A 57,671-nucleotide genomic window follows, 5' to 3' on the forward strand; every position below is an offset into this window, starting at 1 on the left:
AATAGCCAATCAGCTTAAATCGCGCATAGCTGCGCCAGGTGAAAAGATAGTTACCCGGGGAGAGGTTGGTGATGCCATGTTTTTTATTGCCACCGGCAATGTTGAAGTCATAACGGGTAAGCAAGCACCTGTAAAGCTAGGTACCGGTGAGTTCTTCGGCGAACAGGCCCTCCTATCGGAGGAACCCCGCAATGCTGATGTCGTTGCCACCGGCTATTGCGAACTGCTTGTCCTACCCAAACAAGACTTGCATACCCTGCTGGTAACTCAGCCAAACCTTAAGGCTCGGCTCAAATTGCGAGGACATAACCAAGAACAATAGAGGGCCTGCTCCTTAAGTGCTGGTTACTGTATTTTCGGCAGGTTTCTTAATCATGACTCAAGATAACCACAATTTTTATCTAGATTTTATATCAGGAGGTAATTGACCAATGGAATAAAACGTCCGAACCCAAAGAGGAAAAGAGAAACAATGAAGAAACTCATCATAATAATTATGATAAATATCATTCCTTTATTGGTTCTTATACTCAGTGTGCTAGGCACTAATTGTAGTTCTTCATTTCATGGTGCGGATAACCGCCAGGCTGACACCGAAAATCAATCAAGCTTCAGTTTACAGTGTGATTTTAGCGACTAGCGGGGGGATTGCTATCGATGATGATAAAGATCAGCATAGGCTTCGACCATTGCCAGCTGACTGAAGTGGTGTTCAACCCTTTGCCGTGATACCAGCCCCATACCATCGCGCAATCCCCGGTCGTGAAAAAGTTTTAGAAGACTAGCGGCCAGCGAATCGCGATCCTGGCTTGCCACACCGAGTCCGGTTTCGCCTTCCAGAAGCACTTCCCGGATCCCCCCGACCCGGGTAACCACATGGGGAACCCCCATGGCCATTGACTCAAGCAGGGTGACCGGGATCCCTTCGGCTATCGACGACATCGCAAAGACATCAAAACGCGCATAATAATCCCGAACGTTTTGCTGCCGGCCGGTAAAGATAATTTGTCCGCCATATCGTGAGTCGCTGTTAGCCAGAGCTTTCAACGCGGTCATATCGTCGCCGCAACCAACAAGCATCAGCTCAGCGTGCCGCGAAAAGTCACGATCCTGCTGGCAAGCATGTTGAAAAGCATTAATTAGCAGCTTTTGGTTTTTTATTCCCTGCAGGCGGGCCACATGGCCGACGATGAATTTATCCGCGGATGGCTTTCTGAACTGCGGCGAGAAATACTCGACATCAACGCCATTAGTGATCAAGGCTAATTTGGCTTGACGGATACCGACATCACGCTGGAGCCAGTGGTACAAATCATTGGAAACGGCCACAACGTGATGGATAACCCATGAGCTTATTAGTCGAAGGTACCGGTATTTGGCTACCTTTCCATACGGATCATAGGTATCCCGTCCATGCTCGGCATGGATCCGCCGTGGTATTCTGGCCAGCCATGCCACCCACTGGTACTCGATAGTGCCCAGGTTATAGGTATGGAAAATATCCGGCTTTATCCCGGCAAGAATCCTGTAAAGACGCGGATACAACGACAAATCGTTGCCCGGTTTTTTGTTCATTTCAATCACAGTGACCGAAGGCGGAAGCTCCTCGACCAACTCTCCAGCCTGGGTCAGGGTCACAATCGTATGTTGATATTGCTCCCCCAACTGGTTAATGCAATTGACGATGATCTTTTCCAGCCCACCGACATGAAAGCCGTGGACAAGATGACAAACATGTTTTTTGGCTACCATATCCATTCGGTACCCTTTCATCATGGCCTGACGCATCTACACATTCGGCTTCACCGCAACGTGATGAATAGCTCCGCGCTTGTCTTGCAATAACAACTGAAAACGCCGGACGATTTTTTTTGCATTCTGGTGCCAGGTGAGCTGCCGGTTTTCGATCGTCGCTACAGCCTGGTGCTGAACGTCAGCCTTTAAGTCGGCCTCGGTCACCAGTCGTTTGATGGCTGCCAGCATCTGCTGGTTATCGCCTTCTTCAAACAGTAATGCGTTCGACTCATGAACAAGCAATTCTTGTATGTTGGGCGCATCAGGAGCAACCACCGCTTTGCCTGTTGCCAAGTATTCGATCAGCTTTAACGGGGAACACCAGGGGGTGACTGCCGGTTGCAGGGCGATATCGACCTGCGCCAGCCATTTGGGCATCTCTTCCCGGCTGACCAGCCCGGCGATAAGCAGCTGCCGTTCGATATTTAACTCTCGGGCCTTTTGCTGCAGATCATCCAATACCGAACCGATACCGACAATCAGCAATACCAGGTTGGGGTTTCTCATCTCGGCGATCGTTTCGACAACGAGATCCAATCGGTGCCACTCACGACAGAACCCGACAAAACCAATCACAGTTTTACCTGCCAAATCAGGCAACCTGTCATAATGTGTTGTCACATTGAACTGGCTGGGGTCAATGCCGTTGGCAATCACAGTGACATTATTGTTTCTGACCCCGGCTTGGTATAGATAGTCAGCCAGAACATGCGTCACGGGCAAAAGATGATCGGCATTACGCCAGGTATACAGCTCTGACCATTTGGCCAGCATCGGCAGGTGTACCCCGCCATAGGCAGCACGTTCTTTGTAGAGCGGTGCGTTAACCTCGAGGATCAGCGGTAAGTTAAACAACTGCTTGGCCCAGATCCCCGAAGGCAAAAAGAGATTGTACCGCTCGTAAATGACATCTGGCCGATGCTTCTTGATAGCCCGTAACAGCTGAACGAAATCATACAGACTATAGCCAAACTCCAGCAGTTCACTGATGAACCCAGGCAGAGCATGGCGGAGCTTCGACATCCATCCCCCATCATCGCCAAACTCCGTGGCATCAGAGATAGTCGGGGCAACAACGATAACCTCATGGCCCTGTTGCCGCAGTGCATCAATAATCGCCTCGATATGAACAAACTGTCCGTCCCTGGAAGCTACCCTGTGGTGATATAGTATTTTCATACTGCTACCTCTTTGTCATTCATATCGGTTTCAGTACCTCGGTACGATGAGTTACCGCCATGCCTGTCATACCCCAGCAGTTCTGAAAATAATCGATACAGCTGATCCGTGGTTTCATCCCACGAAAACTGTTCGGCATATTGCCGAGTTTCAGCACGGGGGAAACGACTATTGAGCAGCAGTCCAATCGCAGCCGCAATATCACGACTATTGCGCTCAACCAACAGCCCCGCCGCACGGGCTTTGACTACCTCCGGCGTTCCCCAGATATTAGTCGCCACCACAGGCGTTCCGCTTGCCATTGATTCCAACAATACATTGGCCCAGCCCTCTCGGCTTGATGCCAATACGGATAAGTCAGAAGCCTGAAAATAACGGGCAAGCTCCGGCTGAGAGAGCGCACCGAGAAAAGTCACCCGGTTCGATAAGTGCAGTTTTTTAACCAGTCGCTTCAGCCTTGATTTGTCAGGCCCCATCCCGGCGATGAGCAATTGCGCCTCTGGGTGTGCCTTCATGGCTTCAATAACGAGATGATGCCCTTTGCGCTCAATAAGCAAACCCACAGAAAGAATAACCGGTCTCTCCAAGGGCAACTTCAACTGCTGACGAACTTCCCGCTGCTGCTGCTCATCAGCAAAAGAGAAAAGATCCAGGTCAACGCCGTTTCGGGACGCTGACACCTTTTCCGGCGCGGCGCCTAATGCGATCATTTCCTGCCTGAGCGCTTCGCAAACCGCCAGGTTATGGTTACTGGCATGAAATACATCCTGAATTTGTCGCCGCGGCGTTTCGTACTGGGGGATCAAATTGATATCCGAGCCCCTGGCCGTTACGGTAAACGGCTTATTGAGCTTTTTGGCCACCTCGGCAATGGCCACCCCGTCGGGATAAAAATAATGCCCATCAATCAGATCGAATTCATACCCCTCTGCCATCAGCGCCTTGATTTGCCGATATAGAACAAACGCCATGGTTTTCGGGGCCAGTGTCATCCCCACCTTGGGGAGCACCACGTAGCGTGGGTGATAAACCGGCATCTCACCGCGCTTTTCAAAATAAGGCGCCCTGGCAAAGAGGCTGTACTGACCAAAGAGCGATGATTTAAACGGGAACCAGGGAACTGGCGCGATCACGGTGATCTCGGCATCCGGGTAGCGCTTTCGTAACTGTTTTAGCCGGGTTTCGATAAACACCCCATGCTTGGGATCGGCAGCATTGGGAAACAAGCTCGTGATCGTCAGAATCTTCATAACTACTGCCTCGCCATAAAAAGAGAAAACATCAACAGACACCAGAGTGATTCCCCGTGATCCCGGTACCCCTGCTGATGATCGCTGATCATTTTTTTCAGCCAGTCGACATCGAAAAACCCGCTGTCGCACATATTGGTCGAGAGGACATTCCGCGCCAGCGTGTCTTTCAAGCTGGTTCTGAACCAGGTCGAAATCGGCATGCTAAAACCCATTTTGGGCCGGTAGAGAATGTTATGGCCAACATGATTTTCGAGCGAACGCTTGAAGGCATATTTCCCCTCACGATGGCGAATATTGTTTTTGCTATTGATGGAATACGCCCATTCGACGAACTCGTGATCCAGCATCGGCGCTCTAACCTCCAGCGAATTGGCCATACTTGCCCGGTCGACCTTGGTCAGGATGTCGCCGACCAGCCAGGTTTTCATATCGAGATACTGGATCTGTTTGAGAGGATCATCGGTGGTAAAGTAACGGGCATGATGCTTAAGAATTTCACTGCCGTCATAACCGTTGAGGCTATGTTGATATGAGTCACTAAACAGGGATTGGCGCTCGCCACGTCGTAGCTTGGATATTGAGTTGGCATACCCCTCGACGGCATCCATCGCCAGAGACTGAAAGGTGGTTTTGGCCCGCAACGGTCGTGGTGCCCAGTCTGCCTTGGGGAATAAATACCCCAGCGGACCAAACACAGATTTACGGATTGGCCCCGGGATCGCATTTCGCACCCGTTGCTCGGCCAGATGCAGCCGGTGGCGTCGATAGCCGCCAAATATTTCATCGCCGCCGTCGCCGGACAGCGCAACTTTTACCGATCGGCTGGCAAGCTGACAGACACGAAACGTCGGTAAGGCAGAACTGTCGGCATAGGGTTCATCATAAATATCGGCCAGGGTATCAATCAGGCTAATATCATTCGGATCGACTATCTGCTGGCTATGCTCGGTATGATAGCGGTTGGCAATCTGGCGGGCATACTCGCTTTCGTCAAAAGCCTGCTCGGTAAAACCGATGGCGCAGGTGTGCACCGGCTTGTTTTGCAATGACGCCATCAATGACACCACGGCACTCGAATCTACCCCGCCCGACAGAAACGCACCAAGCGGTACGTCCGCGGCAAGGCGGATCCTGACAGCCTCCTGCAACTTGTCGAGCAACGACTCCTGAGTCTGCTCCCAGGACAAAACCTGATCCGGAGCACACAAGTCCCAATATTGCCTCGGGGCGATTTCGCTCCCGGGGCTTAGCGTCAGGTGGTGGCCGGGGTTAAGCTTGAAAATATGCTTGTAGGCACTGTAAGGCTCGGGGATATAGCCATACATGAAGTACTCTTCCGCCATTTCATTTCTGAGCGTCGTATCAACTTCTGGATGCCCGAGTAACACCTTGAGCTCAGAGGCAAAGAGAAACTGTCCCTTCGCTGTTACCGTATAAAACAGCGGCTTCTTGCCAAGACGGTCACGACCGAGGAACAGCTGTTTTTTATTTCTGTCCCACACTGCAAAGGCAAACATCCCCCGAAAGCGTTTGACACAGTCTTCCCCCCAGGACTCCCAGGCATGAACAATCACTTCGGTATCGCTATAAGTCCTAAACTGGTGCCCAAGCCGGGTCAGCTCATCGGCCAGTTCCAGGTAATTATATATCTCTCCGTTAAACACGACGACAACCGACTGATCCTCATTGAACAGCGGCTGATGACCGCCTGAGAGATCGATGATCGACAGACGGCGATGTGCCAGACTGATATGCTCATCGAAGAAATATCCCTCATCATCCGGCCCGCGATGACTCTGCAACCGATTGATTCTCTCGAGCAGACGCTTATCAATTCGGCCAGGCTGGCGCAGATTAAAAACTCCGGAAATACCACACATATTCAGCCTCCTTGTGAACACCTAGCCATGGTTAGACTCCAGATAGCCAAGCAAGGGAGATAGCTGGGCATCCCAGCTGTAATATTGCTCTATCCACGCCCGCGACGCTGTGGCTACTGACTGCTCGGCCTGCAATGTGTCTATCACCCTGCAGGCTATATCAGCCGCACTATCGGAAACGGCGACATGGCTCGACGGGAAGCTCTCCAGTCCTTCCATCCCCTGCGGGGAGGCAATCACGGCCCGTGACATAGCCATGGCTTCCAGAATTTTATTCTGGACTCCCCGGGCAATACGCATCGGGGCAACGGCGGCTTTGGCATGTTGCAGATAGGGACGCACATCAGCGACTCGGCCCGTTACGACGATCCCCGGGATCTCCGTCAGCGCCCTGACCCCGGGAGTCGGTGAGCTGCCGACAATGTAGAACTTAGCATCCGGCACCTCGGTCACCACCTTGGGCCAGACATTATTGGCGAACCAGGTAACGGCATCTTCGTTGGCCCAGTAGTCCATCGCACCGGTAAACACCACATAGTTCTCTTGTTCCAGGCAATAGTTTTCCTCTGCAGGAACGGAGGAACCGGGTGAAAAGAACTCGCTGTCCAGGCCGTTTTCAAGGGTTTTGATCCGCTCGCGAAACGGTGTATCGGCAATACAACGGAACGCCTCGGTCTCAGCCTTGGTCACAAAGCAACTAATATCAAACATCGAGGCGACTTTTTTTTCATACTGCCCGAGCACACGGTGCTCCCGCTGGTAGACAGCGCGCATAATGCCTTGTTTTTTCTCGGCATACTGGCGCCATTTGTCAGAGTCAATGTCAACAAAATGCATCACGGTATGGGGGCTATGAGGACTGGCAATCAGGTACTGGGCCATACAACCGGACACCACGAGCGCCTTGTCAATCTGATGGTCTTCAATGATGGCATCAACCCATTGCTGCATGGCTTTTCGTGAATAATAGGGCAAGGTGATCGGCTGTCCCGTAAACAGCGCGGTCACGCCCTTCAGCTTGCAATATGAAGGGGAGATCTGAACAAACAAGCTCGCCTTGCAATATTGTTCAACCTTGGCCTGATACTGAAGGTCAAACGGATCATCAATAAAACAGCCAAGATAAACATCAAAATGTTTACTTAGAAACTTGAGGATATGGTAATTGGCAATCTTATCCCCCTTGTTGGGAGGATAGGGAATACGGTGACACAGATACAGTAACGGCTCTTTCATACAGTTACCCCAGATATTTCGATAGCATCGGACCAATAAGGCGACTCACCGGAAGAGGAAGTCTTTTCCAGGCTTTGATGAAATACTTGTACTTCGGATTGTTCGGTGACAAATTCGGCAACGACTTGGCTTTTACCAGTGCCACTTTGTAATTGAGCGGATGCGCTTCCATCCCCCAGTGCTTTTTATACTGATATGCCCCCGAATCATTCTTACTTCTACCGTAGTCAAACAGTGTCGCACCGCGCTGACGGGCAACATGCATCAGCTGGAAAATCATATAGTCGCTGCCATTCAGTGCCTTGGATTCATACTTTCCGCCCCCGTAATAGGGCATGGCGTGATCTTTATAATAAAAGCTCAGCATGGTAGAGATTGGCTGCTGATCTTTATCATGCACCAGCATGGTCTCGCAGCGATCCGGGAAGGTTTCTTTCAGCTTGGTAAATAGCTTATGCGTAAACACCGGAGTCCCCAGGTCCCTGACGCTTTCGGCATACACGTCGTAACAGGACTTAAGGTTATCCGAGGTATCCCAGCTGAGATTGTTCCTCAGCGAATGCCGTATCACATTGCGCCTTTTTTTCTTTATGGCACCGATGATGTCGTCAGACTCCTCAGGCAGCGCCAGAGAGAAACGGGAATGATGACAATGCTTAACCCAAGGTGCCTCTGACTCGACATCGAGCTTGTCTCGCAGCTCGACGTAGTCAACATTCAGCTCGCATCCCAATTCGAAAGCAGCCGCCTCCAACTTTTTGCGTATCAGTGAGCTATCCGCCAACGCACCGCCGTACACGCAAAAAGGGGTAGATACCAGGGTATGGCCAAACAGCCAGCTTTTCTGTTCAAACAGCGGCAATACCCCGACAAGCCGGTTACCGCTTTCTGCCAACATATAATGGTGCTGATGGCCGAATACCGAATCAATCACATCAAGCCAGCCGGATAAATGAAAAAAGCTGCCTTCAGGGTGATTGTCTACATAACTATCCCAGTATGGATAGTCGTTCCTTGATAGCTTCCGGATTGCTAATTCCTGCATCATGATTAAATCCATTTAGTTGATAAACGTTACGCATCGTGCTCCAGTTAAAATCGGCTAGCAGACGGTGGATCTTTGACTCCATACTGTTGAGGTTCAGATAATGCCGGAGCCTTGATTTCGCGGATATTCCCATGATCCTCGGCTGACGCGGATCGATTTCCCACGGGTGAAAATAGAAACTGTAGGGTTGCTGAGTATCGGCAATAAAGGCATTAATCAGCCGTCGGCTCAACCAATAGGGATAGAGACGAAAGAACCCCCCTCCGCCAATAGGAATGTTCCTTCCCAGCTTGTTAAAGGTCGGGATCGGCACTTCAATCAGCCCCTCCTCCCGCACATGTTTAAAGCGTGGCCAGTCGGGTGTCCCGTAAAGATCGTGTTTTACCGGATAAGTGCTACTGGAATAAACAAAACCCAGGGAGCGCAATACCTCAAATGCCCAGGGGTTACTGGTATCGATAGAAAAACTCGGAGCACGGTAACCCATCACTTGCTGGCCGCTGATGTCTTCGATCAGGTGTTTGCTGCTGGCTATATCGTTATAAAACTCTTCCTGAGACTGCCTGTTGGCCGGTTGATGAAGATAACCGTGGCTAGCCACTTCATGCCCTTCACGTACAATGGCCCTGACAATCGCCGGGCACTGCTGGGCAACCCAGCCCAGAACAAAAAAAGTCGCCTTCACACCGTGCTCGTTGAGCATTTTCAAAATCCGCTGGGTATTGGTCTCGACACGTAACGGGTAGCGGCTTTCCCAATGCGAGGGATTGACCACCCCCGAAAACGCAGCAACGTGGAAGTAATCTTCGACATCAATCGTCATGGCGTTCACAATCTGGTTTGATTTATCAGCCTTGGTCATGGTTACCTGCCTTTCCCGAACAGAATGATCTCTGATGTTCTGATAAGGATCAGAACATCGAGCATGAAACTGCGATGCTTGATGTAGTAGAGGTCAAACTTCAGCTTCTCGATGGCATCATCAAGGCTGTCCCCGTAGGGATATTTAAGCTGCGCCCAGCCAGTCAGACCCGGCTTGACATCATGACGCTGACTGTAATAGGGAATACTGCCGTCAAACTGCTGGCAAAACTCAGGTCGCTCGGGCCTGGGGCCGACAAAACTCATATCCCCTTTAATAACGTTATATAGCTGAGGAAGCTCATCAATACGGTATTTTCTGAGAAAAGCACCGACCTTGGTAATACGCTTATCAGTCTTAAACGACATTTGCGCGCCATTCTCTTCGGCATTCACTTGCATGCTGCGAAATTTGTAAATTGAAAACACTTTCCCCTGTTTTCCTACCCGCTGCTGCGAATAGAAAACAGGAGATGAAAAACCATCCTCTAGCTTAATTAGTAACATGGCAACAAGGAGCAACGGCCAGGTAAGCAATAACACTATTGAAGAAATGAAACAGTTAAAAACCCAATTCGCAAACCTGCCAACTAGATCTTTCGAAGACCTAACATTATAAATCACCCACGACGGATTAATATGACTGACGGCAATCTGACCGGTTTCCCGCTCAATAAAATCAATGATATCAGTAATTAAAACTCCTTTCATTTTACAGCTGAACAACATATCCGTCGGCAGGTTTCCGCGTCTTTCATCCGCGCCAATTATTATTTCTTCAATCTGGTTGTCAATAATATAGTCTTCCAGAGATATCGATGTTTCGATTCTCGGAACCGTTGTCGTTACCTTGATACTGTCACCACTAACAGGAATATAGCCAATTAAGTCAAAGTTAACCCGATCGGCACGCCTCTTCATGCAAGAGTTAATTAATCCGGCTCTTTCCCCTGCACCAAGAACAACAACTCGCCTGCGATTCAGGTTGGTATAGTTTGTCGATAAGGCAATTTTTCGGCTAATTAATAATCCGACTGCAGCAAGGAGATATAATAATTCGCACAATAAAGCTGGAAAAGAAGAAACAGGTATCAAGAGGTAAATAAAAGAAGACATTATATAAGCAAGACCAATTGCCACCATAATTCTTATCGCAACACCTTTATACGTTGCTCTTAATTTTTCGTTATACAACCCCACCGCCAACGTCGCGATTTGCAATGTCGAGGAAAACAGAAACAACTGAACAAAGTGAAAAGATTCACCAAATCTTGGTGTCTTTTCAGAATAATACACTTCAGCCAGATTTAAACCTAAAGCAAACACAATCAAAGCAACAATAAAGTCAGTCACAATGAGGACTGTATTACTTTTGTTTAAATCATGATATCGCATATGGGCGTTCCCGACCTTTATATAAAAATCCGTTTTCAATGCTATATCTGATTATTGTACATAATTAAGAAGCTGCACCATAAAAAAGTATTATATAGTTAAATAACTTAAACAAAATTATTCAACTACACTGAAGAAAATAGACTTAACAAGCAAGTCATAATACGCAGGATGGGTATGTTTATGAAACAGAAAGGGAAATGCTTTTTATCGCTGGTCGTTGCTTTTATTTTTACCACTTTATTAGCAGGATGTACGTCATCAAACTTGCAAACCTTACCTTCAGCGACTACTCACCCTTCATTAACTAAAAATATAAACGATTACAAATATTTAATTGGGCCTGGTGATAACCTGAATATTTTTGTCTGGGGCAACCCGGAAATATCGGGCACGTTCACAGTAAGACCGGACGGAAAACTGTCTACCTCGCTGGTGGACGATATCGACGCCTCCGGCCGAACACCGACCGAACTCGCAAGCAGTATTGAGTCGCGCCTTGCCGCCTATGTCCGTGACCCGATTGTGACCGTCATCGTTGAGGATTTCATCGGCCCCTACAGTGAGCAGGTGCGCGTCATCGGCGAAGCTTCGCGCCCCAAGGCAATTAACTACCGTGAAAATATGACACTGCTTGATGTCATGGTTGCCGTTGGCGGCCTGACTGAATACGCCGACGGCAATGATGCCCGTCTCATCCGGGTGATTAACGGTCAGCAGCGCCAGTTCGGACTAAGAATGGGCGATCTGATCAGGGACGGCGACATCCAGGCCAATATCGACATTCTGCCCGGCGATATCATTATTATTCCTGAAGCCTGGTTCTAGGAGCGCGCAAATGAAAGAACAATTTGACCTCCTGTTACAGTATTTACGCGGGATCTGGCTGCAGCGTCAATGGATCGTCATTTCACTCTGGGTGATCTGCCCCCTCGGCTGGATTGCGGTCACGCTGATGTCCAACCAATACAGCTCCGAGGCCCGGGTGTATGCCGATACGGAATCGATTCTCCAGCCTCTGCTCCGGGGCATTGCGATTGATACCGATCCCTCGCAAGAACTGGCACTGATGAGCAAAACGCTGCTAAGTCGTCCGAACCTTGAAAAGATTGCCCGTTTTACCGATGCCGAGACGAATGCCAACACCGTTTCAGAGCCAAACAGCTTGCAAAGAGAAGAACTCGGCAAGCGCGTGGCAAATTTAAAAAAGAACCTGTCCTTCAAATCGGCCGGCGAGGAAAACCTGTTTACGATCAACTATTCCGGCTCAGATCCCTACTACACCCAAAAGGTTGTCCAAGCAGCCATTGATGTCTTTATTGAAAATACCGTCGGGCAAAAGCGTCAGGAAACGGTCAAGGCCAATAAATTCCTTACCGGTCAACTCAAGGAATATGAAACACGCCTGATTCAGGCCGAAGTACAGCTGGCCGATTTCAAACGCTTTAACACTGGCTATATGCCGGGTTCCGAGCAAAACTACTACCGTCGGCTTCAGACATTGCAGGATGAGCTGGAAGATACCCGCCTGACGATTCTGGAAACGGACATACAGCTCGCAACAGCCCGCAAGCAGCTCAGTGACGAGACGGCGGTCGCTATTCAGCAAATGACAACTATCAGCACCGAGTATGACATACGGTTAGGTACGCTCGAAACCCGCCTCGACGAGCTGCTTTTTCGCTTCACTGACAGACACCCAGATGTCGTTGAAACCCGTCGCCAGATTGCCGACCTAAAGAAACTCCAGCAAGGCTCGCAGCAACGGGCATCATCGGCAACGGCCTACTCCAGTGCCGTCTTGCAGGATATAAAGCTCAATATCAGCCAGCTGGAAAACCAACTCGCCTCCCTGAAGGTTCGCGAGACCAACCAGATCGAAAAGCACAATCTGCTGGCAGAGAAGCTGGAACAGCTGCCACAAGTTGAGGCACAGCTAACTAGCTTAATGCGCAATTACGACATTACAAAATCGAAGTATGAAGACTTGTTATCACGCCGGGAGGCCGCACTGATATCCAAGAGTGTCGATGCCAGCTCGGACGAAATTACCTTCCGGGTGATTGAACCGCCGCTGATTCCACAAGATCCCTCAGGCCCCATGCGGCCATTGCTGCTTACCGTCGTACTGGTAGTCGCCCTGGGTGCCGGCGGTGGTCTCGCCTTCGTCGCCAGCCAGGTATCACCGGTTGTGGTGTCTTCTACACAGCTTTACCGACAAACAAACCTGCCTGTTTTTGGTTCAGTCTCGCTCACAGAAGAGTCCGAGCTGTTTACCAAAGAAAGGCGAAAGGTTTGGTATTTCTCATTCATCTGCGTCGCGCTGGTTACCTTTTACGTAGGGTTTCTAGCCATCAACTCAACGCCGACCGTTCATTCTCGCATTATCCAGAAGATTGAATAGCTATGAGCATTATTGAAAAAGCACTGCAAAAAAAGCAAAAGGCGTCCAAACCAAGCCTTATCAGCCAAGCCATGGCTGAGCAACCTGACAACGAGACATCTCCCCCTGCTCCCGAGCAGGCCGAGAAACATGACTTGGCTAATTCTCAGCACCAGCCAAACAAGGCTGTTTTGCATATTGATACCGACAGGTTAGAAAGGTGCGGCATGGTGTCGCATTCCAATAACAAAGCCAACCCCCAGATCACCAATGAATACCGATCCATCAAGCGTAAAATCATTCACAATGCGTTCGGTCAAGCGGCCTCCCATCATGAAAATGGCAATCTCGTCATGATCTCTAGCTCGCGCCCCTCTGAAGGGAAGACGTTCACAAGTGTCAATCTGGCATTAAGCCTTGCCTCCGAAAAAGACAAAACCGTGTTACTGGTCGATGCCGATGTGCTCAAGCCATCAACGGGCAAGCTATTAGAGATCGATGTCAATAATAAACCCGGCTTGATTGACTTTCTGCTCGGTGAGGTAAAATCCGTATCAGAGGTGATCTATCAAACCTCGATACCGAACCTACGGATATTACCAGCCGGCACTTCCCATCACCTGAGCAATGAACTGCTGGCCAGTGACAAAATGGCCTCGCTAACCAAAGAGCTCGCCACACGCTACCCTGACCGGCTGGTGCTTTTTGACTGCCCGCCGCTGCTGGGCGTTGAAGAAACCATTACCGTTTCCAAGCTGCTCGGGCAGGCAATGATTGTTGTCGAACATGGCAAAACCAAAATGGCCGACGTGGAAAAGGCGATTTCAGAACTCAACAAACAGATGGCAATAGGATTTATTGTCAACAAAGCCATGCAGGGTGCATATAGTCAATATGAGTATGGATATGGGGATGACTATAAAAAAGAGAGCCAATCATAAACGCTGGTTAATCTGCTGCGTTGCCTTGGCGACTACCCGCAGTCTGGCGGCAGATACTGAGTTTACCCCGTATGTCGGCGGTGGGTTTACCTATACCGACAATATTGACCGGACAGCGGAAGATCGACAGGGAAGCCTGATCTCGGATCTGAGTGCCGGCATTACTACAGACATTCAGGGGGCTGACGGCAATATTGACCTCGACTATGAGCTTAACCAGCTATTTTTCAGCCATGATTCCAATGAAAATGAAACCTACCAGACACTCTCTTTCGCCGCGGATAAGGGCATCAGCCGTACCGGGTTTCGGGTCGAGGCCGCCGCATCAATCGAGAATATTGCCCGGGCCGTCGATCAGAATGCCAATGCCGATATTGTCTCCGGCGACACCATCGAGAACAAAGATGCCAGTGTCGGGGTCAGTTATCGTTCCAACCCACGCAGCAAAGTGGATCTAACTGCCAGGGCCTATACGGATATCGTCAATAACGAAGACGATATCGGCAACTACAACGGCTATGGCGCAGAATTTTCCTTCGCCAACGGAGAAAGCGTCAAAAAGCTGTTCTGGCAAATTGATGCCTCCTACCAGTATAAAGAGAGCAAGGATAACGATGACGATACTGCTATCACCTTGTACAGGCAGGATATTGGTTTTCAAACTCTATCTGGCTGGGTGCCATTAGTCCGCTTCAACTTTGAAGACTATGAAGGCACGTCTGATGCCGACAGCGCCGATACGCTCAGTTGGGGCCCCGGGGTTCAATATTTCTGGACCAAGCGTTCCTATCTCGAGCTCAGTTACAACTTCTCTGAAGACGACAACAATAGTGACTTTTGGGCTGGTGCGATCCATATAAACCCGACGCCGAGAACACGAATCTTGGCCGCCTATGACAAACGCTTCTATGGTGACGCCTATGAGCTATTGTTGTCTCACCGCTCAAGGCGGATTACCAATAGTATTCGTTATACCGAGGAAGCCGTCAGCTTTGATCGCGACTTATTTTCCTCGGACTCTACTGTCGAGGAAATTTCGCTTAGCCGACGGCTAGAGTGGACGACGGTGTTAACGGGCCGGAGAACCGACTATGAGTTAAATATCTTCCATGATGAACGAGAAGCGCTCAACGCTACAGCCGATGAGCAGAACGATGAAGTTGACGGTATTGGTATCGCAGTCCGCCACCGCCTTTCACGCCGTTTTAGCCTGGCTGGCCGCTTCGATTATGACTATTACCAGTTTATTAGCCGCACCCGCCCGACCCAGAACGACTATTACCGAATCTACGAACTGGAAGGGAAATACCAGATCAACAAACAACTCACCAGCTCTTTCGGGATCGAGCACAACAACAAATCATCATCATTTGCTTCCAATAGCTACGATGAAACCCGGATTTTTATCGACATAAGGATGCAACTATAGCTATGTACGAATCACACTTTGGCCTGTCAGATAAGCCATTTAAACTGAGTCCGGATCCGCGTTTTTTCTTTTCGAGTCCTCACCATGAAAAGGCCACCTCCTATTTAAAATACGGGCTTTCACAGGGGGAAGGATTTATCGTGATCACCGGCCCTATCGGCACCGGAAAAACGACAATCGCCAGAAACCTGGTTGCCTCGCTGGATGACTCGATCGTGGCTATACAAATTGCAACCACCCGTCTCACCCCCGAAGAGCTTGTCAGGCTGGTTGCGGCCAAGTTTGGCATCCCCGTTGAGGCGTTGGGCAAGGCTGAAACACTCAAACGGCTGGAACAATACCTTCTCACCTTGCACCAGCAACAACGCAGAGCGCTGTTACTCGTCGACGAAGCCCAGAACCTGCCGCCGGAGACGGTGGAAGAGCTTCGGATGCTGTCTAACTTCCAGCTCGACGATAAGCCGCTCATCCAAAGTTTTCTCCTTGGCCAGGAGGAACTCAAAGGTATCATCGAGCTCCCCGAAATGGAACAATTCAGGCAACGGATCATTGCCTCGTGCCACCTGAAACCCTTTGATAGCCAACAGACCGAAAATTATATCCTCCACCGCCTTAACCAAGTCGGCTGGCAAGGCAAACCTGCCCTTAGCCAGGAAAGCTTCGGTATCATCACCCAATACACCCAGGGGGTGCCAAGGAAAATCAATATCCTCGTCGACAGGCTGTTCCTGTATGCTTACCTGGAAGACCTCACTGTACTGAAAGCAGATGATGTCCGTCAGGTACTTGAAGAAATGCAAGGCGAGTTATCCGGCTCCATGATGGCAAACAACCGTTTGGGCAACGATAACAACAAGCCTCATTCCTTTGGCAGCGATAGTTCGCCAACAGCACCGGCAGGGTGTACCGACACCCAAGCAACCCAAACCTTAATAGCCGTGTCTGAAATACTCGATAACGTCATCGAGAAAAAAGTAGCCACTATCCGCCATTTAGATAAGTTATTAACACAAAAGAGAAAGGCACTGTCGGAGCAGAAAGAGAAGCTGGATGACGGAACAATATTAGAGAACGAAGAATTTGATAGCGAAGACCACGATTTAACGCTGCAGGATAAATATTGGTGCAAGGATTTGATGGCCAAAAGAAACTGACGATGACACCGTTCTCAGCCCTGGCCAGTCTGCAGCACAACCACACCGGAAACGTTGCATAACGCTAATGCGATGGCAGGCGCTAATGGCTGTGCACCAGCCTTCCTTCCGGAAACTCCGGCGATTGTTCTGTACTGTTTCTGTAGTTCAATTTTTCCCACTCAAAAACCAGTTCACGTAGCATCTCAAGCTCCCTGGGTTGCTCGACTACGTCATCTATCAGCTGCCATCTTCCGGTACTTTCAAACATCACCTTTCTTGTTCTGAAGTCAAAGACAAGCCTGTCATCACTATAGGTATGGCTGATCTGCACCGGGCTGGAAATGCCACCAATCACATGAAAGACCGCCTGCCTTCCTGCCAGCTTGCGGTTAATTAGCGTCATGTCGGTGTCTTGGCCAATTAAATCAAGCAGTAACTCACGTATATCCGTTTGGCCTATAGGCTTGGTAATTGGTTCTATTTGCATGTTGGTAACAAGTGGTACTTTCAGCTGTTGGTCATTGATCTTATGTCCATGCCCGAGCACACCATCATCAAAGAGTGACTCACCGTGATCGGCGGTCACAACAATCAGTGACTGGTCATAAATACCAAGCATGTGTAGCCGCGATAATAACTGCCCCAGTGCATCATCAGCGGCTGCGACGGCATTCCAGTAAGTATCTTCAAGCCAAGTCTTGTTAGTCAGGGATATTTGACTCCGTGGTATGGGGGCAATATTCAGTAGATTTTTCATTCCCTCATAATGATACGGAAAATGCGCAGCTTGAAGATTAATATAAAAAAACTGCTTCCCCCTCCCCTTCAATGTATCAAGCTGACCGTTGATAGCACGAACGACTACATCTTCACTGAGCCTAAGGCTGCCAAGACTTGTATTCGCATACACTCGCTCTTCTATATTAGTTTCTGCATCGAAGAAATGAGCTGCCGTTGCTCTCATGTTTGTTTCTTGACTGATGTTGGCAAAAGACTCAGCCTGACCAGAAATCACATTGACCTCGTAACCTATCTTTTTCAGTATCTCAAAGAGTGACAGTTGATGCTGGGGGGACGTTAGCTCTCCATTGAATATTGCCTTCAGCGAGGAAGCGGTAAACCCGGTATGTGAGTATGCATTTGGAAATACCGTGCCCTGTTGGCTAATTCTGAGAAGGTTTGGCGATACAATCTGATTGTTGACTTTGGTCTCTAATACATCAGCTCTCGTACTTTCAAGAATAATGAGAAACACATAATCAAATACTGGCACTACATTTGAGTAGTCTAACTCATAATCTACGTTCTGGAGCTTAAAATCACCCAGTAACATATCTTCATCGACATCATTTCCCGGTATATCAACCGCCCCCGGGTGGATCGCCGCATCGAACATTGCCAAATCTTCGGGAAAGGAAAAGTATCCATAGCCATCCTGATCAAAGTCGCTCGCCGAATCTAATACTGCGGTTAATAAGGCATAACTATTTTTCTTCACTACGCCATATCTTACATTGTCGTAACGTAAAGTTATCGCAACAACAAAAACAAACCCAATAAACAGGCTCCCATAGCTATACACTATGCGTTTGAACGGGAATGTGCCAGTCGCTCCCTCAGGGCACACACCTCTTTGTACTTTTCCTAGAACTAATTGATAGCCAACCCAATACAATATAAGAGCGATGAATAGGAAAATGAGCATAATAGCCGCTTCATCAGCAACGTAAGACATTGCTGACAATATACTTCCACCAGCAATATTTTTTGCAATAGTGAAATTGATGGTATCACTCATGTAGGACAGCACTTTGTATTTTGCAATAACGGCCAGTAAAGAGATAGTGACGGCAATGAAAAAGAAATGATAGGCAAAAACAATTTGTGATTTTCTCAGCAAAACAGCTATAAGCATAAAGAAAATAGAGATAGCCCCAAACAACAACAAATCACTATAAACAGTTGCAATAAAGAACAATACCCTATCCAGAAAGGTGTCAATTGAGTATGGCTGAAGAAAGGAAGGCGTAAACAACCCAAACTTTCTGTTCATTAATATTAATTCGATCACTTGAACAGCCGTCGTCACACCAAAAATGGCACTCAGCCAAGGGTGATTGCGAATGAAAGTATAAAAAGAAAACATATAAATACCTTAACACATCCTTGGTTTAAGGATTTCAGCAACTACAACTCAATCCTTGCAATATCTATTAGCTTAGGTGAAATTAACCCACTTACCAACCATTGGGACAACCTGATTAATCAGCAGCCATTCATAACACGACATTAAAATAGCAACTCACATCACTCCGGGATTATTACTTAAGGCAATATCATCCACTTTATTTCTTTCGCCAATATCTTGCCGAGTCGAGATAATTAGACTAATCGACACACCGATTATTGCCCAATAAAATTCCAAGTAGGCTAACGATACGGCGGCCCCGGCCGAACCATAGGCAATAATGGTTAGCTGGAGCATTCTGGCAAGGTGCACTCTCCATCGATACCCTTCCCCTAAAGGCCCGACAGTTTTTGCCACCCAACCTAACCGAATAAAACAACTTGCCATAATAGTGAGATATAAAACCAGACCGAGCACACCATGATCGCCCAAAACCTGGAAATAGATACTATGGGCAGCCCATCCTGAGTCATCAGAGGGGAGCGGTGTCTCAATGATAAAGTCCAGCTTATCGAATTCCTGAGCTTTCTCTTGCCAAATATAGCCGTAGGAGCCCGTTTTGAACCCACCGCCTAACAAGGGCCTGTCCATCGCGAGCAAGGTGTGGACTTTCCATGAATTCAGTCTGGTAATAAATGAATTATCTTCCGTTGCCGTTTCTATGGTATTCATTCTGCTATACCAATCCTGGGAGAGGTAAAGTGCGGCAATACCCACAACAATCAGTATGCCTGAAGTGACGAGAACCTTATGGTTTGAGCGGAACCAGTAATAGCCACCCACAACCAACAACCCGATAAACCCACCTCGGGAGTGAGTGCCAAGAACGGCAATAATGCACAAGCATAAGATGCCAATCAGCCCTATTTTCGACCATTTGCTACTCGTTACCTGGATAAGAAACATATTGACAGGAATGAGCATACACAAAGCAACTGCGAAATGATTATTATCCGACAGCAGGTGTCCCTGCGGACCGACAATTTTATGCGCACCTCCCGTAATAATAAACTTCAGGCTTTCCACGGCTCCAAGAAAGCCGACCGAGAGTACTATCACCCAGCAAAACAACTCTAATTCGTTCTTTTTCCTCACGCACAAGATAATCATCATGGTCAGCAATAACTTTTTGGTTAGCTTGATCCATTCATCCCATACCAGATCGGGTATGCCAATGGTTAATACCGTGGTGAGAATGGTATGAAACCAGAATAATGCTACGCACAAGAAGCCGAAATCCAATCCCACCTTCTTTTTATTGGATTGAAATAAATACCCGATCAAAGCGGTGAATGCAAAAATACTATTAAAGCTAATATTTTGGGCAAAGCCATAAAGCCAATGAACAGGGACAAACAATCCGACCCATAACCAAAGTGCGACAGCAACATAAGGCTTCTTTAGCGAAAGGTATATCAAATAAATCGAAATAATCAGAAAAACAATATCCCTCATCGTTTTTCCCTCTGTTCAGGCAGCCTATTATTATCTTCGTTTTCTTTTATCTCATCGAGCTTTAACGATTGACGGCATCTATAGGCTAACATTACCAAACAAAATACAAATAATAATGATTCCATAGTCTTTCTCCATGAGATGCCGCAACATACAGCGTCAAGTATTCGGTAACGCTTCACACCATCCCTAAACGCTGGCCTGCCTGTCGCCTCAGCTGCCCGACAATCACTTGAAATTCACTAATCCGCCCCTTCAGAAAATAAACAACAAACATCGTTGCTGCCGTATAGATGAAAGCACCGGAAACAATGCCCACTATCAATTGATATAGGCTGTTGTTTATAAGATTAATGATCCAATCAACTGTCTCGTACATCACCCAGGAGCAGGATAAGGGCAGCAAGACAATCGACAGCAAATGAATGAGATTCAGCCCTACCACCACAGAATATAATCCGAACATCAATAATAAGAAAAACAGTCCAATTAATAACCGGTTAAATGAGATAACCTCAATGGAGCTGCCTACCGACAAATACAGCATCAGCGAAATGAGTGCCACGATGACAACGTCGGCAGCAAACAAAATGTGCATCTTATTTTTAATCGTCAACACCACCGTTAAAGGCATATATACTGTCATCACCACCATTAACCCTGCCAAGTTACTCATCACAGGAATCGCATCTAACCATTGCGGGCCGAGAATAACCCTGACAAAAGGATCACTAATCACACTGACCCCGAATGCGCAGGGCATCACAACGAACATCAGTACAGCCAACTGCTGATAGAGCGTTTGACAAAAGGCCTTGTGGTCATACTTTAGCTTGGACAGGACGGCAAAAGAGCCTCGATTGAGCGGCTCAACCACATCTGAGTACGGAAGCCATGCCAGCTCCTGGGCAAAGCTATATATTCCGAATGTGCGGCTGTTTAGCTGGCTACTTAAAATCATCACATCGATACGGGAGCGTAAATAACCCGATATGGTCGTCAAATATAGCCACTTGGAAAAGTGCCATTGCTTTTTCCACAGGCTGGTTGACCAGCGGGGACGGTAGCTGCAGACCCGATAGCCGATAACAACCTCAATGACATTACTGAAAATAACGGCAATGACCATTGCCCAGTAGTTTTGCCATATGATAGCTATCGCTATCGAACAGACGGTACCGATCGTTTTGGCAGCAATACTGATAACAGTGGTTGTTTTAAAGTTAAGCTGCTTTTCAAACACCTCAAGGCCAATATTCCGAAAAGCCATCAGAAAAGGAATAACAGCAACAACCTGGATCACCAGCTCGACTCTCTCCTCGTTCGTATAGATGGCTATCCAAGGAGCCGACAAGAACAACAAACAGGCGCAAGCTATCCGAAGTACCAAGTTGAGCGACCAGATACTGTTTAGGCTTTCCTCCGATATCTCGTCTTCCAGAATCACAATCCGGTTGGTACCAACAGAGGTAAATGCCAGGAAAAGATAGATAAAAAAGGAAGAGATCGCGACAATCCCAAAATCTGCCGGTGTAAGCAGCCGGGCCAGTATCAGCGTGCTGACCAAGCCTAATATTCGGTTATACCAAGTGGCTATCATTGCCCACTTGGCACCTGAGATAAGCGCGCGGCTATATTGTTTATTCATCTTGCAATACCTGGCATGGCTTCCCTATCCATACTCAATGACTCACTTACAATGCCAGTTGCCTGGGAAGCATCGGCTGACCGTCAAGCTCCTCAATAAACCAGCGAACAAAGTCCCGGGTATTTGAGACAAGCTGATCTGTTTCTCTTTCATCCCTGGTATAGGATGTCAGCGCAGGTTTCACACTGGGCGAGTGGAGTGACAGTATAAATTCCCGCTGACCTATTTTTTTCTGAGAGTAGGTCAGCTGCTGCATTTCTTTCAGAGTAAAACCTTCGGGCGAAAGGCGGTATCTGCGAAGCCTCAGGCATTTACCGATAACTTTCTTTACCAAGCTGTTTTGCCACTCTGTAAAGACAGCCGAATGCCTATTGGCATAATCCTGAAAAAGAGGGAGTGCCGATAGTATCGAACAGGTATGGGGGAAATACGTAATGTCATCCCGCTCAAAAATCTTGTTGCCGTAACCGCTAAAGTCAGGCCCCTGCTGATGGGTAAAGTCACAATAGGCGCTAATACTCAAATCAACCTTATAACCCAGCTTTACCAGACTACGCGCCGTATTTTCACCGATCCCGTATCGACCGGCCAGGTATGTCACAGGACGAGTTCCAGAAACAAACTCTATTTTTTCCGTCAGGCTGGCCAGTTTTCGATATTCCTGCTCCTTGGATAAGTTTCCCGGAAACGTGTTCACATCGGCAACGGTGCCATCTTGTTCAATCGGCGCGAGCGGCGGATTAACCCAAGGGTGCAGGTGTGCGGCAAACTCGATTATACCGTCAGCCAAACCACGGTACTTCTCAACCACGGATGCCCCTTCCTCACTGGATATAAAAGGATAGTCCATAGCCAACGTCACTTTCGCCCCGGCATCCAGCAGCTTATCGATCAGTACAATTAACTCTTGATGGTGAGTTACTGACTGGTTGGTCGCCTTGGCACCTTTTTTCCAGTCAAACTCTTCTTCTGCGTGGATGACTACAGCAAGCCTGTAGGCCATAGCATGCCCCCGAATAAATAAATACCACACTCATCAAATTTTTCTTCTCATTGATAATGGCACAGCACACAGTTTTTAACCAAATATCAACATAAAAACCACAAATAACCGCCACCTGCACTCACAGCCATATGCGACAATCTTAATCATCAATAGAACATTCTTGTGATTGGCTACCTATACTGATAACGAGTGGCAGCCATAAAGTAACGATCTGCTCTGCATGTTTAACGCAACACTAGCCTGAATCGGGAAATGGATGAGCTATATAGTCTTTACCCATCGACGCACGTCTATCCTAATGGGGATACTGGCCTTGGTATTAGCGGGGTATTCTGCCTCCCCGGCGGCCCAGCCGAAGCTATTTCAACACCACTCACTGCCGCATGACGCAACAAGTCACTGGCCGACCGTGGGCCCGGACTGGTCGACGCAGACACTCGCTTTGCACCTTGAGAACACGGTTTTTGTTTCCGATCCAGAGATGCTGATTAAGGCACTGAAAGATGTGTTACCTGGCCAGCATATCGTCCTGAGAAACGGCACCTATCCAATCAGGGGCAAGCGCCTGAGAACCACCAAACTATCTCCGACGGCACTTCAGCCAATCACCTTGCGCGCTCTGGAACCAGGAAAGGCCACGATTGAACTTGATAGTTCCGAGGGTCTCTACATCAACCGTCCTCACTGGCGAATATCGGGCCTGCGCTTTATCGGCAAATGCAAACACCAGTCCCGTTGCGAACATGCTATCCATGTGGTGGGAAATGCCGGCAATACCCTTATCGAGCACAATGAGTTCATCGACTTCAATGCGGCAATTAAGGTGAACCGGGACAAGGACGCGTTTCCCGATCACGGCATTATTCGCCATAACCACTTCTTCTTCACTGCCCCCAGGGATGTTGCGAAGCCCGTCACCCCCATCAATGTCGACCATGGCAACAACTGGCTGATCAGCCGTAATATTATCCGCGACTTTATTAAGCTGGGCGGCAACCAGGTCAGCTATGGTGCCTTTATCAAGGGAGGGTCGGTCAAAGGCGCTATAGAAAACAATCTTGTGATCTGTAATTCCACCCAGCAAGACTTTACCGGCTCTCGCATTGGCCTGTCACTGGGGGGCGGGGGAATGGCGCAGCAGCACCGCCGGGGAGAAAGTGAGGCTGAAACGGTAGAAGCCCTCATACGAAACAACATAGTCATCCGTTGCAACGATGCGGGCATCTACATAAACAGGGGCAAGCACTCGGCAGTTAGCAATAATATCCTCTATGGGACGCAGGGCATTGATATTCGATACCCACAATCTGATACCTATGTTGCCAATAACATCTTAAACGGCAACATCACCCAGAGAGATCGCGGCAAGGCAGATTCGAAAGCCAACCTGGTTAGCTCCCGCCGGTTTTGGTTTGGAGAGGAAGCCATTGATAGCTGGTTCCTCTCACCGGGTGACGGTAATTTTACCGTCACGTCGGAGCAAACCAGAAAACAACTCCATTCGCACGCGGTGCCCTACCAGCTGCTTCCAGGACACGAGAACAAAGACTTTTGCGGCAATCGCATCAGCAGTAACAGCAGGTTCAGGGGCTCGTTCATGAAGGCGACGGCCTGTTTCCGTTAGTTATTCGCTGCTTAAGGTTTCTTAGGGAGCCTTCAACCCTAAGTGCAAAATGGGGTAACTGATAATGGTAGGTAGCAACAGGCGATTCACTATTGGCAAAGGTCTGCTTATAACGCGTCGCCCCCGCCATAAAGTCATAACTGTCCATCCCCTGTGATAGCGCCTGGTTGATTAGCAGATAATGCGCCGTCAGTCCCGGCTTTAGGTGCTTATCCTGCAGTCGATAGTTCAGTGCGCTCAGATAGAAATAGACCTGGTTGCCATAGTGAAAATTGTAAATGACTCCTATCAGCTCATCACCGGCAAAGATAGAGTGAAGCACAACCTCACCACTGTCTGTCCCCCTTTGAATCAAACAGTGGTGAAAGTGTTTAAACGTGGGGTTGGCAAAGCCGCTTTGACCGGGCTGATCTCCCCAGCGCTCAAGATGATAAGGCTCGGCAACGGCAAGCATGCCCAGCGCCGCTTCGACCGATGCGGCAGTATCAATGGTAATCTCGCCCAGACTCTCATACCTTTTAAGGCTTCTCTTTATCTGATAGCGGCCACTTCGCGACAGGCACTGATCCAGCGACATTTGATTCGCCCTAAGAGAATTAAGATCTAGCTTGTACGCCACTGAATCCCAAACACACCGGCGTTCCGCCCCGAGATCGAGCGCACTATCAAAAAGACCAGCCTGACTAGCCCCGACGACTAACGTACCGTTACCGACCAATGTCAGAAACACTGTTGATAGCATCGCAGTACGCACTTTTTCCGCATATTGTGGCAGTAACAGAAAATCGTTGTACTCCATGCACAGCTTATCCCGCTCGGGATCACCTGTTCGGTGTAGGTAGTAGCTCTTTCTTGAATCGAAGGGCAGCTTGCTCTTTTGGGCCACCAGTATCCCGAGTCCGACCACCTCACTCCCCATGCAGGCCTCGACAAGGTAACAATCTTCCACACAGCTATCTAACCATGAGCCGATCCATAACCATGACAGAAAAAAACTCGGCTGGGCCTGAGCTTCAAGCTGTCGCCAGGTTTTGGCAAGTTTGTCTCTATCCGGATTATAAGAAATGTCACATTGCACTGAATGGTTACCAAGTTCCATGGGTAATGGCCTCACCGATAAGACTGAAAATACCTTTTTCTGCATAAGCATAGCAGTAAGCTCATGGGTAAGTTGGGGGATAGGAGATTTTAACCCGGTCGAATTTCACCCGGCTGACTATTATAAAAAAATGATGGACGTATTTAACACTCAAGGTAAATGTATGAACAAGGCAAGCCGTTTGCCCTCTTTCGTTGAGAGGCGACTGGGTGGCAGTCAATGATAGTCAAACGCATTCCCTTCCTATGGCTGACACTGGTTTGTTACTCCCTTTTCATAACCTATGTCTCACTCATGTCTGGTCACGGGGAAGGTGACTTTACCGAACTCAAGCAATACAAAATACCGCATCTTGACAAACTGCTTCACGTTGCTGCCTATTGGCTCTATGCCTTGCTTGCCTTATTGGCATCCAGAGACATCCACAGACGCTGGCTGGTAGGTTGCTTGCTTCTCTTACTGATTTTTCACGGTACGGTATTGGAATATCTTCAGATCACGCTGACTGTCGGCCGGGAGGCCTCGCTACCGGATATTGTTGCTAACTCGACCGGGATTGTCCTTGGCTACGTGACAATGCTGATTTACCAGCACTTCCAAGCTCACCAGCATGGTTAAATCATCAGATCCGACTCGTCCTTCTTTACCGGATTGAGCCGATACAAGCCTTTTCTGATTAAATGTGGGACCAGTTTGGACAACGGTAAGCGTTTCAGGTGTCCTCTTAAATACAGCACAAACACATACCACTGATCACCCCGTTCATGATGAACAGGATATATCGAGCTAAAGACTTTCTTAAACGCAGGATCGATCAGACGGAACACCAGCGGCCCCGGTTTGAACTGTTCATAAAAAGCCAGCACCTCTGCCGGCACATCTAGCTGGTAATATTGGCGGCAATAACGAAGAGCATAATACATGCTTTCACCATTGCCGATTGACTGCTGTAGCCGAACGAGCTTATCCCAAAAGCCAGGCTGCTGACTAAAATGGCGAATGAGCTGGAAGATATCAAAAAGATCTCTCACCCCTTTATGAAACTCACTCTCATAAAAAAGATGTATCACGCTATGAAGAACCATAGCTTCCGGACTGAGCACCCTGGCACCGCTATCATCAGAAAGCGCCTGAGTATGGCTATGCAAGATTACCGGATCCGGGCCATGGCGCAATATCGAGGGCAGGATATTGAAATGCACATCCAGTTCGGTCTGGCGATCGAAGTGTTTTAACGGCGGGATCTCCTGCGAATAGTTTCGGTAGAATTTATCATCATAGTCGGTCATGGTTTTATGCATCCAGCCATGCGCCACCAGGGCATGCTCTGCCGTTTCAATCTGCGCCTGGGGAACCAGAATATCAATATCGCTCATGATCCGGCCCCGCATATACTCAAAACCCGACAGCTGATAAGCCGCCCCCTTCAAGTAGACCCAGCGCACGCCTGACTGGCTAAATAGCGTGCTAACGTGGCGATGCTCTTGCTCTAGCAGCCGGATTTGATTGGTATAGGTGTATTCAGCAGACAAAACATGCCGCTGAAATTCAACCGGAAGATCAAACCAGACATCCGCCTGTTCACACAGCCACCTAAGCTGCGCCAGCATATTGTAGAACCGTGCTTCAGCAACAATCTGTGACAGCTCACGAGGATTCATGGAAAGCAACGTGGTGGGGCTTCGAAGAATATCGACCAGTTTTACCGCCGTTATTTTTTTCATCAATCCCATTCCTGATTGCCGCTTCGCAATCTGCTAGCTGGTTGTATTCTATATAGAGTGCATCCGCCCCCTGAATCACCTGCCTGGCGCAGGCAAACCCCGTCTGGTTCAGCAAACCAAAATTGAAACTATTGCCAATCAGCTCCATCAGCGCTTCGCACTTCTCGACCTTTTCGACATAACACCGCTCATTCGCCGAGTACTTTACGAATACGATGAGCGATATCGGCGCTGTGATATGGGCATTAACCACGCTCGATGACGGCGGCTTGACCAGACAAACCTTGCCTTTCGACGTATCGGCGATTTCCTCGCTAAAGCTAGAGGCGGGAAAAAACGCCCGCGCCAGATCAATGGCGGCATTTTTTAAGTTTATCGGTCGAGCCAAGCCATATAGCTGCTTAGTTTCCGGGCAGATCAACGCCAGTTCATCCGAGAGTAAGCGCCACCCCTGTGAAACCAGGAAAGCACAGAGGGTGCTTTTTCCGGCTCCGGAAGGGGCTGATATAATGATCCCCTTACCGTTTTTTTCCAAGGTCGCGGCATGAATAATCAGATATTGATGCGCATGGTTGGCAATCAGCCAGTTCATCCCCCACTCCAGCATAGCCGGCGCCTGGTTGAGCGGAAGCGGCCTGAACGGTTCGCCGCCATTAAAATAAAATCGGACCTGCGGTTTTATCCAGCGACGTCCAAACGCCCCCGGCATGATTGCCACATGAAAATCGATAAAATGTGACTCGTTGACATCCAGTAAGGCACCCTGGTAATGGGAGTGCAAATAACGCTGGACACTGGGGATTGATGTCTTGATCTCGACAATGAATGGACCGGTTTGCAAATAAAAGCATTTCGTTGAAGAGAGCATCCTGCGGTCCTTAGCTGGGCAATAGGATCTGCATTGAGAGGAGTTGATCGATAACTCTCGCCGCGGATTGAGGATGCTCGCTGATAAAATTGTCAACTTCATTAGCCAGCGTATCCGCTTCACTTAAGCGCTCTAGTAACCCCACAACAGAGCGATCACAAAGCATCGACTCAGTGGTAAACGGGCTGTAAACCACACAGCGTGATTGATACATGAAACTGCAGGTGGCTAAAGAAAACTCGCCGTTTAACACCATATGCTCGGGCAAACTGTTCGGCATGTGCCTCCCTATCGGTTAGCTCCACATCCGTAACTGGCTGATTATATCCGTAAACGCTTTTTTCACCGCAGGCGAACGCTCATCAACACTGCCGTGGGTGTTAAGCTCATCGGCCAATTTTGACGCCAGTACCATGATCATTTCAATCACCGCACTCTCTACTTGCCGGGTATTGTAAGGATACCGAATGACGCTGGAGGAGAAAAAAGCATTCAGATAGGCAGCCACCAGCACCTGGTGAAAGTGTCTGGGCCGCAAAGCCACCTCGGTCGTTTCGCCAGAGGCGCCCGACTCCGTAGGCTCAAACGTCAGCGCCAGCCTGAATTGGCCTCCGCCATGAGCGCCAAGTACATGTTTGATCCTCACATCACTGGATTGCTGGACGCTAAGCTTGAATTTCCAGCCTTTCAGCGGAACATTCTGCCAATGATAAAAAGGGTTAAGAAACAGCTGATTGAAATATGTACTGCCGCTAATTTGACTATTGTTTAACGCTTGTCTCAACGGGTATGTACTCTCTCCCTGGCGGCTGCGAATAACTTGGCTCCAGCGCTCGGGACCAACGGCATCATTACTGCATAACTGAGGATCAGACGCATTGCCCGACACCATAATGGAACAGTTTTGCCCACCAGCTCCGCTTCCCCAACCGGCATGACTTTTCAAAGAAAACAGTACCGGCGATATAGCAGCAGAAGTGTGCAGAAAGCGACGGCGAGAAAAACGGGATCGACCCTCCGCTTCGGGTCGAGCGACAGCATTACCGGCAGATTTTTTATCCTGCCCACTATCATCCTGAATAGCCGACTTATCTTGATTCATAATAGCCTCTAACACGACAACCCAACAACGGGATCAAACTTCTACCACATAAACATACAAGAAAAGTAAAGTTCATATTAGTGGGCCTTGCAAGTTTATTTCAGAGGAAGAGATCCCTATTAATGTGCCCAAATTTAACTACTTATCTAATCATATGACTGTCATTTCCGCCCTGTCGCTCAGCACAATTAGCAACAGACTTTCTGAATCAAAACGTTACATCTGGATTATAGGATTTTGTATCACTCTTGATGACAGAGCCATTCATATCTCCGAACAAAATACATAGCAGACTAGATCACACTTTGCTGTTTTTTTACTCAAATTCTCAATATTGGTAAAACCTCCACGAACACAATACCTTGCCTAACCTATCACCTTTTGGCGCTTATACAGTGCACAAAATCATGACAAAAAGCTGACAAAAGGAGATGTTTTTTTGTCCACAATGCTCCGTGTCAAATTCAGCAGCAACGTGAAAAATAATGAAATATCAAAACCTTATAATTAAATCAGGCGCACTGGCTTGCGTATTGCTTCTCTCCGCTTGTGGCTCAGGTTCAACCTCTCCGTCAAACGCAGACTCAGGACAATCAGGTGGTACCCCGAGTATTCCTAACGGAGGAAACCCAACAAGCCCAGGCACCGGAACACCTGGTAATCCAGGCACTGTTATCCCAGAACAACCGACAACTCCTGTCCCGCCAGTCGAGAACGCGGTCATTGTCGTTGACGGGCAAACTTTCACCTCTGTGAGTCAAGCCGAAAGCGCAATTCAAAATAACAGCCTGGTGCAGTTTGGCAGCGGCGTATTTACACAAGGCATGACCATTCGAGCTGACAACGTCAGACTGGTAGGCAGTGACGGTACCCACTTCAAGGGCGCGCAGGTTCAGAACAAGGGGACCTTTGTTATCGCCGGTGACAGCGTCAGCATGGAGAACATTGAGTGTAGCGGCGTCAGCGTACCGAACGAAAACGGTGCCTGTATCCGACAGGAAGGCAAAGATCTTCACCTAAGCGGCGTCTACTTTCATGACAGTGAGCAGGGGATCCTGACCGCCAAAAACACTGGCAGCCTGGTCATTGAGTACAGCACTTTTGAAAATCTGGGCAAGGCTGGCCTGGCCCACGCAGTTTACAGTGCCAATGATCGCCTGGAAATTCGCTACAGCAAATTCTACAAATCAAAAGACAACGGCCATGAGATCAAATCCCGGGCCAAGGAAACCCTGATCGAGTACAGCGAAATTGCATCGCTCGACAGTAATGACAGCCGACTGGTTGATATTTCCAACGGCGGCAAGCTGACCATCCGAAACAGCATGCTCGAGCAGGGGCCAAATACTGCTAACTTCCAGGTGATCGGCTTTGGTATGGAAGGGGTCGATCAAGGCGTTACTCAGTCTGTCGAGCTGACCAATAACATCATCCTGATGGAAAGAGCAAAAGGCAATGTCTTGCTGGGCCTGCCTTCTGGCAGTGGCTCGTTCCAAATTTCCATCACAGGTAACGACATCATAGGTACACCGTTCAATGACAAGGCCGAGCATAATATTGAGCAGAACAACAATATTTATGACAGCCGTTCAGCCTACGGACTTGGCGGCTTCCCGGCACTACCGAGCATTGGCTTGTAATACTGACAGACCACAGTCAGTCTAACTTTCACGGTTTCTGCGTTGTGACTGGCGGATTCAATATGGATCCGCTATCACTCGCAGCCTGACCACTTTTATATCCTCCTCTATACAACTCCAATTATCCTCATTTCTAGTGCCTCTCAGCGAACTTCTTGCGATAACACCAAACGCTTCCGGCCAGCAAATCTGATACCCGATATTCTCTTCCTATACCCCAAAGGAAAGTTGCTACACTCAGAAGATTGATTTCTCATCGAAAGCACAACGACGGCGCTGACCTTCAGTCATGAGGAGAGATAAGCATGAAAATTCTGGCTTTTGCTGCAAGCACCCACAAAAAATCAATCAACAAACAACTGGTCCACTATGCCTGCCAGCTCTTGGATAAAGCACAAGTTGAAGTGTTGGATCTCAATGATTACGAACTACCACTCTACAGCCAGGACAAGGAAGACGAACTTGGTCACCCCCAATTAGCCAAAGACTTTCTCGCTAAAATCGGTGACAGCGACGGCGTACTGATCTCATTTGCCGAGCATAACGGCTCGTATGCCGTCGGCTACAAGAACATCTTTGACTGGTGCTCGCGTATAGAGCCTAAAGTCTTTCAAAACAAACCCATGGTACTGCTTGCGACTTCACCAGGCTCGATGGGCGGAGCCAGCGTACTGGCCGCGGCGGTGCAATCTGCCCCCTACTTCGACGGTATCGTCAAGGCCAGCCTGTCGATCCCCAGCTTTTACGATAACTTCGATGCCGATAAACAAGCCCTGCGGCATGATGAGCTTAACGAGCAGCTCAAAGATGCTGTCAGCCATTTGAATCACTTGAAGTGAACCCGGTTGAGCCAGCCCCAGGATTAAAGAATATTTTGTACAAAAAAAGCCACCTCGGCGGGTGGCTTCATAATCTCAGTTGCAGCTAGCGAAAGGGGTTTTAGCCAGCGCGCAGCTCAGGTTCCGCAGGTGCTGATTGCTTCTGGGCAAACTTGTTGACCCACAGCGAAATAGCGCCGTCACCGGTGATATTACACGCCGTACCAAAGCTGTCCTGTGCCATATACAGGGCAATCATCAGCGCCAGCTCTGCCTCGCCAAAGCCCAGCATCGTCGACATCAGGCCCAGCGCAGCCATCACGCCGCCGCCCGGCGCACCCGGTGCAGCTATCATAGTAATGCCCAGCATCATGATAAATGGCAGCATTTCAAGCAAAGACGGCAGGGCAATGTGCTGGCTAAGTGCCATGACCGCCGTCGAGCAGGTGATAAGGGTGATAGTCGAACCTGACAGATGAATAGTGGCGCACAGCGGAATAGTAAAGTTGGCAATCGACTCATTCACGCCGTTGTTTTTGGTTTGACGCAAGGTAACAGGAATGGTCGCAGCAGAAGACATGGTTCCAATCGCCGTAAAGTAGGCCGGCAGCATATTTTTGATCAGCTTCAGCGGCGACAGACCCAACGCGATACCCGTCAGGGTATACTGGATAGTGATCCAAACCCAGTGCATAAACACGGCCAGTGCCAGCACGACTCCAAAGGTCTTCAGAGTCGTAAACACCGTCCCTTCTGCCGCCATTTCGGCAAAGATCCCGGAGATGTAAAACGGAAGCAGCGGAATAATCACTTTCGACAGCAGCAAATCAATAATGCCGCGACCATCGTCGGCAATCTCTTTCAGCCGAACACTGTTGGTGATGCTGATCCCCAGTCCGAACAAAAAGGCGGTTGCCAAGGCTGTCATCACGCCAAACATTGGCGGAATTTCCAGGCTGATAAAGCTGGTCAGTTTTTCACCGGCATCGGCAGCCGCCTGATCCGGTGCCGGCAAACCGGCAATCACCGAGCTGGCAACAATAAACGCCAGGCTACCGGCAAGCACAGTTGAACCATAGGAAAGCGCAACAGTTTTACCCAACAGGCTACCAGAGTTCTTCGGCAAGCTCGCGATACCGCTGGTTATGTAGAAAAGAATAATCAAAGGGATGGTAAAGCCGATCAGCTGACCACCGAGCTGTTTTACCGTCAGCAAAATACGCACTACGGCATCGGGGGCAAAAAAACCGATTAAAATACCGGCGACAATGCCGGCAATTAACTTCAAAATAAGCTTCATTAAAATGTTTCCTGATGTGTGTTTGGTAACGGCGAAATCCAGGAGTGATAAATAATCCATCTATATGCACTTACTGGCATTATGTTTTTAGAATATGGATAACCCGGAATATTATTTCAGCCGTAGAGTCTATTTAGCATCTTTATACTTGTGTGTCACTTTTTTTGAAAGTTTGCTGATAGATTTTAATCACCAGAGAGCTTAATGAGGAAAGAGCAAAGGGGCGATCTCGTGATCACCGTACTGAATGAAAAGAGAAAATATAGCTGTAAGGATGCCCTTGAAGGGACAAGATCAGCCAGCACATATTGGGCTGACTGATCCTATAGCCAGATATGGCCAGTGATACGTTAACCGCTTAACTAGCGGCCGTAAGTCGATACAATATATTGCTCGAACGCGTCACACATTTCGCTGTCAGAACTATCGTTAGAAGCAAGCTGAGCGGCACCGTCAACAATACGGATCGTGGCATTCAGCGGGGCAACCTCAGCACGGGCTCTGCTTTTTAGCGCTGCTATTTTCTGCAGTTCTGCTTCCCATGCCTGTTCGGCAGACAGGTTGCATTCATCAGCAAGGTATTTGGCGTTGAACCCCTCTCCCGTCAGGCTCAGAATGGTCGCGTTATGATTGACACTGTTTCCGCCGTGCCAGTAGTGTTTCGCCAGTTGCGGCCCGATCTGCGGATTATCGGTTAAATACCCAAACGTCTCGGTAAAGTAAGCCCTTGTCTGATAAACCGCCATATTCGCCAGCAGGTAACCTTGGTAGGCACAGGCCGCCTCATCCGACAACAGGTGTGGGATCGCCATCAGCGGGCGCGGGCTGCATGCCAGACCAAGGATCTGTTGCTCGGTTGTTCTGGCCAGTTCGGTCACCGCCTCAGCTGTCAGCTCGTCATCGCTCAAACGATACAGGGCCCGCTCAAAGTAAGGCACCACCAGAATACTTCTCTCACCGTATGCTCTGAAGGGCTGCTTGCTATCAATCATAGACTTGATCACGGCGTCCGGAACGGCATTGCCATCGGCATCCAATGCATACAGCTTCAGCCAGTCGGCATCACCAAGCAGGCTATCGCAGAACATCGACTGAGTCTCGGCATAGGCCATTGAGGTCGGCGCGAATTCCTGCGAAAAACACGGTGCATTCATCTTCACATTGGAGAAATGCGCAGCGTGCCCGCCTTCATGGAACAAGGTGTTGATACCGTCATACCCGCTACCGACCTGATCCGGCTTGGCATTGCTGGTAAAGTTCACCTTGGCGGGTACCCAGCATCCCTGATCATAAAATGACGGTACCGGGCCATGGCAGAAGCCATTTTGGTATTTACCCTTGCGATCAAGAAGGTCCAACGTCAGCTCAGCTCCCGAATAATCGATATTCAAACGACCGAACGACTCGACCCAGCGTCGCAGCGACTGAGAGAACGGCACATAGGGATCCAGATCCCGCATCGCATCTCCCGAGAACGAGAACACAAAGTTATAGCCGAACAAGGCTTGCTCACCCTTGGCATCAGCCAGCTGACGCAGGCTGCGCAAATGACTATCTCGGGTCCGGGCTTCAAAATCCTCCAGAACCGCGAATAGCTCTGCCGTCGTCATCTGCTCGGTTTTGACCACCGAGTAATCAAAAAAGTTGTCGTACCCCAGTGACCGGGCAAACTCGTTACGCAGTTTTACCAGATCCAAAAAGCCGTTGCCAAGCAGCCACTGCTCCAAATCAAGCAAGGCCTGATGCGATGAGCGACGAACCTCTTCATCGCTGCTGGTACGAATATTGGCCGCAAGTACAGGGAGTGATCCTTCCGCCTGGTTGCCGTTCTCATCCACATAGTTCATCACATGGTTTTGTTTTTTCTCAAACAAATCCGCCTCGAACTTAATCAGCTTGGCTTTTAGCGCCTGCGCTTGCTCCGACTCCAGCGCATGAGCCTGAAACATACTCAGCCAACCTTTGAGTCCAACCAAAGTTTGTGTTTTCTCGTCGGAATCGGCAAGCAACTCTGTCGCCGCTATCTGTTCTTTCAGCTCGGTGATCTGGGCCGGAGTACTCAAAAATGTCGCCCACTGCGTTTCTGCCCGGGCAGAACCCTCATGGTCATCACTCGTTCCCATGTAAGTTTCCCAGAAGAAATCTTCTTTGGCCCGATGCAAAGATAAATAACGCTGGTTAAGCGAATCAAGATAGGCTGATGCTGTCATTTGTATCCCTATAAATGTAAATACTTGATCAATTTAGTTTATTGTCTCGTAGCCAATGATAATGCAATCGAGATAGCCCGCAAGCGCAGTCATATTTTCAGCCGACAGAGATTCGCCCGTTATGCTTTACATTGTAAATTCATTTTGCCAATAGATTCAGCCCCGCTTAAGCCATACTGGCATATCATGGTTATCGAGCCAATTGATTAGCCTATTAACCATAGCGTGATGGAACATCCCTGCGACAACACTACATGCAAATCACTGCTACGTTTAAATTTCGAACTGGTCAATCTTTGACTAATTAGGTCTACAAGCACGGAGGAAACACATGAAAAAAGTTATCGCATTACTTTGTTGCATTGTCTTTTCTGGCTTAGCCTTTGCCGAAATGGGAGGAGGCAGCAGAGTTACCGTCCCTCACATTATCTGCATGCAAGACGGTAAGATGATAAGTACGACTGCGATCCCTGTTACCGAATGCAATAAACTCAAAGCGGAAAAAGCCGAAGCTAAGTAGCAGGCCGATTCATCCGTTCATCTCTTTTGGCCGGCACTGCGCCGGCCTTTCTCTGCACCAGCTCTTCATGACAAACATATACACAATTCAAATGTTGAATGATCGGTCATTCGTGATATATATGAACAACGTTCAGTATTAACCAAAACTAATTACACTTGAACGCCACTTGCTCTCTTTATTGCGACAAACAAGGATCCAGTCATGAGACCATTCGCGCGCTGCTCATTGCTCGCCGCCCTTATTGCCAGTTCATTGTCACCGGCCCTGGCTGCCACCACCTCTTCCTCTGCCGAGCCACAGAATCAGGCTCCGCTCTGGTTACGCAATACGGCCATTTCACCAGATGGTAAGCAGTTGGCATTTACCTACCAAAGCCGTATCTATCTTGCATCCAGCGACGGCGGTAACGCGCGGGCCATCACCAGTGGCGAATTCTACCCGCACGCCCTGGTATGGTCGCCGGATAATAAAACACTGGCTTTTGCTGCCAACCCGTACGGAAACGATGATGTTTTCACGGTATCGTTGCAAAGCGGAGAGATGAGCCGCCTCACCTCCCATTCTGCCAACGACATTCCTACCGCCTTTTCCGATAATGGAAAATCCGTGCTGTTCAACACCACGCGCCTAACGGCAGAACAGCAGGATTTTTACAGCCTGCCGCTGTACTCGTTCGGCACCCGGGGTAACCAGCTTTACCGGGTGGATGTAAAAGATAAAGCCGCTCAGGCCCTGATGCCAATCCCGGCCAAGCATGCGGTCTGGAACGCCGGGAAAACCCAACTGCTCTATAATTCCCCGCACAAGGATCAGCAGTTCAGAAAGCACCAGAACTCTTTTGCTGTACCGACTATCTGGCTATTCGATGCGGCAACAGGCATACACCGCCAGCTGACCGAAAATAAAATTGCCGCCCAGCAACCGCTCTGGAACAGTGACAACAGCGGTTTCTACTTCCTGAGTGAGCGCAGCGGCAACTTTAATGTCTGGTTTTATGAACTGGCCACAGGCAAAGAAACACCAATCACCACCCTGGCCGATCACCCTGTCCGTCACCTGTCGGTATCAGCCAATGATGATCTGGCATTTTCCTACAACGGGGAATTATACCGGCTAGCAAAAAACCAGGCGAAACCACAAAAGCTGGCTATCAACATCCGTAACTTCGCCGCCGCCCCAAGCCAGTTCTTCTATAGCAATGACGCAACCCGGTTTATGCCTTCTGTCTTTGATGCCGAAGAAGTACTCTTTAGCAGCTACGGCGACATCTACGCCATGAATACACGGAACGAAAAGGTCAAGCGACTGACCCATACTGCCACGGAAGAAAAGCAGATGGTCTTCACCCCTGACGGCTATGGGGTGCTGTACTCGGCAATGCGTAACGGCCACTGGGGACTGTATCTGGCTCGCTCGTTCAACGAAGAGGAAATGTTGTCCAGCTCCGCGGTGGTTGAGGAGCAACCTTTTCTTGTCATGCCGGGACACGATATTTCACAGCCGGTTTATTCACCAGACGGTCGCAAACTTGCCTTTGTCATTGACGGCCGGGCCCTGCATGTCGTCGATCTCGACAACTACGACGACAATAACCCGCAATCGGCCGACTTCGAGACAGGGCCATCGCTTCTTACTGCCCCGGATGATGCCGATACACAAATCAACGCAAGACCGGGGGCCGGCAAAGAGCTGATTGCCGCCGACATGGTCAGTGAATCGAACCGCCTTGAGTTTGTGTGGTCGCCCGACTCGACCCAGCTGGCCGTTCACCTCTCGCCTCGTCCCTACGTAGAACAAATCTATGTTGTCGATGCCGGAGGGAATAAGGCACCGGTCAATGTATCGCAAAGCGGCTTCTACAATGGCAAGCCCAAATGGAGCCAGGACAACCGCATACTGACCTGGACAACCTCAAAATTCGGCCTCAAAACAGCCGATGGCGAAGACTGGGACGAAACAGTCACCGGCATTTTTACCAACAACAGCGCCATGCAAGACTTCAAGGATGACCGCGAGCTACCCGAAGAGACCGAGCACTACCCGTTCTCGGCCAGCAACCTCGATTACCGTGAGGCCTTCCACCTGCCATTTTCCAGCCAGGTACTGGAAACGCACTTGCTGGGAGATCACCTGCTGGTCATCGACCTGATGGCTTCACCTTCCGGCGACGAGACCACACGCGGCTTCCTGTATAATGTCCGTACCGCGGAATCGCATACTGTATTTACCGATCTCCCGATGGCAAGCGACGCCTATATCACAGCAGATCAGAGCTTTGTCTATCTGCTGGCAGATGGTGAAGTATTCGAGATCGATACAGCTACGGGCGACTCAGTCAGCTTACCTATCGATTTGCCTGTTGATTACCAGGAGGCACCGAGGAGATTGGCCGCCTACCAGCAGTTTGTCCGCCAGACACAAGAGATGTACTATCGTCCAGACATGGGCAATGTCGACTGGGCCTTCTACAGCGAACACTATCAGCGCTTTTTGCCGCACATCAACAATAACCGTGACTTCGTCAATGTGCTCAAAGAGCTGAGCGGGGAGCTGAATGCTTCTCACACCGGTGCTTATTCCATGCCGGCAAATACCATGCGAGAAGATGCGACAGCCGAGCTCGGGCTGATCTTCGACCAGCACGTCGCCTCGGCTTCCCTCTCCTCCGGCAAGGGAAAAAAAGGCAAAAAAGCCCCGAGTGAAGGCCTTACTATTCACAGTATTCTTCCGGGCGGCCCGGCGGACAACGACGCTTATGGTATTCAGCCCGGTGATCGGCTTGTCGCGCTCAACAACAGGCCGGTCAATACCCTGGCGGATCTGGCCGATGCACTGAACAACAAAGCCGATCAACCCGTTGCTCTGACTTTGCAGCGCGGCAATGAAAATACCTGGCAGCAACGCATCACTCCGATAGATAGCGACGAGGCCTACTCGCTGATCATGAAACGCTGGGAGATCGCACGCCGGAATTATGTCAGCCAGCAAACCGGCGGTAAGGTGGGTTATGTCTACCTGCCAGATATGAGCAATGCGTCCTTCCTGCACCTGAGATCGGAGGCACTCGGCCGACTGAGAAATGCTGATGCCCTGATCGTCGACGTCCGCTTCAACGGCGGCGGCTTCCTGGCAGATACCTTAATTGAGTTTCTCACCGCACGCAAAGCGGCTGACATTGTGCCCCATATCGGCCAACCGACGTCAGATGCCAGTCGTCGCAGCTGGCTGAAACCTTCCGTGGTGATCGCAAATTCCGGCTCATATTCGGAAGCATCGGCCTTTAGCCAGTATTATCAGGATCTGAAAGTGGGCCCGATCATCGGGGAGCCGGTACCGGGCACCGGCACAACCGTCATGGGGCTCGACTCCCAAGTCTACCAAGGAGTCGGCTATATGTTCCCGTACCAGCCGCTGCGTACTCTCGACGGAAACCTGTATGAAAACCTCGAGCTCCAGCCCGATGTCGCCGTATTTAACCGTCCGTCAGAGATTGCCTCAGGCAAGGACAGTCAGCTTGATGCGGCGATCAAGGAGGCGCTAAAAAGCCTATAGGCCAAGTAACTAAATTTACGCCGTACAAAACCAGGTCGTGCCGCTGAGCCGGCCTGGTTCACCTTTTATTCCGCTCACTGACACTTTTAGTGCGTGAAAAGCAAACGCCAGCCTTACAAGCCAACAGCACCTTCACTGCTCTCGAAGCCATCAAATAACACTAGCCCCTCCGCTTAGCAGCCAGCTCTGTTTTTGTCTGAAGCAGGCTTCAAAAAGTATCTGGATCTCAAAAAATCTACAAAGTATAAATTATACCATTTAGTATAATTTGTACTTTATGGTATAAGTGCATTATGTTTCAGCAAAGACAAACGAGAACAATCATGCAAAGCCACCCTACTGAGATCACCAATAACATAGCTAAGCCATTGATCCTTTGTGACTCGGAAGTCCGAGACCTGTTGTCGCAACTTGATGTCCAGGGGCAAATGAAATCCCTGTTCCTGGCATTAAGTGAAAATACAGCAGTCCAGCCACCACAAACGTTAGCCCTGCTTCCAGATAACGCGGGTGACTTCATCACCTATCTGGGCGCCATGGCCAAAGAAGCGGTATTTGGCGCCAAACTGTCCCCGTACCTGATCACCGAGCAACAGCCGATCATTACCGCCTGGACCAGCCTGATGTCGATGCAAACCGGCCAGCCCTTGCTGTGGTGTGACTCAAGTCAGCTAACAGTTGAGCGTACCGCCGGCACCACAGCGCTGGCCATTGACTACCTGGCCCCTGAAAACAGCAGCCACTTGGCGCTGATCGGGGCCGGTAACGTCGGCCTGGCGCACCTTCGCCATGTACTGAAACTACGCAACTGGAAAACAATCAGTCTATATGCACCTGAGCTGGCCGATAATCCGGCGCGACGCGATGAAATAATGACGATCGATCCCCGGATTCAGATCGCTACAGATGCCAGTCTCTGTACGAAAGAAGCCGATGTGATCATGCTCTGTACCTCCTCTGCCCAGCCAGTTATTTCACTGACTGACATCAAGCCATCAGCTGTTATCACTTCGATCAGCACCAATGCAGCCAATGCCCACGAGGTACCACCAGAGCTTCTGAATCAGGCCGACGTGTACTGTGATTACCAACAGACAACGCCAGACAGTGCCGGTGAAATGTGCCTTGCAGCAAACCAGCACGGTTGGGATAAGTCACAGATCAGGGGCGATCTGGCGAGCCTGGTTGCACAAACCTGCCCGCTCCCTGATTATGATAAACCGGTCTTTTTCCGCTCAATCGGGCTGGGGCTGGAAGATGTCGCAATGGCCTACGGGATCTGGAAACTGGCAAGCCAGCAACTTCAATAAACACAGAATAAATACGCTGTATTTGAATAAATTGATAAGGATAGACCATGAAAATCAAAGAGTTTGGTGTCGAGATCTGGATGAACGACTATGAAAACACCTGTCATTATAATCTGGCCGAAACCTGTGTTGAATCGCTCACTGTCGAGCAGCTGCTGGAGATGTCAGGCAAGCGTGACACGATCTTAGATGAATTATTGCCGATGAAACTGACGTACGGTGCCATCGAAGGCTCAGATCGATTACGTGACAACATTATTTCGCTCTACCAGAAACAAAAACGCGAAAACATCTTGATCACCCACGGCGCTATTGGTGCCAATGCCCTGGTGCACGAAGCCCTGGTTTCCCCTGGGGATAAGGTAATTGCCGTCTTACCAACCTATCAGCAGCACTACTCTATCCCGGAAAGCTACGGGGCTGATGTTCACATTGTTAAGCTAAAAGAAGAAAACCAGTTTCTACCTGATCTGGACGAGCTGCGACAACTGGCAACAGAAGGCACCCGACTGATAGCGATCAATAACCCGAACAACCCGACGGGCGCACTGATGGATGAAGCTTTCCTGGAGCAGGTGGTTGACATTGCTCGCTCCTGCGGCGCCTACCTGCTCTGTGACGAGGTCTATCGCGGCACAGACGAAGAGGGTAACGGCTTTACCGCTTCAGTTGCAGACCTTTACGAAAAAGGGATCGGCACCAGCAGTATGTCGAAAACATTTTCTCTGGCCGGTTTACGACTGGGCTGGCTAGCCGGGCCGCTTGAGGTGATCAAGGCGGTCTGTATTCACCGTGACTACAATACCATCAGCGTCGGCATGCTTGATGATCACTTTGCCTCTATCGCCCTGGAATGTCGCGACGCTATCCTTGAGCGTAATCGCCATATCTGCAATACCAACCGGGATATGCTGGATGCCTGGGTAGCCAAGGAGCCATTGGTTTCTTACATCAGGCCCAAATCAGGCACCACAGCCTTACTGAAGTATGATCTGGACATGTCATCACGAGATTTCTGCGTAGGGCTGCTTGAAGCAAAAGGAGTCATGTTCACGCCCGGCAGCGTACTGGATATGGAAGGCTATGTACGTATCGGCTATGCAAATAATCCGCAAGTGCTAGAGACCGGATTGGCAAAAGTATCGGAATACCTTACTGAGCTGCAAGACTGACAGGCTGAAGGGGTAATGTGACATTGCCCCTGTCTTGATCGGTACTAACTCTTGTTCTTTATTTCCCGCAAATAGTTAAAGACGGTGGCCCGGCCCATGCTGAGCACATTGGCAATATAGTCTGCCGAGTTTTTCCCGTTAAACGCCCCTTGCTCGTACAAAGCTTCGACCAGCTGACGTTTATCTTTTCTCGATATCACGGAGAGCGTCAGATGGTGGCTGGCCAGCCAGTCATGGATAAAGCTGTTGATTTTTTCTTGCCAGTCATCATTAAACAGTTTCTCTGGCTGCGGGATCAGGTTTTTAGCCGGCAATAGCAGATCCAGTACCGCCCGGGCGGACTCGATCGGTGTGGTATTCATATTAATACACAGCATTCCGATAGGGGTATTGGCATCATTACGCAGTACCACACTGGTTGAGCAAATCTTCTGGCCATCCCAGTTGAGTTTCTCGTAAGGGCCTATCACGGATTCTGTCTGGTCAAAATTAACATCGTCAAGTGCAGAAGGGTCGCCGATTTTACGCTTGGAGATATTATTGGCGATATAAGCCACGCTCTGGGTTGCCAGATCATGGATAATGACCTCGACATAATCCGAAAACAATAACGCGATACCGTCGGCGACGGGTGCGTAACGCTGTATTAATAACTCAGCACTTTGCTGTTTTTCTTGTGGCGTCATTTTCTGAGTAAACTCAATAATCTCCAATCATGGAGGGCATACTACCTAGCCGTAATACCATTGTATAGAGGGGGGAGGCTCTCCCTGCAGCCAAACCGCTAGTAGCTCAGCTCAAACACCACAGAGCCGCTGTCAACCTCAACGGCCTGCTGATCGATCACCTCGCCGCCCGCCTCTACCGAAATACTAAAATCCTCGGTGGCATTAAATTTCAAACCGGCCCCAAACTCAGTCGGATCAACTTGGTTTCTGTCCTGATACACACTGCTCTTATCGACCATCATATTGCTGACAGGTCTGTCACCCCCACCAATAAACTCAAGCTTTTGCTCAGAGGCTGCCTTATCAACAAAAATCTCGCCCAATTCTCGCTCTTCTGCCTGCACAGCCAAAGAGAACAGCAATGCTGCTACCACAATTTCAATACGCACTTTCATCCCCCCATACCAACGAATACACAAGCAGTTTTAAGCTCAATCTTTCTCATTAAATAACCTAACGCAAGAAGAAAAACAAGCTTACTACTTGCAATATGACAGCAAAGAAACCGTTCCTATCGCTCGCAATTACACGTACGCTTATAGCAAGGCTCTTGCATCAGGAATCCTATTATGTCTGTCACCTACCCACTCGAAATAGCCCAGCTTGGCAATCCCATCCTGCGCCAGTTGGCGACACCGCTGACCCCCGGCCAGCTTAAGAAATATGCACCGTTCTTTGCCGCGCTGGAGAAGAAGATGCTTGAGCACAATGGCGTCGGCATTGCGGCGCCGCAAGTCAGCGAGTCTGTCCGGGCATTTATCGTTGCATCGAGTCCTAATCCTCGATACCCCAACGCCCCGCACATGGCACCTACCCTGATGATCAACCCCGAACTTATCTGGTCAAGCAAAGAGACGGAAAAAGACTGGGAAGGGTGCCTGAGCATTCCCGGCATGCGAGCCAAAGTCAGCCGCCACAAGAAAATCGAGGTGCGATATACCACTATCGACGGTCACGAGGTAAAAAGTCATATGGAAGGTTTTATTGCCCGGATCTTCCAGCACGAACTGGATCATCTCAACGGGATCGTCTTTCTCGACCGGGCCGAAAAGCATGATTACGCCACCGAGGCGGAATTTATGAAGATCATCAGCTAATTTTTACTTACCACAGTTTCAGCATCGCGCTGCAACACGTTCACAAGGGGTAAGTGATGTCCGACCATATATACAAACTGATCGAGCTGGTAGGCTCGTCTCCGAACAGCGTCGAAGAGGCCGTCAACTCGGCTCTGACCAAAGCCAACAATAGCCTCAGCAACATGCGCTGGTTTGAAGTCTGCGATGTCCGGGGCAACATAGAAAACGGCCAGGTCGACCACTGGCAAGTCACCATTAAAGTAGGATTCACCCTCAAGGAAGACTAACCCTTTAAGTTCCGTAAACTAAAACGGGCTGACAGATTACGGAAGAATTATCAGCCCAATCATCCCTGCACTTCCCGCCATATACCTATTGTGAAGCGCGCTTTTTTGTAAAGACACAAACTCGTTATGCAATCACCACTCTATTCTTATAACAATCATAAAACACAATCTGTCAGTTTTACCCCTTAATAAGTCAAATATGCCACTCATCATCTCAAACCGGTATTGTCATACTGTGCTCGGTTACTGCACAGCACAGCTGTGATTCACAACGAGCATTCACGGGAGCACACCATGACTCAGCACGCCGGCAAGGCCCTTATTATTATTGATCCACAGAACGATTATTTCCCGGAAGGTAAATATCCGCTATGGAACACAGAGTTAATACTGACAAATATCAAAAAAGCTATCGGGCGTGCCAGGCAACAGGATATAGCTGTTATTCTTGTCCAGCACATTGCCAACAGCGAGATCGGTATTGCGCCATTTTTTAACGAAGGCACCGAAGGCGCAGCAATCCACCCGGAAATAACGGCAGCCGCCCCAGCAGCCACCATTGTCACCAAATCCTTTGCCGATAGCTTCGAGCAGACCTGCCTGGAACATGTCTTAAAAGAGCAAGGTATTACAGAGCTATTGCTATGCGGAATGATGACTCAGAACTGTGTCACCCACACAGCCATTTCCAGACAGGCAGAGAAGTACACCGTCTCAGTACTGGCCGATTGCTGTACCACCGTCGACGAAATGATCCACAATATCGCCCTGAATGCGATGTCAACACGTGTCCGGCTTCTGACTATGGATTAACAAAACGGGAGTACATTAATATGGCCTCGGTGCTCACACTTGAAGATGTATAATTTTTATATGTTATGGGGTAAAAAAATTTACCCCATAAATCTAACTAAACAAATTCATTCCATGCCGGTTCAGCACATCGGTCAAGTCGTCGATGCAACCCTTCGAGGCATTTTTAATATCAATTTGAATACGGCCGGCCTTAACACTGGCTTTTACTAAAGAGCCATTTTCTAATTTTCTATACTTTTGTCCCGTGGTGTTATTATCATTTCCCACGGAGAACACCTCTATTAAAGCATTTACCACTAACGAATTTGCTGATTGCGCGCTGGACGATTCTGCAATTTCATTCTCAAGAAATCGAATTGCATTTTCGCAATCTTCCTTCTTCGCCCTCAGTTGAGATTGAGTTAATGGCCGTATCGACTTGTCTAATTTAGAAATTAAGTCTTTGCCTAAATCCGAAGGGCTCGGAATAATATTAATTAACCATGAAGGTAACGCCGCTGCCTTCAAGCCAATACTGACTGTCGCAACATTTATTCCATTCTCCTTTGCCAAGGCCGAGGCATTCTTATATTTTTTATTTTGTAATAACGTTTTCCACTCCATTCCACGCTCGATAAGCGACAGTGGCTTAAACAAATTCGTATCGTTTGAGAGCTGAGAAGCCGTTATGTGATCAATGGTTCCCTTGCAGACATACACTGAAAAGGGCTTCCCGGCCAAGTGGCAAGCCATCCTTCTCTGCGAGCCATCAATGATTTCTATCTTACCCTGAGGTCCCGCCTGGCCAATTGCAGGGTAAACCTGGCCTTTTTCTCGGATTTTTGCTGTAAGCTCCCTCACCGACAGCGCATTAACAAAGCGTTGATCTCGCTGGTTTTCCTCGGTAACAGTCGTTTTTGTTATCACCTCATCCGGTGCTATTTCTACCAATCTAAATTCAACTTTCTTGTTATTGATATTCAAATAAACAGTTGACAGCCGCGATTTAAGTATCTCGCTGGTGGTGCTTCTTGTCATACTTTCTGAAATATTTGTTTTTTCAACAGCTTTAACCTTCCTAATACCTTGTATTTCAGAAGGTTCTTGAGGCTTTTTTTCCATCACTGCATTCCTGGCTCAACTTATACAAAAAGAAACTCTAAGTTGTATATATGGATAATAACAATTGGCTCTCCTTGAGCTTGTTTGAACTTCAATATTATTACTGAGAGCGTAGCCATTAAGTGCTCAGCAAAGACGCTACTAAATTAAAATAGACACTATTATCTTATTGAAATACATAGTTATATTAATCAACACTCATATTATGATGCCGTAAAAACAGAGTACATTCTCACCAATAAAATACGATGATAAAGAAGTCTTTCGTATTATGTACATTTTTCTAAGTACACTACGATTTCATTGAAGGTTATAATTAAACCTTATGAAATGATTTTATACCGATATGGTATCACCTATCCAGATTAAATCGTTAAAATTAACAAACTAAAATGTATTACCTTATTTACATTCAAATTCTTTCTCGCATATTGCCTACCTTGTTGAAGAATACTAATAAAACCAGCCCTATATTCAGTTCAAACTAAAACCATATTGACTCACAATTGGACAGGCACTTTCCTGCTTGCACTGATAATTCACAGCCACAGAACCTCTCGCACCACAGTTCGCTCCTTTTCCGCTTTTATATGACTGTTTTAATCCTTTTTTTATAAATTGTCGTTAATATTTGGAACAAATATCACGTTTTGTGACCCAGACACATGCTCGCGGATGCATAATAGAAAATATTAAGTTGATGGAAAAAAGCATTATCGAAAAGCTAGAATCAAAATATTTTTCCAAGCAATCCTACCACTCACTTAGCGTCTTAGATTAAAGCAACTCACGACTATTATTGGGATGTAATAAGTAATGATTAAACATTAACAGCAGGTGAATGACGTGAAGATGTTCTGAGCTTACACAATTCAATAAACAAACAACCATTCCGTTTTATGGTGACGATACTTTATCAACCACACCAGGTAATACAGGACGAAGATCTTACCGGCCAACATTGCTAATTTGACCTTAACGCTCCCAAGCTTCATCTGGCTGGAGCGATAAGCTCAACTGTACATCTACTTGACTGTTTTATTTAGATAAAAATTGAGTATGACAAACATCTCATCATATCGACATCTGGCTGTCATATTCACTATCGATACTATATCCACACTTTGATTGGTACTAACCAGAACTGAAGGCGATGGATAGTAAAATGCATAGTTTAAACATTGTTCCAAACAAGAACCCAGAGACAGCTCAGCAAAGCAGCGCTCAACAACAGCCGATGGGGTTTAGTGAATTTAATCACTGTATTGATATTCTATTATCGGGCTTACCCAGTTTTTTAAACTCAACAGTATTATCTTCAGCCAGTTGTTGCTCCAGCTCACGTGCCACAAACTCTGGACTGCTGGTATGCCGCGCCAGCAAACTATAGACAACGGGGATCACCAACAAGGTAAAAAAGGTCGCAACCAGTATCCCGGTCAATACCACAATACCAATCACCAATCGCGTTTCCGCTCCCGCTCCAGAGGCCAGGATCAAGGGAACAGCGCCGGCAGCCGTAGTGATCGCAGTCATCATAATCGGCCTTAGCCGAGCCGCAGAGGCCTCCACAATAGCCTGTTCAAACTTCATCCCCTGATCGCGCAGCTGATTGGCAAACTCAACAATCAAGATGCCGTTTTTCGCCGCCAGCCCGACCAGCATAATGATTCCGATCTGGGAATAGATGTTCAGGCTTTGATCGGTGAAATATAACCCCAGCAAAGCCCCGAATGTAGCCAGTGGCACCGTCAGCATGATCACCAACGGGTGAATATAGCTTTCAAACTGTGCCGCCAGCACCAGAAAAACCACCACCAGCGCCAGAGCAAACACAAACAGTACCGAGGTACTGGAATCCTGATAATCCTGCGACGCACCTTTGTAGTTTACAACCGCATCAGCTGGCAGGTATTGCCGGACAAGCTCATTGAGATATGCCAGCCCTTCTCCGAGGGTATAGCCTTCTGTCAGGTTGGCCTCAATGGTGATCGCTCTTACCCGGTTATAACGGTTAAGCTGGGGGGCACTGGCAAATTCCGTCACGGTGATCAGACTGGAGAGCGGGATCAGCTCATCGCTGCGATCAGAGCGCACATACAAATTACTGAGATCCGCCGCCGTATTTTGTCTTTCGCGCTGCCCCTCAATCACTACGTCATATTCTTCGCCACGCCACTTGTAGGTTGTCACCAGCCGCGAGCCAAGCATCGACTCCAGCGTCTGGCCAATTTCTCGCAGCGACACCCCGAGATCACCGGCCCGGTCACGATCTATCAGGATCCGCAACTGGGGCTTGGTTTCCTTGTAATCGTGATCCACACCGGTCAGCCGCGGATTGACGGCGACTTCATCGAGCAAGATATCCCGCCACTGAGCCAACTCTTCATAGCTGCCGCCCCCCAATACAAACTGCACCGGTTTGCCGACCCCTCGCCCGAACGGCTGTCGCATCACCGGAAAGGCCCGAACGCCGGCCAAATCAGACAGACGACGGCGAATATCACCGATAATAGCGGAGGCCGTGCGCCGCTTGGCCCAGTCTTCAAGTACAACAATGGCAAAGCCGTTGGAAAAATCCTCAATCCGTCCCCACCCTCTCGGGGCACGTACCAGCAGGCGCTTGATTTCGCCGGCTGCCACCAGAGGCATTAACCGGTGTTCAATTTCATTCATGTACGGCTGCATGAACTCATAGCTCGCCCCCTGCGGGCCGTTGATGATGATAAACATTGCTCCCCGATCTTCCCTCGGGGCAAACTCCGACGGGATCCGGCTCGCCAGCCAGCCACTGCCCGCCAAGGCCAGCACCATGACTCCGGCAATCAGATAGGGACGCTTGAGCCAGCTATCTAGCACCTGGCGATAAAAGGCCGTGACCGACAGCAAAATACGGCCAACCTTCCTCACCAGCCAAGGCTCATGCTCGACCTTTCGCATGATCTTGGACCCCATCATCGGGCTTAGCGTCAGGGCAACCAGCGACGACAAAATTACGGCGGTACTGATGGCTATCGAGAACTCGCGAAACAGCTTGCCCAGATCGCCTTCCAAAAAGCCCACCGGCAAAAACACCGATACCAAGACAGCCGTTGTCGCAATAATCGCAAAACTTACCTGACGGGCACCCAGAAATGCGGCTTTAAGCGGTGGTTCTCCCAGCTCGATCCGACGGTGAATATTCTCCAGCATCACAATCGCATCATCGACGACGATGCCGATAGCCAAAATCAGTGCCAGCAAGGTCAAAAGATTGATGGTAAAACCCAATGCATACAGCACGATAAAGCTACCGATCAATGACACCGGCAAAGTCAGCGCGGGGATCAGCATCGCACGGACGCTGCCGAGGAAGAGGTAAATCACCAATACCACCAGCAACAGGGCAATAAACAGGGTTTTATAGACTTCGTCTATCGAGGCCTGGATAAATACCGACGAATCATAGGATCGCTTGATCTCCATCCCCTCGGGCAGGGTAGGATTGAGCCTGTCGACCAGTTCATTGACAGCCTTGGCCACCTGCAGGGTATTCGCGGTCGATTGCCGGTTTATCCCCAGTCCGATCATGTCCTGGGTGTTACCGCGAAAGGTGATACGCTCCTCTTCGGCGGCCAGATCGACCCGCGCGACGTCACCGAGACGGATCAGGTAACCATCAGACCCGGCCCCTACCACCAACTTGGCAAAGTCTTCCGGCGCCACGAAACTGCGCTGGGTACGGATAGAAAACTGCCGGCTCTGCGATTCAAGGGAACCGGCCGGCAGCTCGACATTATCGGCTCTCAGGGCATCTTCGATATCTGCCACGGTCAAGCCTCTGGCCGCCAGCTTCTGCCGGTCGAGCCAGATCCGCAAGGCATATTCCTTGCCGCCGCCAATCCGGATATTGGCCACGCCGTCGATCACCGAAAAGCGATCGACAAGGTAGCGCCGGGCGTAGTCGGTCAGCTCCAGGGTTCCCATCCGGTCGGAAACAAGGTTCAGCCACATGATCACTTCCGAGCTCCCCGCCGCTTTTTGTACTTCCGGCGGCTCGGCCTCTTCCGGCAGATTGTTCAGGATCCCTGAAATCCTATCCCGGACGTCATTGGCCGCCGCATCGATATCGCGACCAATTCCAAACTCCAGGGTGACCGTCGAGCGACCGTCGCGGCTTTGCGAGCTGATATTTCGGATCCCTTCCAGGCCGGAGATCCTGTCTTCCACCAGCTGGGTAATACTGGTTTCGACAATCGCTGCCGACGCCCCGCGATAATTGGTCGACACGGTAACGATAGGCGGGTCGATATTGGGGTACTCGCGCAGCGGCAGCTTGTCATAGGCCACAAGGCCGAAAGTGATCAGCAACAGGCTGATCACCGAGCCAAACACCGGCCGTTTGACCGATATATCCGTCAGCAACATCAGCCCGCCTCCTGGTAGCTAAACCGCTCGCTGGTGCGGATTTCGACAACCTGGCCCGGTCTCACCCGCTGGATGCCCCGGGTGATAATTTGCTCGCCCTCTGCCACTCCCCCGAGAATCTCGGCTTCCCCCCGGCTGCGAAAGCCGATATCAACCTGGCGCTGTTCAACGACATTGTCACTGTTGACGACAAACACATAGTTATGACGCTGACGGGGTACCAAGGCCTCTTCCGGCACCACCAGCCCCAGTCTCTTCTCGACAATCAGACTCAGGGTCATGAGCATTCCGGGGCGGAGCATTAAATCAGGGTTGTTAATTTCGGCCCGCACGACAATCGCCCGCGTCAGCGGGTTAACCCGGCTGTCGATGCCCGTTACGCGACCGGCAAACTGGCGCTTGGGAAACGCAGCAACCTGTCCCTCAATGTCCGATCCCAGCCGCAGTTGACCGATAAACTGCTCCGGAACCGTAAAATCAAGCTTCACCTTGGCCAGATCATCGAGTGTCGTGATCGCCGTTCCGGGTGTTAACAGCGCTCCGGGGCTGATCTGGCGAAATCCCAGCACCCCGGCAAACGGGGCCTGAATAAATCGGGCATCCAGCTCAGCCTGATTCTGCGCCAGCACCGCGCGGGCGATCTCGATATCGGTATAGAGCTTATCCAGCTCGGAGCTGGCAATCGTATTGCTCCTGACCAGCCCTTCAATCCGTTTATACTCGCGCTGCTGCTCTTTCAGGTTGGCCTTGGCAGCACGCACCTTGGCCTTCTGCTCCCCCGATCTCAGGGTGATCAGCAAATCACCGGCACTCACCAGTTGACCGTCACGAAAGTGAACCTGCTCAACTTTCTCGGTAACCTTTGCCGACAGGACCACCGACTCACGGGACTTTATCGTCCCCAGCGCCTCGACTTCGCGCCGGACACTCTGGCGGCTCACCACCGCCACCACAACACTCGGCGTACCGCCACCTCGCGATGCCAAAGGCCCCTGGCTGCGTCCCTGTTCCTTATACCAAACCCCGGCCATCAGGCCGGCCAGCAATATCATGCCGATGATCAATGTTATTTTCATGGTCCCTGCCTGAAAAAAGGAGTACCTGCGCCACCGTACCCCCAGCCTGATTGGTGGTTGTTTTTTAAGTATAGTGCGGTGATAACTAACTGATATCACTAAACAGGAAACAGACGAACACCCGTTTTTCCGCCCTTGAATCCATCGTTTTCCAATCCGGGCATCATTCTTTTGCCGAGCATAACGCTACAATGCAGACACAATGAATCAGTCGCTATATTTTCTATGCACCCTCGCCAAGCATTGACCAAGGCCATTTGGCACGCATTTGTCTCACAGCCGTCTGTCGAGGCCAGCCTTCCCGATATTGATCCGCATTTACAGCAGGTCTGGGCACGATGCCGCCGCCAGCAACGCCATGATCACTGGCCAAGGCCTCACCGTGCCAAGGGGGTCACCTTCGATTCGATTCTGAAAAGCAAAGCAGCTTTGATGAATGTTGCCGTACCGGCGATAGAAGATATTTACGAATACCTGGAAAACGACAGCTGCGCCTTGCTGATCTGCGACGAAACCGGCTGTACCCTCTACAGCTGTGCGACTGACGATATGCAGCATAAACTCCATGAGCTCGGGATTCAGGAGGGCAGTTACTGGCGGGAAGGTATTATCGGCAACAACGCGGTCTCCAGTGCCAGGCACCTTGCCAAGGCTACTCAGACCATCGGCTATGAACATTTCAAGCAGGCACTGCACGACTTTGCCGTCTATGCCGCCCCGGTGTTTGACGGTAACGGCTCGGCGCAGGGCTGTATTGCCCTGGTGTTGCCGGCCGAGAAAGCAAGTGTGTCTGCTCTGGGTCTGATCCACTCTGCCGCCCGCGACATTGCCAGCCAGATGCGCGCCGACAATATGCTGACGGAGTCAAACCAGCACCTGTCCGAGGTACATGTCCTGCTGGAAGGTGTGGCAGAAGGTGTGCTGGCCTGGTACCCCAACGGAAAAATCCATTACCTGAACCGCAAGGGACGCGAGTTGCTGGGACTGGGTGCCGGGGAGTCAGGCAGGGATATCAGCACCGTGATGACACTGCCGCAGAGCATCCAGCAGGCCATCAGGCGCGGCAAAGGGGTTGATATGGTTGAAACCACCATCGAGTGCAAGGGCAAGCTGATCCCCCTGGTGGTATCGCTCAAAATTGTCAAAAATGATCAGAATGAAACCCACTGCTACATTGCCCTGCTCTACCCGCTCAAACATATTCGAGATCTGATCCATCATCACGCCGGCAACCGCGCAAGGCTGACATTCGACGATATCGTCGGAATATCTGACGCCATGCAACGGACAATACGCCAGGCTCGCCATGCGGCCAGAGGGCGCGGCCCCGTTCTGCTTCACGGCGAGGACGGGCTGGGGAAAAGCCATCTTGCCCAGGCCATTCACAACGCCAGCGACAGGCAGGATCAGCCATTTATCGCCATCAACTGTCAGGCTATCCCCAAGGAGCTGATGGCCACGGAGTTTTTGGGCGCCATACAGGAAGGAGACAGTGCCGCGGCATCGAAATTCGAACTGGCCCACGGCGGTACCCTGTTTCTCGATCAGGTGGAATGCCTGTCTGCCGAGGTACAGGCCGCCCTGCTTCACTTGCTAAAGACCGGTCTGCTCAACCGGATGAACGGCAATATTGTGTCGGTCGACGTCCGTATTATTGCCTCGTCGACCATCGATCTCGCCCAGGCTGTCACGGAAAAACATTTCCGCGCCCAATTACTCCTGGAACTCCAGACGTTTGATATTCCGGTCCCGCCACTCAGAGAACGTCGGGAAGATGTGGCGGCGCTGGTGGAAAGAAACCTCATGCTTCTCACGGCCGAGAAAAAACACCCTTTACATGCCGGTCCGGACGCCATGTCGTATCTGGAAAACTACCGCTGGCCCGGTAACCACCGTGAACTTCGCAATGTTATCGAACGAGCCGCCAACTTTGCCCAAGGCACGCTCATTGAGGCCGGCGATCTGCCCGACAGCATCCTGCTAGCAACGGTACAAGCCACCGACAATGCGCAGCCGCAATCTTCCAATAATCTGGCAGATGCAGAGCGAAATACGATTATCCGCTCTGCCATCCTCTGCCGTGGGACGATCAGCAAGATGTGCGACGACCTTCAGATCAGCAGAACCACGCTATGGCGCAAGCTAAAGCACTACGGCCTCGAGATGAATGATTACAAGTAACAATCGTTACAGCAATGCCATGACTTGTTTCAAGGTAGAGGCACCGAGCACCTCTTGTGCCTGCATCCTGGCCGATTTGCTCTCTGTCGCCCTGACTGCCTGCTTGACCGCCGCAATCCGGATCGGGCTCATACTCAGCTCATTTACCCCCATGCCGAGCAACACCTCAGTCAGCTTGGGATCGCCAGCCATCTCGCCACAGATCCCGACAGAGATCCCCGCCTCGTGGGCGGCCTGAGCCGTCTGCTCAATCATGCGCAATACCGCTGGCTGAGCGGCTGAAACCAGATAGGAGACCCTGTCGTTGCCCCTGTCCGCCGCCATCACATACTGGGTAAGATCATTGGTGCCGATACTGAAAAAGCTCACTTCCTCAGCCAGCTGCCTGGCATTGGCCACCGCCGCCGGTACCTCGATCATAATACCGATTTTCGGCATCACAGCCGGGATCCCGCTATGCTGTAAGGCCTCGTAACAGCTATTGAGCAGATACTTGGCTTGGTTCAGCTCCTCCATCGTTGCCACCATGGGGAACATGACCTGCAGGTTGGAACACTTGGCCCGGGCCCGCAACAAAGCATTGAGCTGCAACCTGAACACATCGACATTCTGCAGACACAAGCGCAAACCGCGGCATCCGAGGAACGGGTTTTCCTCTTCCCCCTGCTGCAGGTAAGTCAGTGGCTTGTCGCCCCCAATATCCAGGGTGCGAATAATAACGGGCTTATCGCCCAACGCCTGTGCTATCTGGCAGTAGGTCTCAAACTGACTCTGCTCTGAAGGCGGCTGCTCGCTGTCCATAAACAGGAACTCGCTGCGCACCAGTCCGACGCCTTCGGCACCGAGGGCCAACGCCTGCCCGGCATCTTCCAGACTGCTCAGGTTGGCATTGATCTCTACCGCCCTGCCATCCAGCGTACATGCCTTTTCCATCGCCTTCATCCGGGCCTGTTCGCCCTGGCTATCGAATTCATCCTGTTCTCGGCGCGCTTTTTCGAGCCGTTGTGCCGTCGGGGTCAGCCACACCTCGCCACTACTGCCACGGACAACAGCGGTCTGCCCTTCCTGACTTTGCGTTGTTATCCCGGATAGCCCAACAACAGCCGGAATACCGAGTGAACGCGCCAGGATAGCCGAGTGCGAGGTACTGCCCCCCTGCTCGAGAATGATACCTTTCACCATTGCCGGATCCAGCCGGGCGGTATCTGACGGGGACAAATCAGTCGCCACCAAAATCACCGGCTCGGTAAGCTCTATCGGCTGCTCACCCTCGCCGGTCAGTAGCCCCATCACCCGGCACCCTACGTCATAGACATCATTGGCTCGCGCCTGCATATAGTCACTGGAGGAATCTTTATAGGCCTGCGCGGTTTTCTCGATAAGCTGTGACCAGGCAATTTCCACATTAACCGCTTCTTTGAGCCGCTGCCGGATCGTGTCCACCAGCTCGGGATCGGTCAAAATCTGGCTATGAGCGGTAAAAATATCACTCTCCGACTGTGAGCCTTTCTGTGCCGTCTGCTCGGCAAGCTCTGCCAAGGTCTGCAGGGCTGCACCACTGGCTTCAGAAAACAGCGCCCACTCACGCCCGTAACCGAGATAATCACGCTCACGGGCTTTGGGCATGGTTGCCTTGTAGTGCCAGACAGGCGCTATCGCGATCCCCTCGGAGGCTCCGATCGCATTGAGGCGGCCGTCCTGGTGTCGGCTTACTTGCGCTTTGCGTGTTTGCACCGGCAACACCGCTGTCTGGTGATCCGTTTTTTCAATCGACTCGTTAAAATGGTTTTGCGCCAGTGACGAAAAAGCCTGCAGCGCCTGTTGAGCCTCATTGCCGCTGGCAACGCATGTCAGGCTGTCACCTTGCTCTACGCCCAACAGCGCAATACTGTTGATACTCCTGGCACTGACACGCTTACCGTGGCATTCAAGCCAAATCTGAGCATCATAGGAGCTAACGGCACCGACAATGGCTGAAGCCGGTCTGGCATGGATACCATGGGGGTTTTTAACCTGCCACTCGAAAGCCATCTCTTCTTCGGCTGTAGACAAAGCTGGCAGCTCGTCGTTCTGCAAACCGGCCTTACCGGGAAGATGGGCGTTCTGCTCCAGCAGGGTGTATTTCGCCACCAACGCATTGTGCGCTTCACCGCTCACCTCTTCCAGAGACATCCCGGCAGCGGCAGCCACACAGGCAGACATACAGCCTTCTATCAACGGCGCCGCACAGACATGGACATTGGCCGCTTGCTCGCTATCAATAAGCTCCAGGGCGGTGTCGGTGCTTAGGATCGCACTGCCCATATCCACCAATACCAATACACCTTGTGGTGTATAAACCTCTTCGATAGCCATCATCACCGCAATCGCATCAGTGCCGATTGGGTTATCTGGGTCGTCCACCCCTGCCGCGACGGCGATCTTGACCTTGCCCTGACTCATCTGGGAAGCCAGAGCATGGACGCCTTTGGCCAAGTCCGGGCTGTGGGAAACAATTACAATACTGACCATAATCTAACCTTAACTGAGGTGGCCTGATGCCACCTCGAACCGCAAAAAAAACGCGACTTATTGCGCAGCGGCACTGCGCAGTGCCGAGAAGAGCAAATAGGTGGACGTCGCTCCCGGATCCTGGTGTCCGATCGAACGCTCGCCCAAGTAACTTGCCCGCCCTTTTTTCGCCTGCAGCGGGATCGTGCCCTTCATCGCCTTTTCCGCTTCGGCCACCGCCCTGTCGAGAGCATCAATGAAGCTGGTCTCCTGCTCCTGGTTCAGGCTCTCAAGAATACCGTGCCAGGTATCGACCATGGTCTTGTCACCGATTTCGGCCTTGCCGCGCTGGACAATCCCGTCGACCCCGTTCTGGAGCATCTGGGTCAGCTCAGCCAGGTTCAGCTCCTCCTTGGCCATAACGCTGGTGGCACTACGGATAAAAAAGGTGCCATATAGCGGACCGCTGGCACCGCCGATGCTCGACAGCAGTGTCATGCCCGTTGTTTTCATAATGGTACCGATATCCTTGTCGGCGACACCGGGTAGCTTCTCCTGCACTTTCTGGAAGCCACGGTTCATATTAAGGCCATGATCCGCATCGCCGATTTCCCGGTCGAGATCAGTCAAAAAATCTTGCTGTTCCTTGAAGATCTCAGCGGCCAGATCGAGCCACCGGACAACCTGTTGTTTGCTTATTGTCATCATGTTCATCTCCACGCTTAGCAGCCCCAGCGCATCGCTGGTGTATTGACCGGCATGTCGTACAGCGAAAGCATCTCGTCATCGACTTTCAGCAACGTAATCGATAGGCCCTGCATATCCAGCGAGGTACAATAGCTACCGATCAGACTGCGTTCGATAGTAATATTCAGCGGCTCGAGGATTTCCGCCACCTTGCGGTACACCATATACAGCTCGGACTGGGGGGTCGCTCCCAGATTGTTGACTAACACAATCACCCGGTCACCGGCCTCCAGCGATTCAGTTACCCAGGACTCGTCCTGCCATTCGCCACTGTCATTGTTCCAGCGACGCACGGTACGCTCATAGGGCTGGTTATCCAGGATCTCACTCATCATATCGCCGGTGATGGTATCGCCGTCGGTAAATGCCCGTCGCTCGATGCCCGGCTCGCCGTGGATCCCGACCCCAAATTCGATTTCCTTTTCATCCAGCTCGAAACTGGGTTTCCCTGCAGCCGGTACAGTACAGGCCGACAGCGCAACACCCAGAGAACGACCACGGTTGGCAATCTTCTTCGCCAGCACGCTGATTCTATCCAGATCGTAGCCTTCCTCGGCAGCCGCCCCGAGGATCTTCTCGGCCAGTACTGTTGTCGCCACACCGCGGCGTCCGGCGGTATACAAGCTGTCTTTCACTGCTACATCGTCATCAATCAGGGTAGCCTGTACCTTGGTCCCCTCGGCATGAAGCAACTCGACCGCAGTTTCAAAATTCAGTACATCGCCGGTATAGTTTTTGACCAGAAACAATACTCCTTCGCCGGCATCGACTTTCTGACCGCACTCATACATCTGATCCGGTGTCGGCGAGGTAAACATTTCTCCCGGACAGGCACCATCCAACATTCCTTTGCCGACAAAACCACCGTGCATCGGCTCGTGGCCGCTTCCCCCGCCAGATACCAGGGCAACCTTGGCTGACTTGCGCTCGCCGCGGACGATATACATAGGATCCAGGCTCACCTCGAGTTCAGGATGAGCTTTGG

The 57,671-nt window shown here is 50.0% G+C and carries 45 protein-coding genes (2 of these 45 running past the window's edge); 18 read left to right on the forward strand and 27 right to left on the reverse strand.

Features of this window, described 5'->3' with window-relative positions:
* Nucleotides 1-322, forward strand: partial view of a cation:proton antiporter gene (locus tag EIZ48_RS07900; RefSeq protein WP_160649894.1) — the final stretch only. 2,531 nt of this gene lie to the left of the window's left edge; 322 of the gene's 2,853 nt are visible here — the last part of the coding sequence; its start codon lies beyond the left edge, outside the window; its stop codon occupies nt 320-322.
* 329 nt (nt 323-651) lie between these two features.
* Here the strand turns inward: EIZ48_RS07900 and EIZ48_RS07905 are convergent, their stop codons facing one another.
* The 8 genes from EIZ48_RS07905 to EIZ48_RS07940 are packed head-to-tail and all read right to left on the reverse strand — an operon-like array spanning nt 652 to nt 10,646.
* Nucleotides 652-1,758, reverse strand: coding sequence for a glycosyltransferase (locus tag EIZ48_RS07905; RefSeq protein WP_160649895.1), 1,107 nt, complete (start codon nt 1,756-1,758; stop codon nt 652-654).
* A 30-nt stretch (nt 1,759-1,788) separates the two neighbouring features.
* Complete coding sequence (locus EIZ48_RS07910; protein ID WP_160649896.1) at nt 1,789-2,973, reverse strand: glycosyltransferase family 4 protein; 1,185 nt, start codon at nt 2,971-2,973, stop codon at nt 1,789-1,791.
* A complete protein-coding gene (locus EIZ48_RS07915) occupies nt 2,970-4,223 on the reverse strand; it encodes a glycosyltransferase family 4 protein (RefSeq protein ID WP_160649897.1) in 1,254 nt (417 codons plus the stop codon). The genes EIZ48_RS07910 and EIZ48_RS07915 overlap by 4 nt, the downstream gene beginning before the upstream one ends.
* Before the next feature lie 2 nt (nt 4,224-4,225).
* Nucleotides 4,226-6,106 carry an XrtA/PEP-CTERM system amidotransferase gene (locus EIZ48_RS07920; RefSeq protein WP_160649898.1) on the reverse strand — a complete coding sequence of 627 codons (1,881 nt, stop codon included), beginning with the start codon at nt 6,104-6,106 and terminating at the stop codon, nt 4,226-4,228.
* Nucleotides 6,107-6,127: 21 nt separating this feature from the next.
* Nucleotides 6,128-7,342, reverse strand: coding sequence for a TIGR03087 family PEP-CTERM/XrtA system glycosyltransferase (locus EIZ48_RS07925; protein ID WP_160649899.1), 1,215 nt, complete (start codon nt 7,340-7,342; stop codon nt 6,128-6,130).
* Nucleotides 7,343-7,346: 4 nt separating this feature from the next.
* Complete coding sequence (locus EIZ48_RS07930) at nt 7,347-8,390, reverse strand: FemAB family XrtA/PEP-CTERM system-associated protein (RefSeq protein ID WP_160649900.1); 1,044 nt, start codon at nt 8,388-8,390, stop codon at nt 7,347-7,349.
* Nucleotides 8,332-9,252: an XrtA system polysaccharide deacetylase gene (locus tag EIZ48_RS07935; protein ID WP_160649901.1), complete on the reverse strand. Its 921-nt coding sequence runs from the start codon at nt 9,250-9,252 to the stop codon at nt 8,332-8,334. Before EIZ48_RS07935 ends, EIZ48_RS07930 begins: the two co-directional genes overlap by 59 nt.
* Nucleotides 9,253-9,254: 2 nt before the next feature.
* Complete coding sequence (locus tag EIZ48_RS07940) at nt 9,255-10,646, reverse strand: TIGR03013 family XrtA/PEP-CTERM system glycosyltransferase (protein ID WP_160649903.1); 1,392 nt, start codon at nt 10,644-10,646, stop codon at nt 9,255-9,257.
* A gap of 183 nt (nt 10,647-10,829) precedes the next feature.
* Here EIZ48_RS07940 and EIZ48_RS07945 point away from each other — a divergent pair, with 183 nt between their 5' ends.
* Genes EIZ48_RS07945 through EIZ48_RS07965 form a run of 5 tightly spaced genes read left to right on the forward strand, consistent with a single transcriptional unit; the run spans nt 10,830 to nt 16,553 of the window.
* The gene (locus EIZ48_RS07945; RefSeq protein WP_160649905.1) at nt 10,830-11,474 is read left to right on the forward strand and encodes an XrtA/PEP-CTERM system exopolysaccharide export protein; all 645 of its coding nucleotides are present in this window, start codon (nt 10,830-10,832) and stop codon (nt 11,472-11,474) included.
* Nucleotides 11,475-11,484: 10 nt separating this feature from the next.
* On the forward strand, nt 11,485-13,050 hold the full coding sequence (locus tag EIZ48_RS07950) for an XrtA system polysaccharide chain length determinant (protein WP_160649907.1): 1,566 nt from the start codon (nt 11,485-11,487) through the stop codon (nt 13,048-13,050).
* Between the two features lie 2 nt (nt 13,051-13,052).
* Nucleotides 13,053-13,970 (forward strand): XrtA-associated tyrosine autokinase, encoded by a 918-nt coding sequence (locus tag EIZ48_RS07955; protein WP_160649909.1) that lies wholly within the window; start codon nt 13,053-13,055, stop codon nt 13,968-13,970.
* Nucleotides 13,942-15,399, forward strand: coding sequence for a TIGR03016 family PEP-CTERM system-associated outer membrane protein (locus EIZ48_RS07960; protein WP_160649911.1), 1,458 nt, complete (start codon nt 13,942-13,944; stop codon nt 15,397-15,399). The genes EIZ48_RS07955 and EIZ48_RS07960 overlap by 29 nt, the downstream gene beginning before the upstream one ends.
* 2 nt (nt 15,400-15,401) lie before the next feature.
* A complete protein-coding gene (locus tag EIZ48_RS07965) occupies nt 15,402-16,553 on the forward strand; it encodes an XrtA/PEP-CTERM system-associated ATPase (RefSeq protein WP_160649913.1) in 1,152 nt (383 codons plus the stop codon).
* 82 nt (nt 16,554-16,635) lie between these two features.
* On the opposite strand, the gene EIZ48_RS07970 is transcribed toward EIZ48_RS07965, so the two are convergent.
* The 4 genes from EIZ48_RS07970 to EIZ48_RS07985 form a co-directional block, all read right to left on the reverse strand.
* Complete coding sequence (locus EIZ48_RS07970; RefSeq protein WP_160649915.1) at nt 16,636-18,681, reverse strand: sulfatase-like hydrolase/transferase; 2,046 nt, start codon at nt 18,679-18,681, stop codon at nt 16,636-16,638.
* A gap of 156 nt (nt 18,682-18,837) precedes the next feature.
* Nucleotides 18,838-20,178: a putative O-glycosylation ligase, exosortase A system-associated gene (locus EIZ48_RS07975; RefSeq protein ID WP_160649917.1), complete on the reverse strand. Its 1,341-nt coding sequence runs from the start codon at nt 20,176-20,178 to the stop codon at nt 18,838-18,840.
* Between the two features lie 178 nt (nt 20,179-20,356).
* Nucleotides 20,357-21,826, reverse strand: a complete 1,470-nt coding sequence (locus EIZ48_RS07980) for an oligosaccharide flippase family protein (protein WP_160649919.1) — start codon at nt 21,824-21,826, stop codon at nt 20,357-20,359.
* A 46-nt stretch (nt 21,827-21,872) separates the two neighbouring features.
* Complete coding sequence (locus EIZ48_RS07985; RefSeq protein ID WP_160649921.1) at nt 21,873-22,829, reverse strand: polysaccharide deacetylase family protein; 957 nt, start codon at nt 22,827-22,829, stop codon at nt 21,873-21,875.
* Nucleotides 22,830-23,088: 259 nt separating this feature from the next.
* Here EIZ48_RS07985 and EIZ48_RS07990 point away from each other — a divergent pair, with 259 nt between their 5' ends.
* On the forward strand, nt 23,089-24,456 hold the full coding sequence (locus EIZ48_RS07990) for a polysaccharide lyase domain-containing protein (protein WP_160649923.1): 1,368 nt from the start codon (nt 23,089-23,091) through the stop codon (nt 24,454-24,456).
* Here EIZ48_RS07990 and EIZ48_RS07995 read toward each other — a convergent pair.
* Nucleotides 24,428-25,555: a GNAT family N-acetyltransferase gene (locus EIZ48_RS07995; RefSeq protein WP_160649925.1), complete on the reverse strand. Its 1,128-nt coding sequence runs from the start codon at nt 25,553-25,555 to the stop codon at nt 24,428-24,430. The two genes, EIZ48_RS07990 and EIZ48_RS07995, sit on opposite strands and share 29 nt — an antisense overlap.
* A 219-nt stretch (nt 25,556-25,774) precedes the next feature.
* Between EIZ48_RS07995 and EIZ48_RS08000 the strand changes: the two genes are divergently transcribed.
* Nucleotides 25,775-26,173, forward strand: a complete 399-nt coding sequence (locus EIZ48_RS08000) for a VanZ family protein (RefSeq protein WP_160649927.1) — start codon at nt 25,775-25,777, stop codon at nt 26,171-26,173.
* Here the strand turns inward: EIZ48_RS08000 and EIZ48_RS08005 are convergent.
* From EIZ48_RS08005 to EIZ48_RS08020, 4 genes are read right to left on the reverse strand one after another with little or no spacing between them, the layout of a single operon-like run.
* Nucleotides 26,170-27,279, reverse strand: coding sequence for a nucleotidyltransferase domain-containing protein (locus EIZ48_RS08005; protein ID WP_160649929.1), 1,110 nt, complete (start codon nt 27,277-27,279; stop codon nt 26,170-26,172). The two genes, EIZ48_RS08000 and EIZ48_RS08005, sit on opposite strands and share 4 nt — an antisense overlap.
* Nucleotides 27,203-28,147 carry an HprK-related kinase A gene (locus EIZ48_RS08010; RefSeq protein ID WP_160649931.1) on the reverse strand — a complete coding sequence of 315 codons (945 nt, stop codon included), beginning with the start codon at nt 28,145-28,147 and terminating at the stop codon, nt 27,203-27,205. The genes EIZ48_RS08005 and EIZ48_RS08010 overlap by 77 nt, the downstream gene beginning before the upstream one ends.
* Before the next feature lie 10 nt (nt 28,148-28,157).
* Nucleotides 28,158-28,427: a hypothetical protein gene (locus EIZ48_RS08015; RefSeq protein WP_160649933.1), complete on the reverse strand. Its 270-nt coding sequence runs from the start codon at nt 28,425-28,427 to the stop codon at nt 28,158-28,160.
* A 15-nt stretch (nt 28,428-28,442) separates the two neighbouring features.
* Nucleotides 28,443-29,249, reverse strand: coding sequence for a hypothetical protein (locus EIZ48_RS08020; RefSeq protein WP_160649935.1), 807 nt, complete (start codon nt 29,247-29,249; stop codon nt 28,443-28,445).
* A 485-nt stretch (nt 29,250-29,734) separates the two neighbouring features.
* Between EIZ48_RS08020 and EIZ48_RS08025 the strand changes: the two genes are divergently transcribed.
* Both EIZ48_RS08025 and EIZ48_RS08030 read left to right on the forward strand, forming a co-directional pair.
* Nucleotides 29,735-30,889 carry a right-handed parallel beta-helix repeat-containing protein gene (locus EIZ48_RS08025; protein ID WP_160649937.1) on the forward strand — a complete coding sequence of 385 codons (1,155 nt, stop codon included), beginning with the start codon at nt 29,735-29,737 and terminating at the stop codon, nt 30,887-30,889.
* 305 nt (nt 30,890-31,194) lie between these two features.
* Complete coding sequence (locus EIZ48_RS08030; protein WP_160649939.1) at nt 31,195-31,728, forward strand: NADPH-dependent FMN reductase; 534 nt, start codon at nt 31,195-31,197, stop codon at nt 31,726-31,728.
* 100 nt (nt 31,729-31,828) lie between these two features.
* Here EIZ48_RS08030 and EIZ48_RS08035 read toward each other — a convergent pair whose 3' ends face one another.
* Nucleotides 31,829-33,007 carry a dicarboxylate/amino acid:cation symporter gene (locus EIZ48_RS08035; protein ID WP_160649941.1) on the reverse strand — a complete coding sequence of 393 codons (1,179 nt, stop codon included), beginning with the start codon at nt 33,005-33,007 and terminating at the stop codon, nt 31,829-31,831.
* 362 nt (nt 33,008-33,369) lie between these two features.
* Nucleotides 33,370-35,217, reverse strand: a complete 1,848-nt coding sequence (locus EIZ48_RS08040) for a M3 family metallopeptidase (protein ID WP_160649943.1) — start codon at nt 35,215-35,217, stop codon at nt 33,370-33,372.
* A 331-nt stretch (nt 35,218-35,548) separates the two neighbouring features.
* Here EIZ48_RS08040 and EIZ48_RS08045 point away from each other — a divergent pair, with 331 nt between their 5' ends.
* The 4 genes from EIZ48_RS08045 (at nt 35,549) to EIZ48_RS08060 (ending at nt 41,774) form a co-directional block, all read left to right on the forward strand.
* The gene (locus EIZ48_RS08045) at nt 35,549-35,737 is read left to right on the forward strand and encodes a hypothetical protein (protein ID WP_075764608.1); all 189 of its coding nucleotides are present in this window, start codon (nt 35,549-35,551) and stop codon (nt 35,735-35,737) included.
* 204 nt (nt 35,738-35,941) lie between these two features.
* Nucleotides 35,942-39,292 (forward strand): S41 family peptidase, encoded by a 3,351-nt coding sequence (locus EIZ48_RS08050; protein WP_160649944.1) that lies wholly within the window; start codon nt 35,942-35,944, stop codon nt 39,290-39,292.
* A gap of 323 nt (nt 39,293-39,615) precedes the next feature.
* Entirely contained in the window at nt 39,616-40,602 is a 987-nt protein-coding gene (locus tag EIZ48_RS08055) for an ornithine cyclodeaminase family protein (RefSeq protein ID WP_160649946.1), read from the forward strand.
* Nucleotides 40,603-40,649: 47 nt separating this feature from the next.
* Nucleotides 40,650-41,774: an aminotransferase gene (locus tag EIZ48_RS08060; RefSeq protein WP_160649948.1), complete on the forward strand. Its 1,125-nt coding sequence runs from the start codon at nt 40,650-40,652 to the stop codon at nt 41,772-41,774.
* A 44-nt stretch (nt 41,775-41,818) separates the two neighbouring features.
* On the opposite strand, the gene EIZ48_RS08065 is transcribed toward EIZ48_RS08060, so the two are convergent.
* Nucleotides 41,819-42,460: a helix-turn-helix transcriptional regulator gene (locus EIZ48_RS08065; protein ID WP_160649950.1), complete on the reverse strand. Its 642-nt coding sequence runs from the start codon at nt 42,458-42,460 to the stop codon at nt 41,819-41,821.
* A gap of 98 nt (nt 42,461-42,558) precedes the next feature.
* Nucleotides 42,559-42,891 carry a hypothetical protein gene (locus EIZ48_RS08070; protein WP_160649952.1) on the reverse strand — a complete coding sequence of 111 codons (333 nt, stop codon included), beginning with the start codon at nt 42,889-42,891 and terminating at the stop codon, nt 42,559-42,561.
* A gap of 180 nt (nt 42,892-43,071) precedes the next feature.
* On the opposite strand from EIZ48_RS08070, the gene def reads away from it, so the two are divergent.
* The 3 genes from def to EIZ48_RS08085 all read left to right on the forward strand — a co-directional run bounded on the left by def (nt 43,072) and on the right by EIZ48_RS08085 (nt 44,681).
* Nucleotides 43,072-43,599 carry a peptide deformylase gene (gene def / locus EIZ48_RS08075; protein WP_160649954.1) on the forward strand — a complete coding sequence of 176 codons (528 nt, stop codon included), beginning with the start codon at nt 43,072-43,074 and terminating at the stop codon, nt 43,597-43,599.
* Nucleotides 43,600-43,655: 56 nt separating this feature from the next.
* Complete coding sequence (locus tag EIZ48_RS08080) at nt 43,656-43,868, forward strand: dodecin (RefSeq protein ID WP_160649956.1); 213 nt, start codon at nt 43,656-43,658, stop codon at nt 43,866-43,868.
* Between the two features lie 294 nt (nt 43,869-44,162).
* Nucleotides 44,163-44,681, forward strand: a complete 519-nt coding sequence (locus EIZ48_RS08085; RefSeq protein WP_160649958.1) for a cysteine hydrolase family protein — start codon at nt 44,163-44,165, stop codon at nt 44,679-44,681.
* Nucleotides 44,682-44,774: 93 nt separating this feature from the next.
* On the opposite strand, the gene EIZ48_RS08090 is transcribed toward EIZ48_RS08085, so the two are convergent.
* The 3 genes from EIZ48_RS08090 to EIZ48_RS08100 all read right to left on the reverse strand — a co-directional run bounded on the left by EIZ48_RS08090 (nt 44,775) and on the right by EIZ48_RS08100 (nt 51,268).
* Nucleotides 44,775-45,785, reverse strand: coding sequence for a ParB/RepB/Spo0J family partition protein (locus EIZ48_RS08090; protein ID WP_160649960.1), 1,011 nt, complete (start codon nt 45,783-45,785; stop codon nt 44,775-44,777).
* A gap of 1,257 nt (nt 45,786-47,042) precedes the next feature.
* A complete protein-coding gene (locus EIZ48_RS08095) occupies nt 47,043-50,192 on the reverse strand; it encodes an efflux RND transporter permease subunit (protein ID WP_160649962.1) in 3,150 nt (1,049 codons plus the stop codon).
* Nucleotides 50,192-51,268 carry an efflux RND transporter periplasmic adaptor subunit gene (locus EIZ48_RS08100; RefSeq protein ID WP_240152904.1) on the reverse strand — a complete coding sequence of 359 codons (1,077 nt, stop codon included), beginning with the start codon at nt 51,266-51,268 and terminating at the stop codon, nt 50,192-50,194. Before EIZ48_RS08100 ends, EIZ48_RS08095 begins: the two co-directional genes overlap by 1 nt.
* A 225-nt stretch (nt 51,269-51,493) precedes the next feature.
* On the opposite strand from EIZ48_RS08100, the gene dhaR reads away from it, so the two are divergent.
* A complete protein-coding gene (gene dhaR / locus EIZ48_RS08105; protein ID WP_160649964.1) occupies nt 51,494-53,449 on the forward strand; it encodes a dihydroxyacetone kinase operon transcriptional regulator DhaR in 1,956 nt (651 codons plus the stop codon).
* A 6-nt stretch (nt 53,450-53,455) separates the two neighbouring features.
* On the opposite strand, the gene ptsP is transcribed toward dhaR, so the two are convergent.
* The 3 genes in view from ptsP to dhaK are tightly spaced (at most 57 nt apart) and all read right to left on the reverse strand, a layout consistent with a single transcriptional unit that may run on beyond the window.
* Nucleotides 53,456-55,960, reverse strand: coding sequence for a phosphoenolpyruvate--protein phosphotransferase (gene ptsP / locus EIZ48_RS08110; RefSeq protein ID WP_160649966.1), 2,505 nt, complete (start codon nt 55,958-55,960; stop codon nt 53,456-53,458).
* A gap of 57 nt (nt 55,961-56,017) precedes the next feature.
* Entirely contained in the window at nt 56,018-56,647 is a 630-nt protein-coding gene (dhaL, locus tag EIZ48_RS08115) for a dihydroxyacetone kinase subunit DhaL (RefSeq protein WP_240152905.1), read from the reverse strand.
* Nucleotides 56,648-56,661: 14 nt separating this feature from the next.
* Nucleotides 56,662-57,671, reverse strand: partial view of a dihydroxyacetone kinase subunit DhaK gene (gene dhaK, locus EIZ48_RS08120; RefSeq protein ID WP_160649968.1) — the 3' portion only. 58 nt of this gene lie beyond the right edge of the window; only the last 1,010 of its 1,068 coding nucleotides appear in the window; its start codon lies beyond the right edge, outside the window; the stop codon is at nt 56,662-56,664.

This window comes from Photobacterium alginatilyticum, from assembly GCF_009910675.1.
GTDB classification, from domain to species: domain Bacteria; phylum Pseudomonadota; class Gammaproteobacteria; order Enterobacterales; family Vibrionaceae; genus Photobacterium; species Photobacterium alginatilyticum.

What these genes read in the sequence shown, in the direction of transcription:
- EIZ48_RS07905 (WP_160649895.1), bottom strand. Translation starts at nt 1,758, where the DNA reads ATGGATATGGTAGCCAAAAAACATGTTTGTCATCTTGTCCACGGCTTT.
- EIZ48_RS07910 (WP_160649896.1), bottom strand. Translation starts at nt 2,973, where the DNA reads ATGAAAATACTATATCACCACAGGGTAGCTTCCAGGGACGGACAGTTT.
- EIZ48_RS07915 (WP_160649897.1), bottom strand. Translation starts at nt 4,223, where the DNA reads ATGAAGATTCTGACGATCACGAGCTTGTTTCCCAATGCTGCCGATCCC.
- EIZ48_RS07920 (WP_160649898.1), bottom strand. Translation starts at nt 6,106, where the DNA reads ATGTGTGGTATTTCCGGAGTTTTTAATCTGCGCCAGCCTGGCCGAATT.
- EIZ48_RS07925 (WP_160649899.1), bottom strand. Translation starts at nt 7,342, where the DNA reads ATGAAAGAGCCGTTACTGTATCTGTGTCACCGTATTCCCTATCCTCCC.
- EIZ48_RS07930 (WP_160649900.1), bottom strand. Translation starts at nt 8,390, where the DNA reads ATGATGCAGGAATTAGCAATCCGGAAGCTATCAAGGAACGACTATCCA.
- EIZ48_RS07935 (WP_160649901.1), bottom strand. Translation starts at nt 9,252, where the DNA reads ATGACCAAGGCTGATAAATCAAACCAGATTGTGAACGCCATGACGATT.
- EIZ48_RS07940 (WP_160649903.1), bottom strand. Translation starts at nt 10,646, where the DNA reads ATGCGATATCATGATTTAAACAAAAGTAATACAGTCCTCATTGTGACT.
- EIZ48_RS07945 (WP_160649905.1), top strand. Translation starts at nt 10,830, where the DNA reads ATGAAACAGAAAGGGAAATGCTTTTTATCGCTGGTCGTTGCTTTTATT.
- EIZ48_RS07950 (WP_160649907.1), top strand. Translation starts at nt 11,485, where the DNA reads ATGAAAGAACAATTTGACCTCCTGTTACAGTATTTACGCGGGATCTGG.
- EIZ48_RS07955 (WP_160649909.1), top strand. Translation starts at nt 13,053, where the DNA reads ATGAGCATTATTGAAAAAGCACTGCAAAAAAAGCAAAAGGCGTCCAAA.
- EIZ48_RS07960 (WP_160649911.1), top strand. Translation starts at nt 13,942, where the DNA reads ATGACTATAAAAAAGAGAGCCAATCATAAACGCTGGTTAATCTGCTGC.
- EIZ48_RS07965 (WP_160649913.1), top strand. Translation starts at nt 15,402, where the DNA reads ATGTACGAATCACACTTTGGCCTGTCAGATAAGCCATTTAAACTGAGT.
- EIZ48_RS07970 (WP_160649915.1), bottom strand. Translation starts at nt 18,681, where the DNA reads ATGTTTTCTTTTTATACTTTCATTCGCAATCACCCTTGGCTGAGTGCC.
- EIZ48_RS07975 (WP_160649917.1), bottom strand. Translation starts at nt 20,178, where the DNA reads ATGAGGGATATTGTTTTTCTGATTATTTCGATTTATTTGATATACCTT.
- EIZ48_RS07980 (WP_160649919.1), bottom strand. Translation starts at nt 21,826, where the DNA reads ATGAATAAACAATATAGCCGCGCGCTTATCTCAGGTGCCAAGTGGGCA.
- EIZ48_RS07985 (WP_160649921.1), bottom strand. Translation starts at nt 22,829, where the DNA reads ATGGCCTACAGGCTTGCTGTAGTCATCCACGCAGAAGAAGAGTTTGAC.
- EIZ48_RS07990 (WP_160649923.1), top strand. Translation starts at nt 23,089, where the DNA reads ATGAGCTATATAGTCTTTACCCATCGACGCACGTCTATCCTAATGGGG.
- EIZ48_RS07995 (WP_160649925.1), bottom strand. Translation starts at nt 25,555, where the DNA reads ATGGAACTTGGTAACCATTCAGTGCAATGTGACATTTCTTATAATCCG.
- EIZ48_RS08000 (WP_160649927.1), top strand. Translation starts at nt 25,775, where the DNA reads ATGATAGTCAAACGCATTCCCTTCCTATGGCTGACACTGGTTTGTTAC.
- EIZ48_RS08005 (WP_160649929.1), bottom strand. Translation starts at nt 27,279, where the DNA reads ATGAAAAAAATAACGGCGGTAAAACTGGTCGATATTCTTCGAAGCCCC.
- EIZ48_RS08010 (WP_160649931.1), bottom strand. Translation starts at nt 28,147, where the DNA reads ATGCTCTCTTCAACGAAATGCTTTTATTTGCAAACCGGTCCATTCATT.
- EIZ48_RS08015 (WP_160649933.1), bottom strand. Translation starts at nt 28,427, where the DNA reads ATGCCGAACAGTTTGCCCGAGCATATGGTGTTAAACGGCGAGTTTTCT.
- EIZ48_RS08020 (WP_160649935.1), bottom strand. Translation starts at nt 29,249, where the DNA reads ATGAATCAAGATAAGTCGGCTATTCAGGATGATAGTGGGCAGGATAAA.
- EIZ48_RS08025 (WP_160649937.1), top strand. Translation starts at nt 29,735, where the DNA reads ATGAAATATCAAAACCTTATAATTAAATCAGGCGCACTGGCTTGCGTA.
- EIZ48_RS08030 (WP_160649939.1), top strand. Translation starts at nt 31,195, where the DNA reads ATGAAAATTCTGGCTTTTGCTGCAAGCACCCACAAAAAATCAATCAAC.
- EIZ48_RS08035 (WP_160649941.1), bottom strand. Translation starts at nt 33,007, where the DNA reads ATGAAGCTTATTTTGAAGTTAATTGCCGGCATTGTCGCCGGTATTTTA.
- EIZ48_RS08040 (WP_160649943.1), bottom strand. Translation starts at nt 35,217, where the DNA reads ATGACAGCATCAGCCTATCTTGATTCGCTTAACCAGCGTTATTTATCT.
- EIZ48_RS08045 (WP_075764608.1), top strand. Translation starts at nt 35,549, where the DNA reads ATGAAAAAAGTTATCGCATTACTTTGTTGCATTGTCTTTTCTGGCTTA.
- EIZ48_RS08050 (WP_160649944.1), top strand. Translation starts at nt 35,942, where the DNA reads ATGAGACCATTCGCGCGCTGCTCATTGCTCGCCGCCCTTATTGCCAGT.
- EIZ48_RS08055 (WP_160649946.1), top strand. Translation starts at nt 39,616, where the DNA reads ATGCAAAGCCACCCTACTGAGATCACCAATAACATAGCTAAGCCATTG.
- EIZ48_RS08060 (WP_160649948.1), top strand. Translation starts at nt 40,650, where the DNA reads ATGAAAATCAAAGAGTTTGGTGTCGAGATCTGGATGAACGACTATGAA.
- EIZ48_RS08065 (WP_160649950.1), bottom strand. Translation starts at nt 42,460, where the DNA reads ATGACGCCACAAGAAAAACAGCAAAGTGCTGAGTTATTAATACAGCGT.
- def (WP_160649954.1), top strand. Translation starts at nt 43,072, where the DNA reads ATGTCTGTCACCTACCCACTCGAAATAGCCCAGCTTGGCAATCCCATC.
- EIZ48_RS08080 (WP_160649956.1), top strand. Translation starts at nt 43,656, where the DNA reads ATGTCCGACCATATATACAAACTGATCGAGCTGGTAGGCTCGTCTCCG.
- EIZ48_RS08085 (WP_160649958.1), top strand. Translation starts at nt 44,163, where the DNA reads ATGACTCAGCACGCCGGCAAGGCCCTTATTATTATTGATCCACAGAAC.
- EIZ48_RS08090 (WP_160649960.1), bottom strand. Translation starts at nt 45,785, where the DNA reads ATGGAAAAAAAGCCTCAAGAACCTTCTGAAATACAAGGTATTAGGAAG.
- EIZ48_RS08095 (WP_160649962.1), bottom strand. Translation starts at nt 50,192, where the DNA reads ATGTTGCTGACGGATATATCGGTCAAACGGCCGGTGTTTGGCTCGGTG.
- EIZ48_RS08100 (WP_240152904.1), bottom strand. Translation starts at nt 51,268, where the DNA reads ATGAAAATAACATTGATCATCGGCATGATATTGCTGGCCGGCCTGATG.
- dhaR (WP_160649964.1), top strand. Translation starts at nt 51,494, where the DNA reads ATGCACCCTCGCCAAGCATTGACCAAGGCCATTTGGCACGCATTTGTC.
- ptsP (WP_160649966.1), bottom strand. Translation starts at nt 55,960, where the DNA reads ATGGTCAGTATTGTAATTGTTTCCCACAGCCCGGACTTGGCCAAAGGC.
- dhaL (WP_240152905.1), bottom strand. Translation starts at nt 56,647, where the DNA reads ATGATGACAATAAGCAAACAACAGGTTGTCCGGTGGCTCGATCTGGCC.